Below are 55,467 nucleotides of genomic sequence, written 5' to 3'. Positions count from 1 at the left end.
TCTTCGGCCTGATCGGGGAACGGGGACGTGAACTGCGCGAGTTTCTCGATCACGAGCTGGACGCGACCCTGCGCGCACGCTCGGTGCTGGTCTGCGCCACCTCGGACCGCTCCAGCATGGAGCGCGCCCGCGCCGCGTTCACGGCCACAGCCATTGCCGAGGCCTATCGCGAACGTGGCATGAAAGTGCTGTTGCTGCTCGATTCACTGACCCGGTTTGCCCGCGCCCAGCGTGAAATCGGTATCGCCGCTGGCGAGCCACTGGGTCGCGGCGGCCTGCCGCCTTCGGTGTACACGCTGCTGCCGCGTCTGGTCGAACGCGCGGGCATGAGCGAAACCGGTTCGATCACCGCGCTGTACACCGTGCTCATTGAACAGGACTCGATGAACGATCCGGTCGCCGACGAGGTGCGTTCGCTGCTCGACGGTCACATTGTGCTGTCGCGCAAACTGGCCGAACGCGGGCATTACCCGGCAATCGACGTGCAAGCGAGCATCAGCCGGATTCTCAGCAACGTCACCGGGCGCGAGCATCAGCAGGCCAACAACCGTCTGCGCCGCCTGATGGCCGCTTATCGACAGGTCGAAATGCTGCTGCGTCTGGGTGAATACCAGCCCGGCGGCGATCCGGTCACCGATTGTGCCGTGCAGCTGAACGAGCCGATCAACGCCTTTCTGCGTCAGGACCTGCGCGAGCCGGTGCCGTTGCAGGAAACCCTGGACGCCCTGATGCACCTCACCGCGCAACTGCCGGAGTGACACCATGGAAGAAGAACTGGAAGCCGACCCGCAGCGACTGGCGATGGAGCACGTCATCGGCATCCTTACGCCCTTGCGTCAGCACCGTCAGGCCAGCGCCGAGCGCGCACAACGCACCGCGCAGAAAGCGCTGGAAGACATGCACGAGCACTTGCAGCAGACGCGCAACGCCTACGCCCAGGAGCGTGACAATCAGCGCGAACGGCGCCAGGTGCTGAGCGACGCCCACCTGAACAAAGCCATGGCCCTGAATGACCTCGACCGCTGGCACGAACAGGAAAACCGCATGCTCGATCGTCTGGCCTATATCCGCCAGGACGTGCAGCAGCAACGTCTGGGCATCGACGAACAGCAGCAACGCCTGGCTCAGGCCAGGGATGCCGCCAAGGCGTCGCAGCGCGCCGTGGAAAAACTGGCCTGTCTGGCTGAAGCCATCAACGAACAAGGTTGAGTCGCGATGAATACGCCGATCAAACACCCGCCCCGCCCCCAGCCTCAGGTGCAGTCGCGCCCCGCGCAGCCGCAGCCCTTGCCGTCCGGGTCGCCTGCGCAGTCTGACAACCGCGGACTGCCTGGCGCAGGGCGACGCAGCGATGCCGAACGCCTGCGCGCGCTGTGCAACGCACCTGCGGCGGATGAACCGCTGAGTGCCGACGGTCTGTTCTTCTCTCAATTGCTGGTGACGCCGGTCAGCGAAGAACCTCAGCAATCCGGCTATTCCGGCAGCGGGTTCAGCATGCTCGCCCCCAGCGACGGCGTGCCGACGCAACTGATCGATGAACTGGCCGAGCGCTTGCCGGCGCAACCCGATGGCCCGTTCAGTGTGACGCTGCTGATGCCCACTCTGGGCAAGGTCCAGGTCAACGCCAGCAAGCGTGACAACCAGTGGACGGTCGAGCTGGGCTTCGCCCGACGCAGCGCGCTCAAGCGCGTGCAACCGCATCAACGGGCTTGCGAAGACGCGTTGGCGCGGGCGCTCGGGCATGACGTCGAGCTGTCGTTCCATGAGGAGCTGCAGGCATGACTGCGCTGCGTTTGCGAAAAGTCGACGACCTCGTCGCCCGGGTGTCGCGGCAACTCGGCGCCGGCGCCAGCCTGATGTTCAGCGCCAGAGGCCTGCAAGGCCAACTTACGTTGACGGCCCTGCCGCCCCACGCCAGCGCCCATCGAACCTTGACCGGCTTCGACAGCGCCGTTGGCCGGCTGCACCTGAGCGACGCCGAGGCCATGCTCAGCCTGATGGGCGAACTGCCCGTGACCCTGAGTGGCGAACATCAGGCCTGGTATTGGGATTTGCTCAATCAGCGGCTGAGTCCGGCCCTCGCGGAACTGTTTTGCCCCTTGCAACCACTCAGCGATAACACTGTGCTGCCTGTGGGCGACGCGCCGGAGAAAACGGTCACGTGCCGGCTGCAACTGACGCTGGGCGAGCAGACCCTCGATGGCCTGCTCTGCGCCGACGCCGCTGTGATCCAGCGTCTGCTCGACGGTCAAGGCTGGCACCGGCATCGCCAGGCGCTTGCCGATGACTGGCCGATCGTTCAGCCACTGGAACTGGGTCAGTTGTCACTGACCCTGGAACAGTTGGCCTCGCTGCAACCGGGCGACGTGCTGTTGCCGCTTCACAGCCATTTCGACAGCGAGGGCCATGGCCAGCTGAAATTGGCCGGTCGGCAATGGGCAGTACAGACAGACAGTCACGAACATCAGCTGTACGTACGGCTCAGCCACGAGGAAACCCTGGGACATGGCCAATGAAGCGTTGTATGAGGACGACATCGACAGCCTGACGGATGACGACCATGAGGCCGTGCCGGAAAGCTACGAGGACGCCTACGGCGGGGACCAAACGCACGATGAGATGAACGCCGCACCCGCCGAATCTGAATGGCAGGAAGCACCGCAGGACGCTTACGACACCCAGGCGGCCGGGGCAACCGAGCTCCATGCTCAGCCGCTCGATCCGCTGGACCAGTTGCCGATGGCGCTGACCCTGCGCTGCGGCAGCGTGAACCTGACCCTGGGTGACCTGCGGCGCATGGCCGCCGGGACGACACTGCCGGTCAACGGCATCACCCCGGGATTTGCCACCTTGTGCCATGGCGAGCGGGTCGTCGCCGAAGGCGAACTGGTCGACATCGACGGGCGCCTGGGTCTGCAAATCACCCGGATGGCGTCGGCTGTATGATCATGGACGGGATGAACCCGGTCATGCTGGCGCTGTTTCTGGGCGCCTTGTCATTGATTCCGTTTCTGCTGATCGTCTGCACGGCATTTCTGAAAATCGCCATGACGCTGCTCATCACGCGCAACGCCATCGGCGTGCAGCAAGTGCCGCCGAACATGGCCATGTACGGCATTGCGCTGGCCGCCACTATGTTTGTCATGGCGCCGGTCGCTCACGAAATTCAGCAGCGGGTACACGAGCACCCGATCGAACTGGGCAGCACCGAGAAACTGCAGGCCAGCGCCAGCACGGTCATCGAGCCGTTGCAGCGCTTCATGACCCGCAACACCGACCCCGACGTGATCGCTCATCTGCTCGACAACACTCAGCGCATGTGGCCCAAGGACATGGCCGATCAGGCCAGCAAGAGCGATCTGCTGCTGGCCGTGCCAGCATTCGTGCTGTCGGAGTTGCAGGCGGGCTTTCAGATCGGCTTTCTGATCTACATCCCCTTCATCGTCATCGACCTGATCGTTTCCAACCTGCTGCTCGCGCTGGGCATGCAGATGGTCTCGCCCATGACCATTTCGCTGCCGCTCAAGCTGCTGCTGTTCGTGCTGGTGCAAGGCTGGACACGCCTGCTCGACAGCCTGTTCTATTCCTACATGTGAGGCAGCCATGGAAGCGTTGGCATTGTTCAAGCAGGGCATGTTCCTGGTGGTGATTCTCACCGCGCCGCCTCTGGGGGTCGCGGTGTTGGTGGGCGTGATCACCTCATTGCTGCAGGCGCTGATGCAGATCCAGGACCAGACCCTGCCCTTCGGCATCAAACTGGCGGCTGTGGGCCTGACCCTGGCGATGACCGGCCGCTGGATTGGCGTGGAGCTGATCCAGTTCATCAACATGGCCTTCGACCTGATTGCCCGTTCCGGGGGCGCGCACTAGATGCCGTTCGACGCGCAGGGGCTGTTCGAACTGATGCTGGGTATGGGCCTGGCCGCTGCGCGGCTTTTGCCGTGCATGATTCTGGTACCGGCCTTCTGCTTCAAATACCTGAAAGGCCCGCTGCGGTATGCCGTGGTGCTGGTGGTGTCGATGGTGCCGGCGCCGACCATCAGCCGCGCGCTGTCTTCGCTCAATGACGACTGGTTTTCCATCGGCGCGCTGTTGCTCAAGGAAGCGGTGCTGGGCACCCTCCTCGGCCTGCTGCTGTATGCGCCGTTCTGGATGTTCGCCTCGGTCGGCGCCTTGCTCGACAGCCAGCGCGGCGCGTTGAGCGGCGGGCAGATCAACCCGGCCCTCGGGCCTGATGCGACCCCCATGGGCGAGCTGTTCCAGGAAACCCTGATCATGCTGGTGATTCTCACGGGCGGGCTGTCGCTGATCACCCAGGTGATCTGGGACAGCTATCAGGTCTGGCCGCCCACCGCCTGGTTGCCGGGCATGACCGTTGATGGCCTGAATCTGTTCCTCGAACAACTGAACCAGACCTTGCAGCACATGATGCTGTATGCCGCGCCCTTCATCGGGCTGTTGCTGCTGATCGAGGCGGCGCTGGCGATCATCGGCCTGTACGCCCAGCAGTTGAACGTCTCGATTCTGGCGATGCCGGCCAAGAGCATGGCCGGCATCGCATTCCTGCTCATTTACCTGCCGACGCTGCTGGAACTGGGCAATGGGCAGATTCTGCAACTGGCGGACCTCAAACACCTGTTGAGCGAACTGGTGCATCTGCCGTGAGCGAAAAAACAGAAAAAGCGACGCCCAAACAGCTGCGTGATGCGCGGGAAAAAGGCCAGGTCGGGCAAAGTCAGGATCTGGCCAAGCTGCTGGTGCTGCTGGTGGTCAGCGAGATCACGCTGAGCCTGGCCGATGAAAGTGTCGCGCGGCTGCATCACTTGATGTCGCTGTCGTTCCAGGGCATCGGCAAGCCGTTCATGCACAGCGTCGAGCAAGTCGCCAGCGAAGGCATGAGCGTGTTGATCGGCTTCATCCTGAGCAGCGTGGGCATGGCGATGCTGATGCGCATGGTCGGAAGCTGGATTCAGATCGGCTTTCTGTTCGCGCCGAAAGCCCTGAAAATCGACATCAACAAGCTCAACCCTTTCGCCCATGCCAAGCAGATGTTCTCGGCGCAGAGCCTGACCACGTTGCTGCTGAGTGTGCTCAAAGCCGTGGCGATCGCCGCGACCCTGTATTCGGTGGTGAAACCGTCACTCGGCGCGCTGATTCTGCTGGCCAATACCGACCTGACCACCTACTGGCATGCGTTGCTGGAAGTCTTCCGACACATCCTGCGCGCGACGCTGGGGCTGCTGGCGGTGATCGGGGCCGTCGACTTCGCGCTGCAGAAATACTTCCACGCGAAGAAACTGCGCATGAGCCACGAGGACATCAAGAAGGAATACAAGCAGTCCGAGGGCGACCCGCACATCAAAGGCCATCGTCGCCAGCTCGCCCATGAACTGCTCAATCAGGAGCCGACCGCCCCGGCCAAACCGGTGGAGGACGCCGACATGCTGGTGGTCAACCCGACTCACTATGCCGTGGCGTTGTATTACCGGCCGGGGCAGACGCCGCTGCCGTTGATTCACTGCAAGGGCGAGGACGACGACGCCCTGGCGTTGATCGCCCGAGCCAGGAAAGCCGGGATCCCGGTGGTGCAGAGCATCTGGCTGGCGCGCACGCTGTACAAGGTCAAAGCCGGCAAATACATCCCCCGCCCTACACTCCTCGCGGTGGCGCACATCTACCAGGTCGTGCGCCAGCTGGAGGAAGTCACCGATGAAGTGATCCGGATCGAAGACGCGTAAAGCGTGAGGCGTTCGGCCCCCGTCTGTAGCATGACCTGCCCTTCGTGGGACCTCATTCGACGTGCTCGCGTTGAAGCGCGCATTCGCAGGTGCGCAGGTGCATGTCGAGCATTGTTCGGAGGTGGGTCATCGATTCGGTTGTCGGTTGTGCGGACGTGTTCGCGGGCAAGCGCGCTCCTACAGGACGGGGTGGCAGGGCTTTGCGCGGCGTGTCATTGAGCGAGATGTGTGTGCTGCGGACGTGTTCGTGGGCGAGCGCGCTCCTACGGGAACCTGGTCGCAGGGCTTGCGCGGCGTGGGTCATTGAGTGGGTGTGCGGTGCAGGTGATCAGTCGAGGGCGGAAGGTCGTGGGCGCCAGTTGGCTGACGCCCACGGGGGTTGCGCATTGTTTGATGTCGGCAGTTCAGGGGTTGATGTCACTCAGGTGGTCCAGGCCCGCCAGCATCAATTCATGACGTCGAATGCTGTCCAGGCTGACCGGAGATTCAGCGGTGTGCGGGACGGCATGCCAGACCACGAAGTCGCGCTGCACGTCCAGAAACAGAAAATAGTCGTTGAACCGCTCAGCCTGCGAAAAACGCCGCTCCAGCGCATCGCGCAGTTGTTCGGGGCGCAGTGCCCGGCCCTCGATGTGCAGGGCGATGCCCCAGTCGCGATGTTCGCGCCGGCTGACGAAGGCCACCCCGCTCGCCACCGGCCAGATCGCCGCGCGTTCGGCGGCAACATGCGCGTAGAACGCCGCTTTTTCCGATACCCGAATCATGCTCAGTCCTTCAGTGGCACAACAGTGAAATCCAGTTCGTGATCACGCTCGTCGATGCCCTGGCGCATGTCCGGCGGCCACCAGATGACCAGTTCGCGGTCGTTGGAATCGGGCCGCTTGCACGCGTAACCCGAGCATCCCCGGCTTGCGCAGCCGGCCAGCGTGGCGAATGCCAGAAACAGGATCAGAAAACCACGCAGGTTCATCGTGTAGCCCCCTTGAGCAGCGAAGGTCGGTTCTGTCTGGCTTTGCTGGACACCTGCGGCTGGCGAACGGCGATGTAGATCTCGCTTTCGGCGCCGGGCTGCACCCAGGCATGTGGCCAGGCGCTGACGCCCATGACCCAGCGTCCGCCGCAATGACTCTCATCGATGCGCAGCGGCTTGCCGGTGGTGTTACGGGCGACGACCACTGCCACGCCCCAGTCCTTCTTCGAAAACCACTGCGAGCGCTGACGATCCATCACCAGCCCCTCGCCCGGGTCGCACAGGCTGTCGGCCTCGAACGGCAGCGTCTCACCGCTGCTGAAGCCCACCGGTGCCACGCCGTCGAGCAACTGCGTGAAAGCGTTCTGGACGTCGCCCCGGGTCGGCTCCTCGCCGCCGTCGCGACGCTCATCGATGCGCTTGAGCTGATCGTCGACGTCGTGAGGATTGCCCTTCTCGACGTAACGCGCCGGATTGACCTGATCGCCGATCAGGCGCGGGGTCAGGATGAACAACCGCTCGCGCTTGTTCAGCTCACGGTTGCGCGACTGGAACAGCAGCTTGCCGATCACCGGAATGTCGCCGAGCAACGGAATCTTGTTGACCTTGTCAGTGGTCTCCAGGCTGTGCAGACCGCCGATCACCAGCGATCCATGCTCGGCGATGACCGCCTGCGTGCTGACGTTGCCTTTGCGCACGGCCGGCTGATCTTCGTTGATCTGCGAGGTGTCGATCTGGCCGTCCTCGATGTCGACAATCAGCTGAACCTGGGATTTGCCGTCCTTGTCCAGCGACCGCGGAATCACCTGCAAGCTGGTGCCGGCGGTGATCGGCTGGATATTCGCCACCCGTTCGGCCGTGGCGGTGAGGTATTCGGTGCGGCTGAAATCGATGACCGCTGGCTGGTTTTCCAGGGTGAGGATCGACGGGTTACCGATGACGGACGCTGCGCCATTGCCTTCCAGCGCGTGCAGATCGGCGGAAAATTTCCCGGCGTCCTGAATGAACAGCGTCGAACTGGTGCCCTGCTCGAACAGATTGGCGCCGCCGCCGACGCTGCCGGCATTGAAGTTCCAGCGGCTGGACAGCTGCGCCAGCTCGTTGCGATCGATGTCGAGAATCACCGCATCGATCTCGATCAGATTGCGCGGTGTGTCGAGTTGCTTGACCAGTTTCTGGTACATCGCCTTGCGTTTGGGCAGGTCGTAGATCAGCACGGCGTTGTTGCGAACGTCGGCACTGACGCGGATCTTCGCGCGGCTCGATGAGCTCGAACTGCCGCCCTTGCTTTTGCCGGACAGCCCCAGCACACGGTCGACGTTCTGCTGCAACTGGCCAGTGTCCAGCACGCTGTCGTCGGGACCGCCGTAATTCATCCCGCCGATTCCGGCGCCGGCCATGCCGGTGCTGCTGCCCAGGCCACTGGCGGTTCCACCGCCGCCCTGCAACAGGTTGACGCCGTTGATCGACGCGCCTCGGGAGCGACTCTCAAGCAGCTCCTGGAGAATGCTGGCGACCCCGGAAACGGTCAGTTCCTGATCGCGATAGCGGATCGTGCGGTCGGCGGCGTTGGCGTATTTGAGCTGAAACACCAGCACGTCCTGCTTGTCCGCCTTTTCCGGCGCGTCGACTTTCTTGCTGTAGCTGCGCACGAAGTCGACGTATTTCGCCGGTCCGCGGACCAGCACCACGCCTTCGTCGGGCAAGGCGCCCCAGCCGAATCGCTTGTCCAGCAGACCGACATCGGTCAGCGCCTGTTGCAGGTCGTCCACCGCGTCGGGCGACACCTCAAGCCGCGCCGAGGTCTGTTCACTGGTCGGGCTGATGTACAGGGTGTCGTTGTAGACGAACCACTGAAAGTGATGCTCCTGACCCAGCCGGTCGAGAAATTCCTGCGGATTCTGGGCGCGGATGCGGCCGTCCAGCGTGCCTTGAACCGGGGCCATGTCCAGGCCGATGCCGAATTCCTTGGCGAAGTCGCCCAGTGCCGTCGCCAGATCGGTCTGACGGGCATCGTAGGCATAAGCGGTATGTTTCCAGGCGTCAGGAACCGCCGCCAGCGTCGGCGTCACGATGCCGATCATCAGCAAAGGCAACCACATAAAAGCCTTGCGCATTTCACACTCCCGGTTGCCAGTGATTGAGGGTGGTGCGAGGCGACGCGAACGTCCCGTTTCGCACACTGGTTTGCATCAGACTGAGGATCGCGCCGCGCTGATTGGCCAGGCTTTCCAGGCGATTGAGCAGCTGCGCAGGGTCATTCAGGCCGGGCAGCCAGCTGACCAGCACCACGCAGCGGGTGTCGGGATCGATCGCCAACGCACCCTCGCAGGCGCAGGCCACGCTCGCGCCGCCTTGTTGCAGCACCGCTTCGAGGCGTTGTGGATCGCTGCCGTCGTAGGGGTCCAGGACGTCCAGGCTCAGGCGCACTCCGTCGCCGACGATCGCCAGCCGTGCGTTCGCCTCATCGATCCAGCAGTCCAGTGGCGTGAGCGGTCGCAGCTCACACCACTGAGCGAGAATCGCCGTGAATTCACTGAATTCCATCGATGATCGCTTTGGTGATGCTGTGGTTGGCGCGCAGGCTTTCGTTGTTGACGATGTTGGCGACGCTGGCCTGCTGCGAGGCATCGTTGAAAGCCATCAGGTCTTCGATCGAAGGGTTTTCCGCCGCGCCTTCGATGGCGTCGTCCATGTCGGTGCGGGCACGGCCGTAGGCGTTATCGACGTGGCTCTGCATGGATTTGAAACTGATCATGAGCGCTGCTCCAACTGAGGAATTCAACCCCTGAGTGGGAGCAGCGGCCGCTCCGGTTCCATCAACCGTCACGACAAATTCAGCAAAGCGTCATTCACTCGCCGAAAGGCCCAGCAAGCCGCGACGCAGACTCGCCCAGTCGACATCGAACGCGCCGTTGGCGTCACTGAGGCGCAGGGAAAGTGGCGCCAGCGAGGTATCGGTCTTGAGCTGCCAGTGCCCGGCAAAACGGCTCTGCGCCAGCCACTCCACCAAGGCGGTCTGCATGTCGGGATGACAGCTGAGCGTTGCCTGCGCTTCGCTGGACTGACTGCTCGCCAGATTGCGCACCAGCGCCCGGGTGCGCTCCGCCAGCGTGGCCTGATCGAGCAGTTGCGCCAGGGTGTCGTTGAGCAAGGTCTCGACCGCCTCCATGGCCTCATGCTCGAGGCTCTTGCGTTGCTGCTCGAGGGAATCGAGCCTCTGGTTGGCCTGCTCCCAGAACAGTGCCAGCGCCTGGTCCTGTTCCTGCTGCGCCTGGTGCCGCGCCTGCTCGAGCAGTTCACTGGCCTGTTGTCTGGCATGACGCAACACTTCGCTCGCCAGCTGCATGTCGGCCAGGTCTTCGCGGCGCAGGATGGTTTGTGCCAGAACGGCTGAGGCAGACAGGTCGAGACGGCGTTTGGCGAGCATTGAGAGGTCCTGCGCAAAGGAGGGAGAACGCGAGAGAGTCAGGGCGTGGCGATGCGCCAGAGAACCGATTGCCAGAGCGTTTGTAGTTTGTTCGACGGCATCTCGACGAACTGCGCCTCCAGCGCGCCGGGTGTCCACTGCAGGCGCAATCGCGACCAGCAGGACTCCCCGGCCCACGAGGCAAGCAGCCGTCGGCCATCGGCCGCTTCGGGATGCAGCCAGGCGCCGGGGCGCAAGGCTTTGGCGACTGCGCGACACCAGGGCTCGTGGGCGAGCACGGCAGCGTCGAGCACAGGCGCGGCTGCACCGCCAAGGCAGATCCGCTCCGCCAGCGCCAACGCCTGACCCTGTTGGGCTGTGTCCAGAGCCAGCCATTGCATGAGTTGCGGCACCGGCTCGGGCGGCTGACTCGGGGCGATGCCGACGTGCTCGAAAAACAGCGCGTGATGACGGCCCAGCAGTGTGTCGCAATCGTGCAAGGTCAGGCCGTGCCGTTCCGCCAGCCGGGATCTCCAGTCCGGGTGCGCCCATTCCCAGGGTGCGCACCACCACTGAATCCAGCGTTCCTGCGCACCTTGCATCAGGCCTGCACCGGCAACCGCGACGAATCGGCGCGACGCAGGCGGAGCATCTGCAGCACCGCGGCGCGCCAATCGCTGCGCACGCCCAGCAGGATGAGCAGCACCAGCAAAAGACCACCCACCGGCGCCACCCAGACCATCATTTTCCAGAAATCAAGACGCTCGCTGTCTACCAGGAACGGGCCGAAATTGACCAGCCGCTCGGTGTCCTGAAACTCGGCGGCAGGCACGAAGACGATGGCGAACTTCTTGGAGTCCAGCGGCTCGCCGGACATGCCGGGAATGCTGCTGGCGACCATTTGCTGAATGCGTCCGCGCACGCTGTCCGGGTCCAGCGCCGAGGTGTGTTTGATAAACACCGCCGCCGACGCCGGCTGCACCGGTTCACCCGGCGCGATGCGCTCTGGCAGGACCACATGAACGCGGGCGACGATGACGCCGTCGATTTGGGACAGCGTTGCCTCCAGTTCCTGAGACAACGCATAAATGTAGCGGGCACGCTCTTCCAGGGGCGTTGAAATCACCCCTTCTTTCTTGAATATCTCGCCCAGGCTGGTCCGTGAACGCCTCGGCAGACCGGCTGCGTCCAGCACCCGCACGGCGCGGTTGATGTCCGCGGTGTTGACGCTGATGACCACACCGGTTTTTTCCACGCGCTTGTGCGCATCGATGTGCTGATCGGCCAGGCTGGCAATCACGTCGTTGGAGTCCTGCTCGGACAGACCGCTGAACAGATCGGTCTCATCGCTGCAACCGCTCAGCGACAGCATCAGGCACAGCAGACCCGCAGTCAGAAATTTCACGGCGCGCCTCTACTGCAGGTTGGTCAGCTTGTCGAGCGCCTGAGCGCTCTTGTTGACGACCTTGGTCGTCACCGCTGTCTGCAGCGAATACTGCGACAGGGTTCGGCTCATCTGCGTGATATCCATCGGGTTATCGCCGCTTGCCGCTTTCTTCATGTTGCGCACCGCCTGCTGCGAGAGTTTGTCGGTGGAACCCAGCCGCTCGGACAACGCACTGGCGATCTGCTCGGACAGGTGGCTCGGCTGCGCGGCCAGATCAGGGCGCATCGCCGAATTGAACAGGTCGACATCCGCCTGCGAAGGCCCGCTGACCAGTCCCTGATCCAGATGCTGCTCAAGATCGAGGGATGACGATTTGAGTTGATTGAGATGGGAAATGGTCACGGGCTGATCTCCGGCAGACGGGGTCGATACACAGGGCGTATTCAGGACAACTGATTGTTACCGGCGCCCAGCAGGGCCGAAACGAGTGCGGTCGCGGTCTGTGCCAGACTGCTCTGCAGATCGTGTTGGGCGAAAGCCGGATTGTGGCCGCCCGCACCGCCCAGACCGCCATTGCCGTTCTGGTTGGCTTGCAGACCGTCCTTGATCAGCCCGCTGAGCAACTGGCCCAGGTCCTGACTGATGCTGTTTCCGGTATTGGGCAACCCGCCCGGCGCGATGTCCGGATTGGGGCCAATGCCTTGCCCTCTGCCCTGACCGCCGCCGATGCCGCCGCCACCGCCCAGATTTTTGTCCAGGCCTTGTTGAAGCAGGTCTCCCAGCAACTGACCCAGGTCCTGCGCCAGATGGCCGCCTTGCGGATTACCGATCTGGCTGCCGCCGCTCGGATCAGCGCCCAAAGGGTTGCCGCCCAACTGACCGCCCAGGCTGTCATTGGCGCCGCTCACGCCGTTCTGCTGTTGACCCAGCTGGGTGCCGAGCATGTCCAGCGCCGCACGGAAAGCACCGGTTTCCTTGGCGTCCAGGAAGTTGTCTTCCTTGAGCTCATTTTTCCAGGAGCCTGAATCGGGCGCCGGAAACTTGCTCGGATTCTGGTCCATGAACTGCGCGATCTGGTCGAGCAGCGGCATGTCGCTGGCGGAAAACTTCGTTCCATCACCCTGCTTGGTCAGAAGGTCATCGAGCGACGCTTTACCCAGGCCATTGAGCACCTGCGACATCAGGTCCGGCTTGCCGGCACCCGAACCCAGACCGAGCTCGGCGGCAGCGCCGAAGTTATCGCCCAGTTTGTCCTTGATGACTTCACCCAGCGCGGATTTGACCATGTCAGGCGTTCCGCCCGCCAACGCGGCCAGCGGGTTCATTTTCTCCATCTGTTTGGCGACCATTTTGCCCAGCGGCGAATCCTGGTCCAGATGGCCGTCCTTGGTCAGTGCCGAGGCCAGCTTGTCGATGACATCCTTGAGCGACTGCGGGCCTTGTTGACCCCCAATGCCGCCGGTCGACACCACCGTGCCAATGTGCAGATTCTGCGTCGAATTGAGAGCGTTGAGACTTAGCATGAAACCTCCAGTTCAGGTGATGGCCCCCTGCGAAGAGGGGGCATTCTGAATTCAGTCAGTAGGAGATGGCCTTGGCGGACTGGGCCGTACTGCTGATGAATTTGCTGGCGGCATCGTTGTTTGCCGACTGGATGGCGTTCAGGGTGTTCTGGGTCGCGGTTTCGCGCGCCGCGGCACCTTGCATGCGCGCGAGCGCAGCGTTGTTCTTGTCGTTGAGGGCGTTTTCTTCCTTGGTCGCGTTCAGCGCTTCGGTGTTGCCACCGCCGGCGATCGAGGCCTGAGTGCTGGCGTTGGTGCCCAGCGTCTGCGCCCCTTGCGCGACGCTGCCGACAGTGTTGATGACGCCGTTGCCCATTTTGAGGAACGGATTATTGCTCACTCCAGGAATATTCATTCTGCTCACCTTGTTGGTCGACACCAGCAACATTGCATGGTGATCATGGGTGGCAGGGAGCTGCAAAACGGTTCCAGATTTTTTTGCGTCAGCGCTGCGAGCCGCCGCGCAAGGCACACAGCCCGGGTGCAACGGTCGTCAGACGTCGAGTTCTTTCATGCGGTGATAGAGCGTGCGACGGGGGATGTCGAGCTCCTGACTCACGGCATCGATGCTGTTGTTGTGGCGCTTGAGCGCGGCCTGGATCAACACCTTTTCGATCACGCGCATCTGCGACTTGAGCCCTGAAGACGAGTCACCCTCCTCGCCCTGTTCGCTGCCCAGCAGCGGGAAGCCCAGAACGAAGCGTTTGGCGGCCGATTTCAACTCACGGATATTGCCCGGCCAGTCATGATTGAGCAGCACGTGACGCAGCACCGCACTGATCTCGGGCATCGCCAGGCCTGACTCGCGGGCGCAGGCTGTCGCGAAACGGCTGAACAGCGGAATGATGCGCGCACGCTGGGTGCGCAACGGCGCCAGCTTGAGCGTCAGCACATTGAGGCGGAAATACAGGTCGCGGCGAAACCGCCCTTGCTCCACCAGATCGTCCAGCGAATGCTGCGCCGATGCGATCACGCACACATCCAGCGCGATGGGGGTGGTCGACCCCAGGCGTTCGACCTTTCGGGTTTCCAGTACCCGCAGCAACTTGGCTTGCAGACTCAGCGGCATGCTGTCGATTTCGTCCAGGTACAAGGTGCCGCCCTGCGCCGCCTCGATGTAGCCGACCCGGGACCGATCGGCGCCTGTGTAAGCCCCGCTGACCACGCCAAACAGCTCGCTTTCGGCGAGCGATTCGGGGATCGCCGCGCAGTTCATGGCCACCAGTCGCCCTTTGCGACCCGACAATCCGTGAATGCGACTGGCGACCGTGTCCTTGCCGGTGCCGGTCTCGCCTGACAGCAGCAGGTCGATGCCCAGCTGAGAAAGGCTTCTGGCGACCACCGTCAGGTTGGGGACCTGATTGTCGTCTTCCAGTTGCTCGTCGAAAAAATCGTAAACACTCATCCACGACCTCTGGTATTTCAGGGTTGCGAAGCAGCTGGCGGGGCGGCGCTACGACAGCAGCGGATCGGTCGCGCCCAAGGCTGTCAGGCCCAGTTCCTTCATGCGGTGATACAGCGTGCGTCGCGGTATCTCGAGCTCCTGAACCACCGCCTCGAGGCTGTGCTTGTGACGCTTGAGCGCGTCCTCGATCAACATCCGTTCGATGACCCGCAGCTGCGTCTTGAGGCCGGTTTCCGGGTCCCGCGCAGGCGCCGGGTCACTGCCCAGCAGCGGGAATCCAAGGACGAAGCGCTTGGCGGCGGATTTCAGCTCGCGGATGTTGCCTGGCCAGGCATGGCTGAGCAGCACTTGCACCAGACCGTTATCGAGGGTCGGCACCTGGCAATCGAAATCGCTGGCGATGGCCTGGGTGAACTGGTCGAACAACGGCAGAATCTGTTCGCGACGCTTTCGCAAGGCTGGCATTTGAATGGTCAGCACGTTGAGGCGAAAAAACAGGTCGCGCCGAAACAACCCTTGTTCCACGAGTTCATCCAGCGGTCGCTGCGCCGACGCGATGACCCGAAGGTCAACGGGAATGAACGTGGTGGACCCCAGACGCTCGATTCCACGGGTTTCCAGGATCCGCAGCAGTTTGGCCTGAAGGCTCAACGGCATGCTGTCGATCTCATCCAGGTACAACGTCCCGCCGCAGGCTGCTTCGATGTACCCCTCACGCGCCCGGCTTACGCCGGTGTAGGCGCCGTTGACCACGCCGAACAGCTGGCTTTCGGCAAGGGATTCGGGAATCGCCGCGCAATTCATGCCGATAAAAGAACCTGTCCGACCGGACAGATCGTGGATGCGTTTGGCCAGCGTGTCTTTGCCTGTTCCTGTCTCCCCGCACAACAGCAGATCCATGCTCAGACTCGCTGTGTTCAATGCAATCTGCTGAATATCCAGCGCTGCATTTTCCCCCATTGACGCACAACCGCTTACATCGATTTCTTCCTTCATCGATACCTCTCACATTGGGTGCAAGCGACTTATTAGTACCACGCATTACAAAGGCAGCAATATTTAATTTTAGTTCCCGCACATGATGAGAACCGTTTCACAAGGTTCCCCGTGATATCAATATGACTTTATTCATCGCGTAAACAATTAGTTTGCGCAAACGGTTCAAACAGCTATTTAAATTTAGCGCTTGCATCACCTCAAAGAATGGCTTATCGGCGCATTGATTTACCCGAAATTTTTTCTCGAAGGAATCATAATACATTAGCAATCAAGGGTTTATGCTCTGTTTCAGTGCGCCACGCGCCTTGTTTTTGGGCCTGCCATGGTGAATCCTGTCAGATCACCCTGTCTCCTTGGCTTCACGGAAAATGCGCAGTTTATTGCTCACTTGCATGGAGTGGCTCCGGCTCAGTATATAAACTTGATCGACTTGAATAATTAATTGGTCGAGATTCCCCTCGAACTTTCCCGCCGACAAAGTTAGTGCACCTCCAGTGTATATCGCCCTGCATTACCTAACTTCTTATATATTGTATTTCTATCGAGACCGATTAGGTACATTACCCACTATCGATTAACTTCGCCCGTTCGGAAAACCAACTAAGCAAGTTCGGTTTTCCGAACGACATTTTGTGTACTCAGGAGTTCACCGGCGAACCCCCCTGTTTCCGGGGGCTGGGGATGGCAGTGCGCCCGCAGTCGATGGCGTCGACGGTCGCAAAGGTTTGCCTCTTTCGCGCGATCTGGAAATGGGATCCAACTAATCATATTGCGTCAAGAAAATCCGGCTTAGATGTCTCGATGTGCGGTGACGCTGACTAAGCGCATAAGGTGGATGTTTCAAAGTATGTCAGCGTGATTGATGAAGGATGTGTATCAGCAGGGTTACAACTCCGACGAAAAGTTCACTGAAAATATATCGCTATAAGAATGGTGAATATGTCTGCAACGGGCATTTCCGCCCGTCTGACCGGTGCCGAGCGGCATCATCAGCGCGTGTGTCAGGCGTGTTACCGGGCGCAGGGAGCGGCTGCGCCGGACGGACCGGGGATGCCAACAGGCAAATGCGGTGATCGCATCGAGAGCTGGCTCGGGACTTGCCTCGGCACTTGCCTCTGGGCGTCAAGGCCTCAGGGCTTCAGGGCGTCAAACCGACGGCCGGTACAGGCGCTGTCACTGCAAGCGATTCGACTTGAACGGCTGGGGTGTCACCGTCGAGCCTGGCCAGGCTGGCGCTCAACTGTCGAAGCTGATCGCGCGGCACCAGCAGATGCGACGGCCCGTCGACGGTCTTTTTGCGCAGAAAAGCAGGGTTGAGGCCCAGCAATACCGCCTCATCGATGCCAGCGGTGGCCGCCAACTGGCTCAGATCAATGGGGCGGGTCAATTCGAGCACGGTGAAATACGGGGCATTGGCGACCGGGCTGAGGGTGACGCCGTAGGCCTCCGGCTCGCGCACCAGCAGCGACAGCGCCAACAGACGCGGCACGTAATCCTGGGTTTCCCGGGGCAGGCTCAAATGCCAGTAATCGGTCGGCAGTCCGCGTCGCTGATTGGCTTCCACCGCCCGCGCCACTGTGCCTTCGCCGGCATTGTAGGCGGCCATCGCCAGCAGCCAGTCACCCTTGAATTGATCGTGCAACCGCGTGAGGTAGTCCATCGCTGCTTGGCTCGACGCGACGACATCGCGACGGCCGTCGTACCAGGCGGTCTGACGCAGATTGAAATCCCGACCGGTGGCTGCCATGAATTGCCACAGCCCCGCAGCATCGCGAATCGAACTGGCCTTGGGGTTGTACGCACTTTCGATGATCGGCAGCAATGCCAGCTCCGTCGGCATGGCTCGCTGGTCGAGGTTTTCAACGATGAAATGCAGGTAAGGGCTCGCGCGCTGACTGGCGTTGCGGAGAAACGCCGGATTGGCCAGCAGCCAGTCTCGCTGACGCACGATCCGCGCGTTGACGCCACAGTCATCCGCCAGGCTGAAGCCCTGCCCTAGTCGCCCCCAGATGTCACCGCCTTCGTAGGCTTTGAGCGCCGGGCGGGTTGCTACGGCGTCGGTGCTGCGATTGAGCCCGGCCACCAGACGCGGTGTGCGTTCGGCTCTCGCCTGCTCCGGATAATCGAACGACTGGCAGCCGGCGCACAGCAACGCCAGCGTCAGTGACGCAAGGCGCAGTGGATGAGCACACCGAAACGGGCCCGATGACGGGATAAGAGCAGGCGGCATGGAGGGGAGTCCTGAAACGCGATTACCCTAGGTGGCCCGCGCGGCCCGACGGTTCCATTCAGCGCGACACCGGCGCATCGGCTTCGGTGAGTCAGAACCTCCCTGCCCCGCGCCAGGCATTCAGCAATCGCCAGCGTGACGCGGTTGCGTCATTATTCGTGCCCACTGTTTCCCGTTGACCGAGCGTAGCGCGGCGATGTCGCCGCGTACCGGGCGCACATCGGTCAGTCGGCTGATGCCAGATCATTCCACCGCAGCACTTTTCTGGAGTTGAACCATGATCGTCGAAATGCGTACCTATCATTGCGCCCCGGGGCCGCCTGCCAGCCCTGCACGAGCGTTTCACCAGCATCACGTTGGGCTTTTTTGAAAAATACGGGATCGAACAGATCGGCTTCTGGACGCACCTCACTGGCCCGAGCAATCAGGCGCTGACTTACCTGCTCAAGTGGGACAGCCTCGCCGATCGCGAAGCCAAGTGGAATGCCTTTCAAAGCGACGCCGACTGGCTGGCCAAGCGTGCCGCCAGCGAAGCCCAGGTGATCATCGTGGAACGCATCGAAACCCAGTTCCTCGCCCCGACCGCGTACTCCGCCCTGCGTTGAGCAACAGCCGCCGTCGCGGCCTGGCCTCGCGTGCGCGCGGTCAGGCGTGACGGATCACCGATTCGATCTGGCGCATCGCCGGGAGCAAGGTCTGGGCGATTTCCTGCGCCTTGGGCGTTGGCTGCATCTTGCGATCCAGCCGCAGGAACAGCGGATCGTCGAAGAAGCGCCGCAACCTCACCAGCGACCCACTGACCGCAGGCTGGGTGACCCGCAAATGGCGGGCGGCTGCGCTGACGTTGCGTTCGCGGAACACCACCAGAAAAGTGAGCAGCAGATTGAGGTCGACACCCAGCAGGAGGTCTTCATCAAGCGACACGGCGCAGTCCCTCCTCGGCGCTTTCAACCACAAAGCTGTTGAGATGAATGCGGCTGATTGCACCACTGAACACCAATTCCATGAAGCCGTTCAGTTGCGGATGGCTGAAGTGCGCCTGCATCTGAGCGAAAGACGGCCAGTAGCCGCTGACGATCCAGTGATCGGCGTGGCTGTTGTCGGCGGTCAGGGTGTATGCGATGCACTGAGTGGTGCTGTTCAAAACGTCGAGCATGTGCGTGACACGCTCGCCAACCTCACGGGAACGACCTTGAGTGGCATGTATCTCTACGGTGTTGATGGCCGAAACAAGCATCATCCTCTCCTGTGCTTAGTGATGGGACAAGTTTGACGTCAGGGTCAGTCCGGATAAACCACAGGATCGGAGTTTCAGCATTGCGGATTAAGCGACAATTAACCGGGCGCGAGGGTATTGAGCCCTGCGCGCCGGGCAGACGGTGCAATGGCACGCCGTCTCAGAAGTTGGCTTTCAATGCCGCCAGCCCGCCTTCATAGACCTCGCGAAAAACCGCTTCGGCCTCTTCATCGGACATGCCTTGTGGGGTGAAACTGCTGGACCATTCGACCCGCGCAGCCTGCTCGCCTTCGGCGGTGACCTTCAAGGTAGCCAGGTAGTTGGACACCGCAAACGGCCCCTGGATGATCGAATAGCTGTAGCTGCGCGCGCGGTGGTCGAACGACTCCAGACGCTCGCTGATTTGCGCGCCATCCGCGGTGGTCAGATGACGAATCCTGCCACCTTCATCCGGGACGCTTTTGGCAATGAACGGTAGCCAGTCCGGCAGCGACATGAAGCCTCCCGCCAGTTGCCAGACCGTGTCGGCCGAGACCGGGATGCTGATGGATGCAGATGCTGTAGCCATGATGTTCTCCAGTGAATGTTTCAGATTGCCATGCTGTCGACGACGCCGCCGTCGACCCGCAACGCTGCGCCCGTGGTGGCCGAAGACAGAGGCGATGCCAGGTACGCCACCAGGTTGGCGACTTCATCGACGTGCGCAGCGCGCTGGATGATAGACGAAGGCCGCGCACGACGGACAAAGTGATCGGCCTCCTCCTGCGCGGTCCGACCGGACTGGGCAATGGCGTCCTTGAGCATTTCTTCGACGCCATCGGTGAAAGTCGGCCCCGGCAAAATGGCGTTGACCGTGACGCCGGTGCCCGACAGCCGCTTCGCCAGCCCGTGGGATACCGCCAGGTTGGCGGCTTTCGTGGTGCCGTAGTTGATCATGTTCGCCGGGATCGCGACGCCGGATTCCGAGGAGACGAAAATCACCCGTCCCCACTGGCTGGCGACCATGCCATCGACGTAGTGCCGCGCCAGGCGGACGCCGGAGATCACATTGACCTCATAAAAGCGCGCCCACTCCTCGTCCGGCGTGTCGAAGAAATCGACTTCGTTGAAGATGCCCAGGTTGTTGACCAGGATGTCGGCGCGCGGCTCGGCAGCGAACAACTGCCGGGCGCCTTCGGCGGTGGCCAGATCAGCCACGACGCCGCGCACCTGTGCACCCGGAACCTGGGCCGTGATCGAGGCAACGGCATCCTCGACCTTGCCGGCAGCGCGACCGACGATGACCACCGTTGCGCCAGACAAGGCCAGCGCCTTGCCGATGCCCAGGCCGATCCCGGCCGTCGAACCGCTGACCACGGCCAGCTTGCCACTCAGATCTATTTTCATGGTGAACCTCGCATGTCAGAAAGCTTGCGTCAGTCGCGCACGGGGCGCAGTCACCGCCGCAAGCGTAGAAGATCAGGCTTTGGGCAGCGGCGCCAAAGGTGAAATCAGACCGCCCTGCACCAGCGCCTGCCAGAACTCGGCGGGAATACGCTGAGCGAGGGCGGCGACGTCCTCAACCATGCGGCCGGGGCGACTCGAGCCCGGAATGACCGCCGCCACGGCCGGGTTAGCCAGCGAAAACTGCAAGGCGGCGGCCTTGATGTCGACGTTGAATCGCTCGGCGATGGCCTTGATGGCTGCCACTTTGCTGAGGATCGCGGCGGGCGCCTTCTGGTATTCGAAGTGTTCACCTCCGGCCAGGATGCCCGAGCTGTAAGGACCGCCGACGACGATTTCGACCTTCTGCCGCTCGGCCGATGCCATCAGACGCTGCAGGGCGCGATCATGATCGAGCAACGTGTATCGACCCGCCAGCAGGAATCCGTCCGGTTGAGCCTCTTCCAGGTCCAGCGTCAGTTCACAGGGCTCGACGCGGTTGACGCCCAGCCCCCAGGCCTTGATCACGCCCTCTTCGCGCAGACGGGTCAACACCTTGAACGCGCCTTTACGGGCCTCGTTGAAGTATTCCAGCCATTGATCGCCGTAGAAGTCCTGCGCGATGTCGTGGATCCAGACGATGTCCAGCCGATCCGTCTGCAGGCGCTCGAGGCTGTCTTCGATGGAGCGCAGCGTGGCGTCGGCGCTGTAATCATTGACCAGCTTGTTTGGCCGGCCATGTTCGAAAACGCCGGCTTTTTCACCCAGATCCCGGGCCGCGACATCTTCCACTTCATCCAGCACCAGCCGACCGACCTTGCTGCTCAGGACGAACTGATCGCGGGGGTATTGCTTGAGCGCCTGCCCCATGCGCAACTCGGAAAGGCCGCTGCCGTAAAACGGCGCGGTGTCGAAGTAGCGCACGCCGGCATCCCAGGCGCTGTGCACGGTGGCGATCGCCTCGTCTTCGGGGATTGCGCGGAACATATTGCCCAGCGGCGCGCCGCCGAATCCGATTACGCCAGGCAGTTTGTCTTTAAGACTCATGATTGATCCTCTTCAAATAAGTGGACGGACGTGCAGTCCATCGACGCGTCACCGTGGGTGACTGTTGAAGCCAAGGTTAAGTTGACCGCCAAAGACCGTCCAAGACATAATTTGGCTTACTTAAGTCCCTCAAGGTCTGAACCCTCATGATCGATCTACGCCAGTTGCGCTATTTCGTCGCCGTGGCCGAGGAAGAGCACGTCGGCCGCGCTGCCGAGCGCCTGCACATTTCCCAGTCGCCGCTGAGCCGGCAGATTGCCCAGCTCGAAGAAGTGCTCGGCCTGACGCTGTTCGAGAGGACTCAGCAGCGCATCCGGTTGACGGTCGATGGCCGCACGTTTCTGGCCGAAACCAAGGCGCTGCTCACGCACGCCAAGCGTCTCGAATCCCTCGGCAAGCGACTGGGGCGCGGCGAAGAAGGCGGTCTGTGCATCGGTTACGTGGAAAACGCGATGCACACATCGGTGCTGCCCGATGCCCTGAAGACCCTGCGGGCCGCGCGCCATGATCTGCACATCGCGCTGTACAGCCAGCCCTCCCATGAGCAGCTCGAAGGCCTGCGTCAGCGCAGCCTCGACATCGCCCTGGTGAGCGAGCCGCCTGCCGATGACGATCCTGATCTGCTCGCCGCACTGGTGCTGGACGACGCCATGTTGCTGGCAATGCCGGAACATCACCCGCTGGCCCACAAGGCCCGGCTGACCCCGGAAGACTTGCAATCGGCGCAATGGATCTCGGCCGCCGGCGGCCAGTTGTCAGGACGGCAACCCGGCATGTCGGACGAAGGCTTCGTCGCCGCGTGCATGCGCGCAGGTTTTAACCCGGACGTTCATCTGGAAGTGACCGAGCCGATGACTGCCCTGCGCTTGGTCGGTGCCGGGCTGGGCGTTGCGATGCTGCAGAAAAACCTGCGCTCCATCGCACCGGAAAACGTGGTGCTGCGCGAGGTACCGTGGATGCAGTACACGACGCCGGTGTGGGCGGCCTGGCACCGCATCAACCTGCGCCCGCTGGTGGCGATGGCCAGAGAGGTGCTGGTCAAAGGCAACCCGACGATCAGCGCCGAAGCAACCACTCCCTCGCCGGCGGACGACGTGACCGCCTGAAATCCGCCGGCAAACGTCCCGGTCCACCCTCCCGCACAACGCGCATTGCCCGCGACGGCCAGGCAGCCACGAGGTCAATCGTGACTGCCTTCGCCTCGCGGGCAATGCGCTTTTTTTCAGCCTGTCAGACGCTCTGCCGAGCGCCCGCTCGCTTACTTGGTGTTGAACGCTGTGTAGCTGTTCATCAGGTTGCGGTAGTTCGGAATGCGCTGGGACAGCAGGTTGGCCAGGCCTTCCATGTCGTTGCGCCAGTCACGCTGCAGCTCGCAAGCGACGGCGAACCAGTTCACCAGCTGCGCGCCGGCCGCGGACATCCGCGCCCATGCCGCTTTCTGCACCACATCGTTGAAGGTGCCGGACGCATCAGTGACCACGAATACGTCGAAGCCTTCTTCCAGCGCGCACAGCGTCGGGAATGCCACGCAGACGTCCGTCACCACACCGGCGATGATCAGTTGCTTGCGGCCAGTGGCTTTGATGGCCTTGACGAAGTCTTCGTTGTCCCAGGCGTTGATCTGACCAGGGCGCGCGATGTAAGGCGCGTCCGGGAACATTTCCTTGAGTTCCGGGACCAGCGGGCCGTTCGGGCCGGTTTCGAAACTGGTGGTCAGAATGGTCGGCAGCTTGAAGAACTTGGCGCAATCGGCCAGTGCCAGGACGTTATTCTTGAATTCGTTCGGCGTGAAGTCCTGCACCAGCGAGATCAGGCCTGTCTGGTGATCGACCAGCAGGACAACCGCATCATTGATATCCAGGCGTTTGTAAGGAACGGTCATGATAAGACTCCATTGAGGGTGTGACAGGTGTGTGCGAGTGCCAGCCAACCGCGCTGACCTGTGCCCTCGCCGGTTATTGCCGGCGAGGTTTCATGCTCTTTTTACAACCGCGTCAGAACGCGAAGCACGAGCAACCGAATGCGCCCCAGAAGCCCTGGAAATCGCTGACCGGGACTTTCGACATGCGCGCCTTGTCGTGGCTGTGCGCGTGAACGCCGCAAGGCCCGCTGCACTGGTGAACCGCAGCGGCCATCGGCGCACCGGCGCGCCAGTGGCCCGGCACCTTGGCGACCGGCGACCAGTCCGGCAGAACCGGTACGCTGGGCGGCGACAGGTCGTCGAATTCGGCGGCGCCGTACACGACCTTGCCGTCAACGACCGTCAGCACCGACTCGATCCACTTGATCGACTCTTCCGGGACGCTGAAGAAGTCCTGCGACAAGGCCACCACGTCAGCCAACTGGCCGACCTTGATCTGGCCTTTCTTGCCTTGCTCGGATGAGAACCAGGCGCTGCCGCGGGTGAACAATTCCAGTGCCGTCTCGCGGGACAGGCCTTCCGGATACAGTTCCAGACCGCCAACGGTGCGGCCGCTGACCATCCAGTACAGCGAAGTCCATGGGTTGTAGCTGGACACGCGAGTGGCGTCGGTGCCCGCGCCGACCGGCACGCCTTCGGCAAGCATGCGTTTGATGGGCGGCGTGTGCTCACCGGCCTTGGCGCCGTAACGCTCGACGAAATATTCACCCTGGAACGCCATGCGGTCCTGGATGGCGATGCCGCCGCCCAGCGCCTTCACCCGCTCGATGTTCTTCGGCGTGATGGTTTCGCAGTGGTCGAAGAACCATGGAATGCCGTTGAACGGGATGTCGCGGTTGACCTTCTCGAACACGTCGAGCATGCGCGAGATCGACTCGTCGTACGTGGCGTGCAGACGGAATGGCCAGCGATGCTCGACCAGATGGCGCACCACCGGCTCAAGGTCCTGTTCCATGCCGGGCGGCAGGTCCGGGCGCGGTTCGAGGAAGTCTTCGAAATCGGCTGCGGAGAATGTCAGCATTTCACCCGCGCCGTTGTGCCGCAGGAAGTCGTCGCCCTGATGCAACTTGACGGTGCTGGTCCAGTGTTTGAAGTCGCTGAGTTCTTCTTTCGGTTTCTGGGTGAACAGGTTGTAAGCGATGCGCACGGTGAGCTGCTTGGCGTCGGCGAGCTGGGTGATCACCTCGTAGTCGTCCGGGTAGTTCTGGAAACCGCCGCCGGCATCGATGGCGCTGGTCAGGCCCAGGCGGTTCAGCTCGCGCATGAACTGGCGCGTCGAGTTGACCTGATATTCCAGCGGCAGCTTCGGCCCCTTGGCCAGCGTGGAGTACAGAATCATCGCGTTGGGTCGCGCCACCAGCATGCCGGTAGGGTCGCCATTGCTGTCGCGCACGATTTCGCCGCCCGGCGGGTTCGGCGTATCACGGGTGTAACCGGCCACGCGCAGCGCGGCGCGGTTGAGCAGCGCGCGGTCATAGAGGTGCAGGACGAACACCGGCGTATCCGGCGCGGCCTGATTGAGCTCTTCCAGCGTCGGCATGCGTTTTTCAGCGAATTGGAATTCGTTCCAGCCACCGACCACGCGCACCCACTGCGGCGTGGGCGTGCGATCCGCCTGGGCCTTGAGCATGCGCAGCGCGTCGGCCAGCGAAGGAACGCCTTCCCAGCGAAGTTCCAGGTTGTAGTTCAGACCGCCACGGATCAGGTGCAGGTGCGAGTCGTTCAGGCCCGGAATGACGGTGCGCTTGTGCATGTCGATGACTTGAGTGGCGCTGGCGCGCATCGCCATGATCTCGGCATCGCTGCCGACTGCAACGAATTTGCCGGCGGAAATGGCCACGGCGCTGGCCTTGGGCTTTTCCTGGTCAACCGTATGAAAGTTTCCGTTAAAGAGAATCAGATCGACGTTCATCGTGTGTCCTTCGGCTGAAGATTGAGAGGCACCGACGGCAAAGCCGGTGACCGGTATTGAAGAGAAAATGGCAGCCGCCGCGCTCAGCAGGGAGCCTTTGGCGACGAAGCTGCGGCGCTCGTTGCTGACCGGATCGTCGCTGTCATCCTTCATGATCCGCTCCGGGCGCAGCCTTTGGCCCGGCGTTCAGCCAGGGGGCGAAGAGGCGCGTGGCCTGCGGCATCAGCAGGTAAACCACCAGCAGAACGATGGTCACGGTGACCAGCGCGGTGCTGATCACGTAGTTGCCCAACAGCGCAAAGCGGCTGAACACCGGGCCCCACAACAGCGGGATCAACAGCGTCAGCGGGCAGATCACCAGAAAGGTCACGCACGCCTGTTTCCAGCGCGGGGGCGGCGGCGTGTCACTGGCCGGTACGAACCAGAACTCGTTGTGCGGATTGACTTCGGTGCGGTCGCCGTCGGCCAGCATCGGCGCGGCCTCGGCCACCAATTCACGGCGTTGCTCGGAGTTCATCCAGCTCTGCATGGCTTCGGTGGAGGAGAAGCGCAGCACGCAAGTGAACATGCTCAGGCCGTCGGCGTTGCCGCGAATCACGTCGACACCCAGATGCCCCGCCCAACTGCCGGCGATGGCGACGGTGCGGCGCAACCAGGCTTCGTACTGCGCCTCGCATCCGGCCTTGACCCGGTGCTTGATCACCAGCGTGACGATTTCGTCGGCAGACAGTCTGGACGTCGGGGCGACGTCAATGGCGAGGGCGGATTCAGGCATAGCGTAAGGCTCCGGGAAAACGAACGTTGAGCGCCAGACGACCGGGTCCGGCGATCAGTACACTGGTGAAAATAATCAGCAACAACCACCCGAACTGGCCCTGCTCGACGCTCCAGTCACCGTGCACGACCACCAGCGCCACCAGCAGCAGGAAGAGAATAGGCAGGCACGCGAGACGCGCCAGTACGCCGGTCAGAATCAGCAGCGGACACAGCACTTCGGCGAAGATCGCCATGCTCAGGGTCAGGCTGGCACCCAGATGGAAAGGGTCCTCGATCAGCGCCAGCTGCGCCTTGAAATCGAGCAGTTTGGGCAGGCCGTGGACGAACAGCAGGAACAACGCGCCGGCGCTTCGCAGGAACAGAAGGCCGAGGTCTTGCGCACGGTCATTGAAGCCGGAGTGAGTCATCAAGCACCCATCGATTCATGAAAATCGCGTCAGGCGTTCGGCCGTTCGCGAGCAATGACTCCATAATGCAGCGACAGGTGGGCGGGGTATTGAACAGACGTGCTTTGAATGGTCGGTTTGTGTCGGTCGGGCGCCAGAAACCGACGCCCAATCGTTTCAAATCATGTCACGGCATCGGCCGGGTTTCCTGCGACATGTACTCGGTGATCCGCGAACGCAGCCAGCGCTCGGCCGGGTCGTTGTCGTGCACGCCGGCCCAGACCATCGAAAGTTCGGCAGGCTCGATCGGAAACGGCGGGTCTTCTGCCCTTAATGCACAGCCCTCGACCAGCGCGCAGGCGGCGTAATCGGGCACGGTGGCGATCAGCTCGGTGCCGGCGAGCAATGCGCGCAGCCCACTGAACTGAGGCACGGCGACGACCACCCGCCTCGCTCGTCCGACCTTCGCCAGGTCGATGTCGATGTTGCCGCTCAGGTCGCCGGAAAACGACACCATCGTGTGCGGCCGCTCGCAGTAATCGTCCAGGGTCAACGTGCCCGGACGCTTGTCACCGCGCAGCACCTTGACGCCGATGTCGCGCAGTTTCTTGCGCTTGGCATTGGCTGGCAGTTCGGTGGTGTAGCTGATGCCCACGGAGATTTCGCCCGAGGCCAGCAACGACGGCATCAACAGGAAGTTCGCACGGCGCACCACGACGATGATGCCGGGCGCTTCCTCGCGCAGCCGCGTCAGCAAGGGCGGAAACAGGCCGAACTCGGCGTCGTCGGACAGGCCGATGCGGAACACGTCGCAACTGGTGGCCGGGTCGAACTCCTTGGCGCGGCTGACCGCACCGGAAATCGTGTCCAGGGCCGGCTGCAATTCCTTGAGAATCGCCAGCGCCCGGGCCGTGGGCTCCATCGCCCGGCCATTGCGCAGCAGCAACGGGTCGTCGAACAGATCGCGAAGCCGCGCCAGCGCCGCACTGATCGCCGGCTGGCCCATGAACAGCTTCTCGGCGACCCGCGTCAGATTCCTTTCGAACATCAGTGCTTCGAAGATCACCAACAGGTTCATGTCGACGCGGCGCAGGTCGTTGCGATTCATTCAGCAGTTCCGGGATCAGCGTTGAGGAAGCCTGAACTATGCCAGACAGGCGCAGGTATACACAGCACGCCCGTGCCCGCATTGTACGTTTGTGCGGTTAATCGCAATTGCCTGCTGCTCAGTTGGCACACAGACGCTCGCGCGCCACGGTCTGCGCGTGAGGGCGGCCGCGCCCCATCGAGCGTCGCCAGCTGAACGGGGTGATGCCGACCGACCGCGTGAAAACGCGGGTGAAATGCGACTGATCGGCGAAGCCGCAGTCCAGGCTGATCTGCGAAATACTCAGCAACGAGTCCGCGAGCAAGCCCTTGGCCTTTTCCAGACGCATCTGCAGAAACCAGTCCCGCGGCGACAGCCCCGTGTTCTTCTTGAACGCCCGGGAAAAATGACTGCGCGACAGCGAGCATTCGCTGGCGATGCGTGCGATCGACAGGCCTTTATCCATCTGGCTGGACATCAGCTCCTTGGCGCGTCGCTCCTGCCAGGGCGACAACGCGACCCGGGCGACGGGCTGTTCCACGTCGTCAGGTTCAGCGTCAAGCGCCGTCATGCGAACAAGTTGCCTGACCTGATGCTGGCTGATCCCCAGGGATTCGAGCAGCGATGCCAGCACACTGTGGATCAGCGCATCGGATTCGCTCGGCAGCACCGATGCACCGCTGTTGGGCATGACCGTCAGGTCCGGGCGATGAGCGTGACTGCTCGCCAGCTGCGCCATCACTTGCAAAGCCGAAGACAGCAATGCAACGGGCTCGGCGTGCTCCAGTGCGTCAGAAGGCATCAGTCCAGCGAGTACGGCTTCGCGTATCAATAACGGGTTGAGTGCATTCATCAAGGCGCTCCAGCTTCACAGATGGCGGTAACTGGAGTCTGTGCCGATGCCTTCTTAAAGTCCTTCTCGGGGTATTAAATGTTCTGAAGGGGGACTGAACGCCGCCCGCCCGACGCGAATTTTTCTGCCCCGTTTAAGAACGTTTAAGACCGGCACAAGGACAAGTGCTCGGCGCGCGCCTATCGTCTCATTCTCCACAAGGCCTGGTTCGCTGCGAGGGACGGCAAGTGACCACCCGATACGTTGCTGGAATCTCGATACCTGACAGCGCAATGGCCCGCGTTGCGACCGAGCTGATGCGCGATACCCAGTCTGATCTGTTGTTCGAATCGGCCTTGCGCACCTTTGTGTTCGCCCGCTTGCTGGGCCAGAGCCGCGAGCTGAGTCATGACAGCGACCTGCTTTACGTCGCTGCACTGTTTCTGCGCATTGGCATCACCCCGCTCTACGATCATTCGCAGCGGCGTTTCGAGGTCGACAGCGCCGACGCCGCGGCACAGTTCCTGCGCGGATTCGGGCGCTCTCGGGACGACATCGCCCAGGTCTGGGATGCCATCGCCCTGCACACCACGCCGGGAATCCCTCAGTACAAACAACCGCTGACGGCACTGTTGGCCGGTGCCGTCGAGACCGACCTGCTCGGGACTCACTGCCAGCTGTTCACTACAGGTGCGCTGGCCGGAATACTCAGCGCATTCCCGCGCGAACCCGGCTTCAAGTTCAAGCTGCTCCACGCCCTGGCACTGGGCCAATTACACCGGCCGCAGAGCACTGTCGGCACGGTCAACGCCGATGTGCTGTCGTTTCACGAGCACCGATTCATCGCCGGAGGGTTCTGCGAACGCCTGCTGGCGTCCACCTGGCCTTACTGAACGGGGAACCGGCTGCGACGCTGTGCAGGCAGCATCAACGGGCCACAGGCATCGTAAAGACGAACGTCGCGCCGCCATAGCGTGCGGGCATGGCGTAGAGGTTGCCGCCATGGGCCTGAATGATCGAGTGACAGATCGCCAGGCCCATGCCCATGCCTTTGTCCTTGGTGGTGAAGAACGCGTTGAACAGCTTGTCCATGTGCCGCGAATCGATACCGGGGCCAGTGTCTTCCACGCTCACCACCAGATACTCGTGGCCGACCACTTCACTGGTGATCGACAGCCGACGCAGCACTTGATCCCCGGCGCTCATGGCATCCAGCGCATTGAGGATCAGGTTCAGAATGACCTGCTGCAACTGCACGCTGGAGGCGTAGACACGCAACGGTGAGCGCGTCAGGTGCGTGGTCATCAGCACCTTCTGCTGCTCCACCTCGACCAGCGTCAGTGCCACGACATGGCGGATCACGTCGTTGATCAGCAGACGCCGGCGGTGATGCGGCCCTTGCCTGGCCAGCGTCTGCAGGGCCTTGACGATCTCGCCGGCGCGTCGGCCGTCGTTGACGATGTCACGCAGGCCGTGCAGCGCTTCCTCGACTTGCGGCGTCTCGCGGTTCAGCCAGCGCAGGCTGGCGGCGGCATTGGACACGATCGACGCCAGTGGCTGATTGATTTCATGGGCAATCGATGCCGCCAGCTCGCCCATCACGGTCGCCTGCGCCACTTGAGCGAGCTTCGCCCTGGCACTGCGCAGCGCGTTTTCGACGTCCTGGCGGCGGGCGTTTTCTTCGAGCAACTGGTGGTGCAGACGCGCGGTTTCCAGCGACACCGCGGCCTGCCCCGCGAGCAGCTCAAGCACCCCGGTATGGCAACTGGTGAACACGCCCGGCGCAAGGTTGTTTTCCAGGTACAGCACGCCGATCACCTGGCCCTGCTTGATCAGCGGCACGCACAGCGCCGAGCGCACCTGATGCTGCTCAAGGTACTGGTCAGCGCCGAAATACTGATCGGCACTGACGTCCTCGAGCACCAGCCGCTGCTGCGTGCGCATCACCCGGTAGAGAATCGACAACGGCAGATCGGCCTTGCCTGGCACCTGCTCGACCAGTTCGATCTGCAGCCCTTCGTCGCCGCCCTGGCCGATCGCGCAAATCATCGGGGCTTCGTTTTTGACCAGCAACAACAGCGCGCGCTGGGCGCCGGCATGAATGATTGTGTTGCGCATGAGGAGTTCGATCAGGCGATCCTGCTGGCTTTCGTCGCGCATCGCCTGTGCCGCCTTCATCACCGACGACAGGTCCAGCGTGTCACGCCCGCCGAGAATGGTGACCGACGTGCGTGACGCCAGCCCGGCCTCCAGCGGCAGCGCCGTCGTGCTCGGGTAGCTTAGCGACGGTGGCTGCCGGGCCTCGCATTGCCCGGGGCGGAAGTCGGCGATGTCGCGAAACTGCCGCCATTGCCGCAGGCATTCACCCAGATCGGCACGCACGCTCAGCGCGGATTGATAGCGATCATCCGGGTTCTTGGCGATCAGTTTGAGCACCAGTTGCGAAAGCGCAGGCGGAATATCGCCGCGCAAGTGGGTCAGCGCAGGGGGTTGCCGCGCCACGTGACAATAGACCCACTCCACCGCGTCACGAGCCTCGAACGGCAGACGACCGGCGAGCCATTCGTAAAAGGTCATGCCCAGCGAGTACAGGTCGCTGCGCTGATCGGCGTGGCGCTCGACGCGCCGAGACTGTTCGGGCGACATGTAGGCCAGCGTGCCGCAGATCGAATCGGCCACCGGCAGAACGGTCGCTGCACGCACATCGACACTCAGACCGAAGCCACCCAGACGCACCACGCCGTCGGCGTCTTCCAGCAGATTGCAGGGCTTGACGTCGCGATGCAGCAGACCGTGTGCGTGGGCCCCTGCCAGTGCATCGGCGGCGCCGATGGCCAGTTGCAGAAAACGATCCACCGGCAGCGCCGCTTCGGCCGGTTCGTGCAGCGCCTGAGCGCCGAAATCCTCCAGCACCAGCCACGGTCCCTCACTGGCCGGCAGCAAGGCCAAGGGTTGCAATGCCCATTGCGGCATCAGTCGGCCGGCCAGGGAAAACTCATGCTCCAGTCGCCTCGCCGCGCTGCTGGAAGCATTGCTCGCAGGCCTCACGGCGCGCCACTGTTGCGAGGTGTCTGCGTGGCTGATCCGGTAATGAGCAAGCTCCCCGTCGAGCAGCAGCAATTGCCAGACGAGCCGCTCCTGCCACTGAGGCCCGAAAGCTTCAGCGTTCAGATCAACTGCAGATGGCGCGTTGAACACACGGCTCATGAAAACCCTTGATGGCAACCCTTGAAAACAACCACTGACAGCGCCGCCAGGAAGCGCTGCATTAAGACTGGCGGAGTGCACGCAAAACCGGTTCAAGCAAACGATCGACGCAAACATGGATGTTGCGGGAAGAATAATAGGCTGAACTTTGTGCAGCTGATAGTTCAGCGGATTGGAATGTCGTCTGACATACCAGCCACACACTTAACGATATGAATATTTGTGCGGTTATTTATTCGCTGAGGCTGCCAAGTCGCTCATTCATCTTCAGAAGTTCGATGACATTGCGTGCGCTCATTTTCGTCATCACATGTTTTTTATGAACTTTGGCAGTGACTTCGCTAGTGCCCAGTTCAGCAGCGATCTGCTTGTTCATCTTGCCAGTGATCAGCAATGCCATGACTTGTTTTTCTCTGGGCGTCAGGCTCTCGAAGCGCTCGCGGACATCCCAGGTCAATGAACGCTCAGCCAGGCTGCGTGCGTCGCAGGCCAGTGCCTCGCGCACCAGATCGAGCAGTTGTTCGGGCTCGAAGGGTTTGGTCAGGAACTCACGGGCACCCGCCTTGATGGCGCGCACCGACATGGCGATGGTCCCGTAACCGGTCATGAAGATAATCGGGAACTGCTGACCGCGCTCGTGCAGCACCTGCTGCAGGTCAAAGCCGGTGCCTTGGGCCAGATTGACGTCGAGCAGCAGGCACCTGGGCCCTTCGGTCAATGGCCTGGCCAGAAACGCCTCGGCGCTTTCAAACACGTCACAGGCGATGTCCGCCGAGTGGAACAGGCGCTGAAGGGAGGTGCGGATGGCCGAATCATCGTCCACCACGAATACGTTGGGGGTCACGCTCATAAACAGATCCGTCGCTTCAACGGCCAACGGCCAGTGCTCTCTGATGCCGCGCATGATACCCGTCGGGGCCGACCGGCACAGCCCTGATCGCCTGCAGCCGGCTCAACGCCGAGGGCACGTCGCAATCCTGCACGCGCAGTTTGCCGACGTCCGAGGCCGCGTCCTGGGCGTTGAGGGTGATCAGGCACGCGCGGGTGGTGGCGAGCATGCGGTAAAAACGGAACGGCCCTTGCGCCGAGACCATCAGCAGCGATTTCTGCGCCAGTTGGACGATGCAATCGACAATCCGCGCCCGTGGCAGCGCCGTGCGCTGCAATGCATCGCAGGCCCGCTCCAGGGTGAAGCGCCCTTCCAGCTCGGCCAGCCGGTGCAGCACCGTGCGCTCGTCGCGGCCCAGCAGTCGGTAGCTCCAGGCCAGCGAGGCTTGAAGCGTCTGTTGACGCGGCGGCGCGGTTCGCAGTGAGGCCGAGAGCAAGTGGGCGCTGTCCTGCAGGCTGGCGACCAGTTGATACAGCCCGAGCGCAGAGGCGCGCGAGGCAGCCATTTCCAGCGCCAGCGGCATGCCTTCCAGGCGTCGGCAGACCTCGCCCACCAGTTCGACGCTGTAATCATCCAGATCGGCATCGCTGTGCCCGGCGATGTGGCTGTCCAGCGCCCGCCACTGGCGCAGAAACAATTGCGCCGACGGGAACGCCAGCACCCGCTCGCGCGGCGCATTCGCCTCAGGCGCATCGAGCGGCGGGACTTGCACGCTGCGCTCACCGGCGATGCGCAGCGGTTCGCGGCTGGTGGCCACCGCCCTGAGCGCCGGCACGCAGTGAAGCAGCGTTTCCAGCAGGCTGGCGATGCCTTCGACCAGGTGCTCGCAGTTGTCCAGAATGAGCAGACCGGGGTGAGTCTGCAGATGCCGAATGAGGCTCGACAGCTCACAATCGCTGGTGTCTGTGTCGACTTCCAGCGCACAGGCGAAGGCGTCCAGCAGCGACTCGGCCGTTTGCAACTGCGCCATCGGCACGAAGTACACCGGGCTGGTGCCCGACTCGATCAGACGCTGGCCGAACTCAGCCGCCAGGGCGGTCTTGCCCACGCCGCCAGGTCCGATCAGCGTGACCAGCGCACAGCCTCCGCGCAGTGTCGTGTCGATGTCTTCGAGTAATGCGTCGCGCCCCAGCAACGTGACCCTGGTCGGCATCCGGTTGCCGCCACCCGCGCTGGGCAACTCCGCAGGCTGGCGTACGTCGAGGTCCGCACCGCCCTCGCCGCCCAGCAACACGTAACCTCGGCCCGGGACGGTACGAATCAGCTCGCGGTCGCTGCCCAGAGCCTTTCTGAGCCCGGAAATGTGGACCTGCAGGTTGTTTTCTTCGACGACGGTGTCCGGCCAGACGCACTGCAGAATCTGCTCCTTGCTCACCAACTGCCCCTGGTGGCGGATGAGCACTTCGAGGATGTCGAACGCGCGCGTGCCGATGCGCATGGCAACGCCGTCCTTGAATACGTCCCTGAGTTCCAGGGAGATCGTCGTCTGACCGAGACTTATCATTTCATGCAGTCCTTAGAGTGGATTCGCAGGCCCTTTGGTCGCCGACAACCACCCGAGGGGCTCACACTCGGGCGCAGGTCAACGCAGCTATCCATTTTTAATAGGTGCTTATCTAATCAGTTAAAAACAAATGTCGATATTACCTGTAGGGGTAGTCATTGCCGGGCCATGCACATGCGAGGGGTAAAAGTGCCATCGCCATCGCGCTAGTTCTGATTATAAGTCGCCGTTTTTTTTATTAAGTCGCCTACTTCATTGCAGTGAAAGCAACGGGCTTTTGCGTGCAGAACGTATTCAACGCTGGCATGCGCTGCTCTAACGTCGGCAGCAATGGATGACCCGAACGGGCTCCGATCCTTGCCACTCATTTGAGCCACTGCACATGAACAACTCGATGACTTCCACACTGCAAGCGCCGCCCCAGGGCCTGACACGGGCCATGGTGTTGCTGTTCGCCTTCTGTTGCGGCGCAATCGTCGCGAACATTTATTACGCCCAGCCGATCGTCGAGCTGATCGCCCCTGATCTTGGCCTGTCCGCACAAAGCGCCAGCCTGATCGTCTCGCTTACCCAGATCGGCTATGCGTTGGGGCTGCTGTTTCTCGTGCCGCTCTCGGACCTGATCGAAAACCGTAAGCTGATGATCGCGACGGCGGTGGTTGCGGCTGCCTGCCTGCTGGCGGCAGCGACGATGCAGCACGCCAACGGTTTCCTGTTGCTTTCACTGGTCATCGGCTTCAGCTCGGTTTCAGTTCAGATGCTGGTGCCGCTGGCCGCGCATCTGGCGCCCGAGCAGTCTCGCGGCAAAGTGGTGGGCAATATCATGGGCGGCCTGTTGCTGGGCATTCTGCTCGCACGTCCGCTGTCCAGCCTGATCGCCGACCACTTCGGCTGGCGCGCGGTGTTCCTGTACGCGGCGCTGGTGATGCTGACCATCGTGGTGCTGCTTTCCCTGACCATTCCACGGCGCGTGCCCGATGCACGCGCGACTTACGGGCAACTGCTCAAATCCCTGGCGACCTTGCTGAACCGTCACGCGGTGCTGCGCCAGCGCGCGCTGTATCAGGGCCTGCTGTTCGCCGCGTTCAGCCTGTTCTGGACGACCGCGCCGGTGGAGCTGGCACGCCATCATGGCCTGTCGCAAACCCAGATTGCGTTGTTTGCTTTGGTCGGTGCGATCGGCGCCATCGCCGCCCCCATCGCCGGTCGCCTCGCCGATGCAGGCTTTACTCGCCGCGCGTCATTGATGGCGATGATGCTCGCGCCTGCTTCGTTCCTGATTGGCCTCAGCACGCCTGGCTATAGCGTCATTGGCCTGGCGGTGACTGGTGTGTTGCTGGATTTTGCCGTGCAGATGAACATGGTGCTGGGCCAACGGGCGGTCTACGCCCTGGACCCTGCCAGTCGCGGTCGGCTGAATGCGCTGTACATGACCAGCATTTTCGTCGGCGGCGCGATCGGCTCGGCAATGGCCAGCGCGCTGTACGAACATGACGGCTGGCAGGGCGTGATCGCGATCGGCGCGGGCCTGCCGCTGGTGGCGCTGGCGGTGTTCGTGCTCGTCGAGTCGAAGGGCGCAAAGGCTCGCTAAGGCGCAATCGGCTCGACCCTGCGAAACCGGCGCTCAAAGTCTCGGAAAGAGGGGCTGACGGTGCCGGTTTCGCCATGCGCTCGGGGTTTCCCCGGTCATGCGCGTGAACACCCGGGTCAGATGGGGCTGATCGGCAAAGCCACACTGCTCGGCAATGCTCGACAGGGACAGCGCCGGGGTCTGCCGTAACAACTCCCGCGCCCGCTCGACGCGCATCTTCAACAACCAGGTGTGCGGTGCAACACCCGTCGCCTGTTTGAAGGCCCGGGAAAAATGGCTGCGGGTCAGCGAACATTCCTGAGCGATGCGCTCGACCGACAAGTCAGCGCCCAGCTGACTGGCGATCAATTCCTTGGCAATGGACAGCTGGGCAGGTGTCAGTGCCGCGTGGGTCTTGCCGGAAGGCGGCGCGATCCGCCCGTAATGTTCGAGCGCGTGAGTGCACACCGCCAGCAGCACGTAATCGATGAACAACTGATTGCGCGTGTCAGGCCGCGCCAGCGCGGGCAGCAGCGCCTGGGCGAGCTGGTGAATGACCGGGTCCTCACTGCCGCCTTGCTCGTAACGGAACGTCCCGACCTTTCGGGCTCCGCGCTCGGCCTGCAGTTCATCCAGCGTGGCACGCGGCAGGATCAGCCGCAGATTGTCGTAAGCCGAACGGTGCTGGCAGCGCAGTTCATTGCCCATGAACGGCAGCGACACGCTGCCCTGTCGATAGCCACCGGCGTAATTCAGGCGCCGGCCGTGCCAGAGCCGATGCGCGGCGAAGTCTTCAAGCTGGACGATGATCGAAAACGCGTCCAGGCATGGAATGTCGATGATCTTTTCCGGGTCGGGCGCAGGCTGGCGAACCCGCACCGCGGTGAATTTTTCGCTGCGCAATTGCAGCATCAGGGGATCGCTCAAGGCCGGCTCCTTTCAGTCCAGGTGATGAGCCGGGCCGCTCACTCCCTGTGCATGCGCGGCCCGGTCGTGACCATGCTAGTCGATCAGCGGCACATGAGCAGCACGTTGATACGGCCCGTATTCCACCGGCACCCACTGAAAGTGCTTGTCCACCGAGAGAATGTGCCCTGTGCCGGGGAACGGCAGGTGCGCAGCGGCGACCCAGATTTTCTTGCTGGCGGCTTCGCTGAAGACCTGATCGCGGCTGGCGATGGCATTTTTACTGTTCTCGTCGAAGGCGATGCTCACCTTCGGATGATCGAACTGTACGGCCAGGTTATGCACCAGATCGCCAATAAACAGGATGGTCTGCCCTTTGGAGGTGAACTGATAGGTCGTGCTGCCCGGCGTGTGCCCGGCTTCCAGCGTGGTCTTCACCTCGGCGACCGGTGACTCGCCGGGCGTGAAGGTTTTGAACCGGCCCGCTGCGACATAAGGTGCGGTGGAGTCCTGAGCGATCTTGAAGTAAGGCTTGGCCTGTTCCGGAACGCGGGCCAGCGCCGTCGGGTCCAGCCAGTAATCGGCCTCCGGCCTGGCCGCGTAAACGGTCGCATTGGCGAACACCGGCTGCTTCTGTGCATCCACCAGCCCGCAGACGTGATCCAGGTGCAGGTGCGTCAGCAGGATGGTGTCGACCTGCTCGGGCTGGTAACCCGCTGCCCTGATGTTCTGCGAGAGCATGCCGGCGGTTTCGCCGATGCACTGGCCGGCGCCGGTGTCCACCAGAATCAGGTTTTTGCCGGTGTTGACCAAAAACGCATTGAACGCGGTCTGCACGCCCGGCGTCTCGATGGCGCGCCGGGCCAGAATCGCGCGTATCTGCTCCGGCTTCATGCCTTGCAGCAACTTGGGCGACAGGTCGTTGTAGCCATCGAACAAGGCCGTGACTTCGTAATCCCCGACGGCCAGGCGAAAGTAGCCGGGGACCTGGGTTTTCTGTTGTGCCGGAGCCTGCGCCGCGGCGAAGCCAGAGCTTAAGGCAATGCCCAGTGCCACACAGCGGGCCAGAGGAAGCAGAGATGAGCGCATGAGATGCCTCGGATCAAAGAAGAGAGATCGTCGATGATGCGGGGGCGAAACATTCGGGGATTGAAGCAATGTGCTTGTTTCGGCGCGAAGGGCGCGTTGCCCGGCGCAGCCCTTGGTGAACGCCAGCCACCGCACAGCGCGCGTCAGCGGTTATAGACATCCGCCCGGCCCCTGCCTAACATCCGCGCGAGCCCAAGCGACCTGTCATTCTCAAGCGGATAACCACAATGTCTACCGTTGCCCCTCATTATTCGCTGGCCTGGAGTCTGCTTCTGTTATTGGCCGACGTGCTCGCCTGGCAGTTGCTGGCCGACCGCAACCGGCTGTTGCGCATCGCGGTGCGCCTCGGCGCATTCGTCGCCTACAGCCTGGTGATCATCAACGCCGGGGTCAGCCCGCTGGAGGCGCCCGCCTGGCCTCAGGACAGCGCCTTGCAATTCGGCGCCACGGCGCTCGCGATTGTCTGGTGGATGTACGCCGCACGGACGCTGACCGTCGTCCTCGGCGTGCTGCTGACCAGCCGCGTCGGCCACAGCGGCCGGCTGCTGCAGGAAGTGATCGGCGCGGTGATCTTCCTCATCGCCATCGTCGCGGCGGCCGGTTACGTGCTGCAACTCCCGGTCAAGGGCCTGCTCGCCACGTCCGGTGCCATGGCAATCATTGTCGGTCTGGCGTTGCAGAGCACGCTCAGTGACGTGTTCTCCGGCATCATCCTCAACACCACCAAGCCATATCAGGTCGATGACTCGATCTCCATCGACGGCATGGAAGGCAAAGTGATGGACATCGACTGGCGCGCCACGCATTTGCTCACCGGCGTGGGCACCATGGTGGTGATTCCCAACTCGGTGGCGGCGAAGGCGAAAATCGTCAATTTGAGCCGACCGGTCCATATTCATGGCGTGTCGATCACGATCATGATGTCGCCGCATATCCGGCCGCGCCGGGTCCTCGATGCGCTGGAGCGTGCCTTGCAGGGCTGCAGCGCCCTGCTGCTGACGCCGAAGCCGCGCGCCGTGGTCAAGGACACCAGCCCGACCACCATCGAATACGCCGTCACCGGTTTCATCAGCGACCTCAACAACAAGAGCGACGTGCGCAATCTACTGTTCGACCTGGCGTACCGGCATCTGGAAGCGGCAGGGATTTCCTGGCAGTCGGAGACCGCGGCTGAACCGGTGTCGCGCCAGAGGGCACTGCTCGATGAGGTGAAGATTTTCCGCACCAGCAGCGCAGAAGAAAAAGATCAGCTCGCCAAGAGCATGGTGTCTCGCGAATACGCGGCCGGGCAGACCATCATTGAACTGGGCGAGGTGACCGATGGCCTGTTCGTGATCGCCACCGGCGTGGTGTCGGCCAGCGTGAAGGACGGCGCGAATCTGGTCGAAGCCGGGCGCATGGGGCCCGGTGAGGTCATGGGCGAACAGAGCATACTCGGCGACACCCCATCAGAAGGCCGTTTCGTGGCCCTGACCTCGTGCGTCATCTACCGCATCGACAAGGCCGCCACGCGTCAGGCGATGGAGAAGCGCGTGGAAATCACCACCGCATTGAACAAACTCCAGGCGGTCCGCCAGCAGAACACTCAACACGTCCTGCTGCGCAAACCGGTGGCGGTCAAGAAAAGCAATTTCCTTGGCTGGCTGCAGAAGCGCTGATCGCCCCACGGGCAGGCCATGGCTGACACAACGTTGCTGCCCTAAACGGAAACGCCCCCGATCCGTTGAAGGATCGAGGGCGGGTGCGGGCCGTGGAATCAGTTGCCTTCAAGCAGCGAACGCAACATCCAGGCGGCTTTTTCGTGGACCTGCATGCGTTGGGTCAGCAGGTCCGCCGTAGGCTCATCACTGACTTTTTCCAGCAGTGGGAACATGCCTCGTGCGGTGCGTACCACCGCTTCCTGGCCCTCGACCAACTGGCGGATCATGTCGTCGGCCGCTGGCACGCCCGGCTCCTCTTTGATCGACGACAGGCGAGCATAGGTCGAGTAGGTGCCGGGCGCCGGGAAACCCAGTGCACGGATGCGTTCGGCGATGGCGTCAACCGCGGTCGCCAGCTCCGTGTATTGCTCTTCGAACAACAGGTGCAGCGTGCGGAACATCGGACCGGTGACGTTCCAGTGGAAGTTGTGGGTCTTGAGGTACAGCACGTAGGTGTCAGAGATCAGCCGCGACAATCCCTCTACAATTTGCCCGCGATCCTGTTCGTTGATACCGATTTCGATAGCCATGACTTGCTCCCTTGGTCGCTTGATTTCTCGTGATGGGTTCATTGTAGGGAGCGCATCGGGGCAGCGGAAATCAGCCATGGCAATCGCAACCATCGACAGCGGCTATGACCGGATTGAAGTCAGGCGGTACTGACAACGGGCAGCTACGCGCCCTCCTCACCCAGAAAAACCTGCAGCCGTGAACGCAGCCAGCGTTCGGCCGGATCGTTGTCACGGACCTGACTCCAGACCATGTGCACCGGCAATGGCTCAAGGGCAATCGGCAGCGCCTGAACGCTCAGCCCGCCCCGCGCCGCCAGCACGGTGGCGGCATAATCCGGCACCGTAGCGATCAGGTCGGTGCCCTCCAGCAGCTCGCTCAGGCTGTTGAATTGCGGAACCGCCAGCACGACCCTGCGCTCGCGCCCCAGCAGCCGCAAGGCGTCGTCGACAAAACCGACCGTGCCACCGGCGAACGACACCAGTGCATGGGGACGGGCGCAGAATCCGTCCAGATCCAGCGGCTGCGTACCGCCGTCGCCGCGCAACAGCACGACGCGACTCGTGCGCAGCGCCTGCCGCCGGACGCTGCCCGGCAGTTCGGTGGTGTAGCCGACGCCCACGGTGATCTCGCCCGCGCCGAGCAATCCAGGCATCTGCAGATAGTTGGCCCTGCGCACCACCAACACAATGCCGGGTGCCTCCAGGCGAAGCTGTCTGAGCAGGCGCGGCAGCAGCGCGAACTCGACGTCATCGGCCAGACCGATGTGAAACACCCGGTCGCTGCACGCCGGGTCGAACTCGGCCGGTTGCCGGACCGCCATGGCGATGGACTCCAGCGCGGGGCCAAGCAGCAAGGCAATCTCCCGTGCCCTGGGCGTGGGTTCCATGAATCGGCCGGACCGCTCGAACAGCGGGTCGTTGAACAACTCCCTCAGACGCGCCAGTGCCGCGCTCACCGCAGGCTGGCCGAGGAACATGTTTTGCGCCGCGACACTGACACTGCGGGCCTTCATCAAGGCTTCGAAAATCAGCAGCAGATTGAGATTGATGTGCCGCAGGTCAGTGTGATTCATGACCGGAATCCCGCTTTTAATTACGGTCGTCATCTTTACAAATCCCGACGCCGAAAGTCAAAGCTTCAAAGCACTGTTCATGTCACTGCGCGGTGACCGTGTGGACGAGGGGGCATAAAAAAACGCGCCAGGATCGAGATCGTGGCGCGTCTGGTTTACCCGGCCGGGGCCTGGGCACTCAACAGCATTTGGGCCCGGCCTTGCCGCCGTAACGGGCGTCCTGCCTTTCGCGGAAGAACGCTTCGTAACTCATCACCGGCTGGTCCGGGTGGGTCTTGTGCATGTGCTCGACGTAGTTGTCGTAGTCAGGCATGCCCACCATCAGGCGGGCCGCCTGCCCGAGGTATTTGCCGAGACGGCTGAGGTCATTGAACATCAGCGCGCTTCCGGCATCGCCTGAAACGGTGCTTCCTTGTCGCTGCGCTCTTTCTTGACCCACGCCGCGCGACCCACCTTGATCGCATAGAACAGGATGCTCAGCACCACGAACAGGAACAGTGTGGTCAACGCTGCGTTGGTGTACGCGTTGAAGATCACGTGTTGCATCTGCTCGACGGTTTTCGCCGGCGCCAGAATCTGGCCAGCCTCGGCCGCCGCGCTGTACTTCTTCGCCAGCGCCAGGAAACCAACGGCGGGGCTTGGGTCGAACAGCTTGATGAAACCAGCGGTCACGGTGCAGATCAGCAGCCACGACGCGGGCAGAATGGTGACCCAGGCATACTGCTGGCGCTTCATCTTGATCAGCACCACCGTGGCCAGCATCAGCGCGATCCCGGCGAGCATCTGGTTGGAAATGCCGAACAGCGGCCACAAGGTGTTGATGCCACCCAGCGGATCGATCACGCCCTGGTACAGCAGATAACCCCACAACGCGACGCAACCACCGGTGCCAATCACGTTGGCAGTCCAGGATTCCGTGCGTTTCAGCGCGGGCACGAAACTGCCGAGCAGGTCTTGCAGCATGAAACGACCGGCGCGGGTACCGGCGTCAACGGCGGTCAGGATGAACAGCGCTTCGAACAGGATCGCGAAGTGGTACCAGAACGCCATGGTGTTCTGACCCGGCAAGACCTGGTGCAGGATCTGCGCGATACCCACCGCCAGCGTCGGCGCGCCGCCCGCACGGGCCAGCACGGTATTTTCGCCAATCTCCCTGGCCACTGCGGTCAAGGCATCGGGGGTGATGGCAAAGCCCCACGAAGTAATGGTCTGCGCGGCAGTCACCACGTCGCCACCCACCACAGCCGCAGGGCTGTTCATGGCGAAATAAACGCCCGGGTCGATCACCGAGGCAGCGACCATGGCCATGATAGCCACGAACGATTCCATCAGCATGCCGCCGTAACCGATGTAACGAGCGTTCTTCTCGTTATCCAGCAGTTTGGGCGTGGTGCCCGAAGAAATCAGCGCGTGGAAGCCCGACACCGCGCCACAGGCAATGGTGATGAACAGGAACGGGAATAGCGCACCCTTCCAGACCGGGCCAGTGCCGTCGGTGAACTGGGTCAGGGCCGGCATTTTCAGCTCAGGGGCGAGGATCAGAATGCCGATCGCCAGCGCGACGATGGTGCCGATCTTCAGGAACGTAGACAGGTAGTCACGGGGTGCCAGCAGCAGCCAGACCGGCAGCATGGCAGCCACGAAACCATAACCGACCAGCATCCAGGTGATCTGCACGCCGGTGAAGGTGAAGGCATGGGCCCACCCGGGGCTGGCCGCCACTTGGCCACCGGCCCAGATCGACAGCAGCAACAGCACTACGCCAATGATGGAGATTTCACCGATCCGGCCCGGGCGGATGTAGCGCATGTACACGCCCATGAACATCGCAATCGGGATCGTCGCCAGCACGGTGAACATGCCCCACGGGCTTTCGGCCAGGGCCTTGACCACGATCAGAGCCAGCACCGCAAGGATGATGATCATGATCAGGAAGCAGCCGAAGAGTGCGATGGTGCCGGGGATGCGGCCCATTTCTTCGCGGACCATGTCGCCCAGCGACCGGCCGTTACGGCGAGTGGACAGGAACAGGATCATGAAGTCCTGCACCGCGCCGGCCAGTACCACGCCGGCGATCAGCCAGAGCGTGCCGGGCAGGTAGCCCATCTGCGCGGCCAGAACGGGACCGACCAGCGGGCCTGCACCGGCGATAGCGGCAAAGTGGTGACCGAAGAGGATGTGTTTGTTGGTGGGAACGTAGTCCAGTCCGTCATTGTTGATCACCGCGGGGGTCGCCCGGGTCGGATCGAGTTGCATGACGTGATTGGCGATGAACAGGCTGTAGTAGCGGTACGCAACCAGATAAATGGCAACAGCGGCGACGACAATCCAGAGTGCGTTGATGGCTTCACCGCGGCGCAGCGCGACGACACCCAAGGCGCATGCCCCGAGGGCAGCGACGGCGAACCAACCCAGATGTTTGGTCAGTCGGGTCATTGTGGGTCTCCTGCCCAAGCTCATGGCTTGTGGCGTAATTGTTATTGTTCGGTCCGGGGTAACGGAGCGTCGCCACTATCCACGCAGTTGTCAGCAAGAGAAATTCGTACTACTACGGGATCAACTGCGTAGTTTTACGTAGATAACCAAAAGGTTGGACGACAGAAACTTCCGCGAGCTGCACCACCGCTTTCGCAAGCAAGCCTGCCACGGGTGTCCAGCGTCAGCCATTGCGTGTCTAATACCGCCCACAACACCCCGCCCCGCCGGACGTCACCACCATGCAGCTGAAACACAAAATCGTCGCCCTCGGCCTGTTGCCGCTGATCCTTGCCGTGTCGGTGATCTGCGCCTTGGTGATCGTGCAGAATCAGCGCCTGGGGGAACAACAGGCGCAGTTGATCGAAGACAGCATCCTGGCGAGCAAACGTGCCGAGCTGAAGAACTACGTCGAAATGGCCATGAGCGCGCTGGCGCCCCTTTACGACAGCGGCCGCAACGACGAGCAGACCCAGCAGAAGGTCCTCGAGGAGCTGTCGAAACTGAGTTTCGGCATCGACGGCTACTTCTTCGTCTACGACCAGAACGGCCGCAACCTGATGCACCCGCGCCAGGCCGCGCTGGTGGGCAAGGACTTGTGGAACATGACCGATCCGCAGGGCCTGCTGGTGATTCGCGCCCTGCTGCAAAGCGCTGAATCCGGCGACGGCTTTCAGCATTACGCCTGGGAAAAGCCGTCCACCGGCCAGGTCACCGACAAGCTCGCCCACGTGGTCATGCTCGATCGCTGGGGCTGGATGCTCGGCACCGGCATTTATCTGGAAGACGTCGAACGCGCCACCCAACAGGCGCGCAAGGAAGTCGCGCGGGGCATTTATGCGACCATGCTCGACATCGGCGCCGTGGCACTGATCGCCGTGCTGCTGGTGTTCATCTGCGGCGTCACCCTCAACGCCAGCGAACATCGCCTCGCCGACCGCAAGCTGCAGATGCTCAACCAACGGATCATGAACCTGCAGGAAGAAGAGCGCTCCCGGCTGTCACGCGAGCTGCATGACGGCATCAGTCAGGTGCTGGTGTCGATCAAGTTTCAGTTCGAACTGGCCGGGCTGCAACTGGAAGGCAACGACCAGCGCGGCCTCGACACCCTGCGTCAGGGGACCGAGCGGCTGGGTGAGGCGATCGGTGAAATCCGCACCATCTCCCATGACCTGCGCCCCTCGCTGCTTGACACATTGGGGCTGGCGGCGGCCGTGACCCAACTGGTCTCCGAGTTCGAGCAACAGAGCGGCCTGAACATCCACTACACCCACGACCTGAGCAACCTGAAGCTGGCCGAAGGGGCGCCGGTCGCCCTCTTCCGCATCCTTCAGGAGGCCTTGACCAATGTCGAGCGCCACGCCCAGGCGCAGAACGTCTACATCGACCTGCAGGGCAATAAACGCCAGGTGCAACTGACGGTGCGCGATGACGGTGTCGGCTTCAACGCCGATGTCGGCCATTTGCAGGAGATACAAGGCGGCATCGGGTTGCGTAATATTCGCGAGCGCGTCGAGCACTTCCATGGCCAGCTGAACCTGTATTCCGCGCCGGGGCACAGCGAATTGACCGTAACCATGCCCGTCAGCGCAGCCGCCTGATTCCATCCCCCCACACAGGAAGCCCGTTCCGATCATGAGCGCCAGCCCGTCCATCCGCATCGCCCTGGTCGACGACCACTCTCTGGTTCGCGACGGCGTGCGCGCCCTGCTCTCGACCCGGCCGCTGTTCGAAGTGGTGGGTGAAGCGGAGAACGCCGCTCAGGCACTGACGATGTGCGAGGACGTCAAACCGCACATTTTGCTGGTCGACATCGGCCTGCAGGACATGAACGGCCTGGAACTGACCCAGCTGATTCGCCAGCGCTGCCCGGCCATCAAGATTCTGATCCTGAGCATGTACGACAATCAGGAATACGTCGCGACCTCGATCCGTGCCGGCGCCAGCGGTTACGTGCTCAAGAACGCCCCGTCGCGGGAAATCGTCGCCGCCATCGAAGCGATCGCCACAGGCGGCACGTTCTACAGCGCCGAGGTGACCCTCAAGCTGGTGTCGAAGAAAACCGAAGAAAACGAACTGACCCCGCGCGAGGTGCAAGTGCTGGTCGGGCTCGCGAAAGGACTGGACAACAAGACCATCGCGCGCGACCTGGCCATCAGCGTCCGGACGGTCGAAACCCACCGGCTGAGCATCCGCCGCAAGCTCAAGGTCGACAAACCGGCGGGCCTGGTGAAGTACGCGATGGAGCATGGGCTGCTGTTGCCGTGATCCATCGCGTTACTGCCGGGTCACGGGCGGCGTTCACCCTCACGCAATGCCTTTTCCGCGGTGTCCTGATCCACCGGTAAAGGGAACCTGAACGTCGCGCCTTGGCCGGGGACGTCGATCAGCTCGATGCGATGCCCGTGCAACTGCAGGATCTGGTGGACGATACGCAACCCCAGGCCGCCATCGCGACGCGCCCCTCCGATGTTGAAGGGCCGCAGGAACAGGCCTTCGCGCAGTTCGGCGGCAATCCCCGGTCCGGTGTCGCTGACAATCACGTCGACGAAGTTGCCCCGGGGCAGCAGCGACACGCTGACCTCGCCCCCTTGCGGGGTGTGACGCACGGCGTTGTCGAGCAGGTTGGTGAGCACGCGTTCGATCAGCCCGAGATCGGCATGAACACCGGGGCACGACGGCGCGAAGTGTGGCGTCAGCGTCAGCGAACGGGCTTCGGCCGCCAGTTCGAATTTCTGGAAGATGTCCTGCACCAGGTCGGTCAATGAAAACCCTTCGATCACCGGCACGACGAAACCGTGCTCCAGGCGCACCAGTTCGAGCAGCGACTGCGCCAGGCCGCCCACCTTGCGGCTCTGATCGAGCGCGATCCCCAGATAACGACGACGTTCTTCGGCACTGAGGCTGGCGTCCTTGACCGACAGCACTTCGAGATAGCCATGCAGCGATGCCAGCGGCGTGCGCAGGTCGTGGGAAATGTTCGCGACCAGTTCGCGGCGATCCTGGCTCTGCCGGGTCAAGGTCTGCCACTGCTCGCTCAGGCGGCTCTGCATCCGCTTGAACGTCGCATCCAGCACGGCAATCTCGTCGTGGCCCTGCGGAGCGCGCTGGGTGTCTGTCTGAGCCGGCGCCACCGGCGCAGCATTGATGTCGAACCCGCTCACCGAATCGGTCAGGCGGCGCAGCGGCCGGGTGATCCAGCCAAACGCCGCGAGCCCGGCCAGCAGGCACAGCAAGGCGATCAGACCGATTGCCCACAGCGCCGTGCTCAGGGCTTCGCTGGTGGCGCCGCGTTCGGCCAATCGGTCATGGGCTTCGCCCAGCAGCACCACGTAGAGAAAGCCGGCGGGTTTGCCCATCACCATCAATGGCGCGGCGCTGAAGACCTTGCGGGTGGTCATGCTGCGCGGGTCATCACCGAGGATCGGCAGCGGATCACCGGCCAGCAACCGGCGCACAGGGGCCAGATCGACACGGCCGCGCAGCACGCGGTCTCTGGGCGCGGCATCACCGACAATGCGCCCCGCATCGTCCAGCAGGTACACCTCGACACTGGGATTAACCAGCATCAACTGACTGAACAACTCGCGCACGGCGTCCGGCTTCAGGCCGTTGGCGTCCATCAGTTGGGTGTCACGGGCGATGTGTTGCGCCAGATCCCGGGACAGGCCCTGCACCACTTCCAGCTCATGCATCTTGCTCGAGCGCACCTGCAGCCAGACAGAGGTGCCGCAGCAGACCAGCAACAGCAGCGCGAACACCAGCGACAGGCGTTGAGTCAGGGTCATGTTCACAGCGTCTCTCCCAACGTGTCGCCAGGCTCGGCGAATTTATAGCCGCGCCCCCAGACCGTGAGGATGCGCAGCGGCTGCGCCGGATCCGCTTCGATCTTCGCCCGCAGCCGGTTGATGTGGGTATTGACGGTGTGCTCGTAGCCTTCGTGGTTGTAGCCCCACACCGAATTGAGCAGGTCGAGACGTGAAAACACCTTGCCCGGTTGCCGAGCGAAGAAGTACAGCAGGTCGAATTCCCGAGGCGTGAGGTCCAGCACGCGGCCTTCCAGCGACGCCTCGCGGGTCAACGGGTCGATGAACAGACCCGCGCTGGACAGGCTGCCAGCGTCCATCTTCAGGTTGCGCGCCATGGCGTCGACCCGGCGCAGCAGCGCCTTGACCCTGGCGACCAGCTCCATCATCGAGAACGGCTTGGCCAGATAATCGTCGGCGCCCAGCTCAAGGCCCAGAATCCGGTGCATTTCGCTGGAGCGCGCGCTGGTGATGATGATCGGCGTGTAGCGCGTCATGGCCCGCGCCCGACGACAGATTTCAAGGCCATCCACCCCTGGCAGCATCAGGTCCAGAATCAATGCGTCCCAGCCGCCTTGTTCGAGCAGACGCAGGCCTTTTTCGCCGTCGGCGCTGTGCACGACGTCAAAATGTTCGTCGCGCAGGTGCAGGCAGATCAGGTCGGCAATATGACTGTCGTCCTCAACCACCAGAATGCGTTTGGGCTGTTCCATGGAAAGTAAAACCTGACAGGCGCATCGATCGCGCGATGTCCCATTGTGCCGATTTCGACGCCGCGCAGTTATCACGAATTGTTTAACTCTCGGTGAGGATTCCGGGAACAGACCGCCCCTAACCTTGGCTCATCGCAACAGGCCGCTCGTAATCGGCTGTGCAGAGGAGTCATCTCATGCTTTCAAGAAGACAATTCATGGTACTGAGCGGCGGCGCGGGTGTGGCGGCAATTGCCCTCGGCATGCTGCCCAAATTCGCCGATGGCCAGGCCCTTGTCGCACCAGACGCCCCGATCGGCACCTTTGAAGTCAGTCACACTGACGATGAGTGGCACGCGCTGCTCAGCGACGATCAGTTTCAGGTGCTGCGCCGCGAGGCCACCGAAAGGCCCTACAGCAGCCCGCTGAACGAAGAGCACCGCGGTGGCACCTTCGCCTGCGCCGGTTGCCAGCTGCCGTTGTTTTCGTCGACCACCAAATTCGACAGCCACACCGGATGGCCGAGCTTCTGGACGCCGCTGGACAATGCCACCGCCATCCGCACCGACACCTCGTTCGGCGTCTTGCGCAAGGAGGTTCACTGCCGACGCTGTGGTGGGCATCTGGGCCACGTGTTCACCGACGGCCCGAAGCCCACAGGACTGCGCTACTGCATGAATGGCCTGGCGATGAGTTTTGCCGAGCAAACAACATGACAACCGATGTGTAGGAGCGTGGCTTGTCCCGCGATCTGCCGGGGACCGGCAGCAAACCCGGTGCGTGCGGTGTGTCTGGGACAACGCGTTATCTGAATGCGTGACGACTTAGTCGCCGATTTCCGGACAAGCCCCGCTCCTACAACGTCTTGCGTTGCGATCGAACTGCATTTATCTGAACGGAATAAAACCATGCTCCTGATCATCCTCGCCTACCTCGGCGGCGTGCTGACCATCGTCAGCCCGTGCATCCTGCCGGTTCTGCCGTTTGTCTTTGCACGCACCGGCCAGCCGTTCGTGCGCAGCGGCTTGCCGTTGCTGGTCGGCATGGCCGTCACCTTCGCACTGGTGGCGACCCTGGCGGCGGTCGGCGGTGGCTGGGTCGTCCAGCTCAACCAGTATGGCCGCGGCCTGGCGCTGATTTTCGTGGCGCTGTTCGGCCTCACCTTGCTGCTGCCCAGGCTGGCTGAGCGCCTGACCCGACCGCTGGTGGCGGCGGGCAGTCGCCTGACCGAGACCGCCTCGACGGGTATCGGGCCCAGCGTCTGGGCCTCGTTCATGATCGGCGTCGCCACCGGCCTGCTGTGGGCGCCCTGTGCCGGGCCTATTCTGGGTCTGGTCCTGACCGGCGCAGCGCTGCAAGGCGCAAGCATCGGGACGACGATTCTCCTGTTGGCCTACGCCGCCGGTGCCGCTACTTCGCTGGCCCTCGCCTTGCTCGTGGGCGGCAAAGTGTTTGCGGCCATGAAGCGCTCGCTGGGTGCGGGTGAATGGATTCGTCGGGGCCTGGGCGCCGCGATGCTCGCCGGCGTTGCCGCCATCGCGCTGGGCCTTGATACCGGCGTGCTGACGAAGATTTCCACGGCCTCCACCGGTGGACTGGAGCAAGCGCTGGTGGGGCGACTGACCGGGAATTCTCGCTCGGGCAACCCTGCCGAAGGCGGCGCGATGATGGCGCAGAACGTGCCGGGCCGCGACGGCCCCGGCAGTGCCGATCCGGCCAGCCCCGTCATGCAGGCGTCAGGCGCCATGATGATGGCGGCGAAGAACACCTCGCCAGGCCTGCCGGTGGAAGGCCAGCTGCCTGCGCTCGACGGCGCCGTGCAATGGTTGAACAGCGCGCCGCTGACCGCCGCGCAGCTCAAGGGTAAAGTGGTGTTGGTGGATTTCTGGACCTACTCCTGCATCAACTGCCTGCGCAGCCTGCCCTACGTCAAGGCGTGGGCCGACAAGTACCGTGATCAGGGCCTGGTGGTGATCGGCGTGCACGCGCCGGAGTTCGCTTTCGAGCGTGACGTGAAAAACGTGACCAAAGCCATGGCTGATCTGGGCATCGACTATCCGGTCGCCGTCGACAACGACTATGCCATCTGGCGCGCCTTCGATAACCAGTACTGGCCGGCTCACTATTTTGCCGATGCCAAGGGCCAGATTCGCTATCACCATTTCGGTGAAGGCGCGTATGACGAATCCGAGCGGGTGATTCAGACACTGCTGCGCGAAGCCGGCCAGACGCAGATCAGCACTGATCTGATCGACGCCAGCGGCAAGGGCGTGCAACAGACGGCGGACATGGGTGACGTCAAATCGCCGGAAACTTACCTGGGCTACGATCGCGCCGAAAACTTCGTGTCCCAGGGCGGCGCCCGGCATGACCAGCCCTCGAGCTACAACACCCCGCCCATGCTGGCCCTGAACACTTGGGGCCTGGAAGGACAGTGGAACATCGGCGCCGAGCGGATCAGTCTCGCCGCACCGGGCGGCAAGATCAGCTACCGCTTCCACGCCCGCGACCTGCACCTGGTGCTGGGCCCGGGCAGTGACGGCAAGCCGCTGCACTTCAAGGTCTCGGTCGATGGCAAGGCGCCCGCCGATGCCCATGGCACCGACGTCGCGCCGGACGGGAGCGGCACGGTGACCGAACAGCGCCTGTATCAACTGCTGCGTCAACCCGGCGACATCGCCGATCACACCTTCACCATCGAATTCAGCGATCCGGGCGTCTCTGCTTACGCCTTCACGTTCGGTTGAGTTCCGTCTCGCGTCAGGAGTGTCAGACATGAAAACATCACCCATCCACCGCTTCCGTTCAACGCTGCCGAGCGTGCGGCGCCATGGCCTGCGCCTGTTGGCAGGTGCCTTGCTGCTGCAGACCGCCGCCTGCTCGTTTGCCGGCAACGAAGACGCCGTGAGCATCGCGCCGCCGCAGCAGGATGAAGTCGTCAGCACCACGCACAGCGAGAAGGCGGTGCTCGCCGGCGGCTGTTTCTGGGGTGTCCAGGGCGTGTTCCAGCATGTTCAGGGGGTCTCCCGCGTCGTCTCCGGCTACACCGGCGGACAGGCCGATACCGCACAATACGAGCGCGTCAGCGAGGGCGATACCGGGCATGCCGAATCAGTGGAGATCACCTTCGATCCGGCGCAGGTCAGTTACGGCAAACTCCTGCAGATCTTCTTCTCGGTGGCGCACAACCCCACCGAGCTCAATCGCCAGGGCCCCGACCACGGCACTCAATACCGATCGGCGATATTCCCGCAGAGCCCTGAACAACAGGCCGTGGCTCAGGCCTACATTGCACAGCTCGACGCCGCCAAGTCATTCAACGCGCCCATCGTGACCAGGATCGAGCGCTACAACGGTTTCTACCCTGCCGAGGATTATCATCAGAACTTCCTCACCACCCACCCGACCTACCCGTACATCGTCATCAACGACCTGCCGAAGGTGAACCAGCTCAAGACGCTGTTCGCTGATCGCTACGCCGAACAGCCGGTGCTGTTGAAGACCTCGCAATAACACTATCGACCCGTCGGCGGCAGCCTGGTCTCCCTCGCTGCCGCTGGCAATTCAGGTCGTGAGGGCCGTGCTTGAGCCCTCGACAGCGACTGATCCACGCCCTCTAAACCAAAGTATGAGTGGCGAACACCTACGTATCGGGCGCCGGTACCAAGGTACAAGTGACGCCCCCGGCGCCCGCGAATATTCTTCACACATCCCTGTCATGCAGGCCGGACCTCTCTTAGCTGTGGGATACAGACCGTATCGGACAGGCTCGTCGCAGAACACGTGAGGAGATTCACCATGTTTGCCGAACTCGCCCCCAGATCCGCGCTCAACGCCGAATTCGCCAGTGATGCCCATGGCCTGTACACCACGCTGCACGGTGAGGAACGGGCACAATTCGTCGCCTTGCTCAATGAACACCTGGGCACGACCCAGCAAGTGTGCGGCTTTGCCCGCGAGGTACGCTGGCGCTTGCGCAAGTTGAACTACCAGGCCATCAAGGAACTGTTCAAAGGCCTGGACCTGGCGACCCAGCAATTCGTGACGTTCCTGCAGGGCCGGGTCGAGAGCCTCAGCGGTGCTTCGGCGCAACAGGTCTTCCCCGCCGCCACTTTGCAAGAAGCGGAACAGGCAGCCGGCTTTCGTGAATGTTTTCAGGAGATTCACCAGTTGTCCCAGCAACTCAGCGGGTTGGTGGAGCGCACGCAACGCTTCATGGACCGTGCGGTAGACGCAGGGGATTACGCCACGGCCAATCTGGTCAGCGAGGTGCTGTACCGGGCCAACCAACTGGTCTGCAAGATCAAGCTGGACATTCCCACCGGTGCCTCGTTTACCAGTGAATGCCGCCAGCCCACCCGTCCCAACAGTTACTTTTCGACCATGGAGGTCTGGGCCCAGAGCCCTGGCCTGATGGGCATCAGCGCAGCAGAGAGCTACCGTTTTTGAATCCTTCGACATGCAGATCTCTCCTCCCTTTGGCGCCCGGTCCGGGCGCTTTTTTTACCCCTTCAGCGCACATCATCGCCGCGCTTCAGGGATACGGTCATCTGCACGTCATGATGCTCCCGTATTCAAGGACGGCCGCACTGTTGATTCACGCAATTGACAGCCCCTTGTTCAAACTGCCACCCATTTGCGTTAAAAAGACGCTCGATCGTCGGCTTGCAGCGCTCTGGCACACGCCTCTGGCAGCCAGCCGCGCCTTGGCGTTTACAGCAAGAAGGCGCACGAGCGTCCAATAACAATACCGTTGAACCCTTGAGACTGACTGTCCCAAACCGGAGCCTGAGCATGAACAAACTCACAACAGTGGCGGGTGCACCCGTCGTCGACAACCAGAACTCGCAATCGGCCGGCCCCCGCGGCCCGCTGATGCTGCAGGACGTCTGGCTGCTGGAAAAACTCGCCCACTTCGACCGCGAAGTGATCCCGGAGCGTCGCATGCACGCCAAGGGTTCGGGCGCGTTCGGTACCTTCACCGTGACTCAGGACATCAGCCGCTACACCAAAGCGCGCCTGTTCTCCGAGATCGGTAAGAAGACCGACATCTTCATCCGCTTCTCCACCGTGGCCGGTGAGCGTGGGGCTGCGGATGCCGAGCGCGATATCCGTGGCTTCGCCATCAAGTTCTACACCGAACAAGGCAACTGGGACCTGGTGGGCAACAACACGCCGGTGTTTTTCCTGCGCGACCCGCTGAAATTCCCGGACCTGAACCACGCGATCAAACGCGACCCGCGCACCAACATGCGCAGCGCCGACAACAACTGGGACTTCTGGAGCTCGCTGCCGGAAGCCCTGCACCAGGTGACGGTGGTCATGAGTGACCGCGGCCTGCCAAAATCGTACCGTCACATGCACGGTTTCGGCAGCCACACCTTCAGCTTCATCAGCCCGGACAACCAGCGTTTCTGGGTCAAGTTCACCTTGAAAACCCAGCAAGGGATTCAGAACCTCACCGATCAGGAAGCCGCAGCACTGGTCGCCGACGATCGCGAAACCCATCAGCGCGATTTGTACGAGAGCATCGAGAAAGGCGATTTCCCGCAGTGGAAAATGTTCGTGCAGATCATGCCGGAAAGCGACGCCAGCACGTACAAGGTTCACCCGTTCGACCTGACCAAAGTCTGGCCACACGCCGACTACCCGCTGATCGAAGTGGGCACGCTGGAGCTGAACCGTAATCCGGACAACTATTTTCACGATGTCGAGCAGGCCGCGTTCAACCCGGCCAACGTTGTGCCGGGCATCAGCTTCTCGCCGGACAAAATGCTCCAGGGTCGGCTGTTCTCCTATGGCGACGCGCAGCGTTATCGTCTGGGCGTGAACCATCATCAGATTCCGGTGAACGCGCCGCAGTGCCCGGTCAACAGCTACCACCGCGACGGCCAGATGCGGGTCAACAGCAACGCTGGCGGCACCATCGGCTACGAGCCCAACAGCAAGGGCGCATGGGTCGAGCAACCGGACTTCTCCGAGCCACCGTTGGAGTTGCACGGCGCGGCGGCCAACTGGGATTTCCGCAAAGACGATGACGACTACTATTCGCAGCCCCGCGCGCTGTTCCGCCTGATGACCGCCGAACAGCAGCAAGTGCTGTTCGACAACACGGCACGGGCCATCAGCGGTGCCTCGGCACTGGTCAAGCAACGCCACATCGACAACTGCACCAAGGCTGATCCCGCCTATGGCGCGGGCGTCGCGGCAGCCATCGAGAAACTCGGCTGACGGATAATCGGCGTTGACAGGAAGGGGTGTTCAGGCGACGTTACTGACACCCCTTTTTTCTTGTCGAGTGGCACGCCATGAATGAACTCCAGCAGTTGAACGAAAGCCACGGTCTGTTGCTGGTGTTCGTCAACGTGCTGCTGGAACAGATCGGCCTGCCGGTGCCCGCCTACCCGACGCTGATCGTCACCGGTGCGCTGGCCATGCAGAGCAAACCATTGCTTGGCGCGGGCGTGCTGGTCGCCATGCTCGCCTGCCTGATCGCCGACGCCCTGTGGTACTGGGCGGGCAAGCGTTATGGCAGCGTGCTGCTCAAATCCATCTGCAAGATCTCCCTGTCCCAGGACACCTGCATTCGCCAGGGGCTGAACGTCTACGAGCGGGTCGGGCCGCGCGCGATGCTGCTGTCCAAATTCCTGCCCGGCGCGGGCGCACTGGTCACCACGGTCGCCGGCATGAACGCCACGCCGTTTGCGCTGTTCATGCGCTACTCACTGGCGGGATCGTTCATCTGGGCCGGCTCCGCCCTGCTGCTCGGCATGCTGTTCAGCGATGCGCTGATCCCGCTGCTGGACTGGCTGAGCGGCTACCTGCCCATCGCCATCGGCGCCGTACTGGGTTTGCTCGGCGTCTTCATCGCCTGGAAATACTGGAAACGCCGGCGCCTCCAGGCACGCACCGCCCGCGTGCCTCGCATCACCGTTCCACAGTTGCTGGCGCTGCGCGACTCCGACCAGGCGCCGGTGATCATCGATGTACGCCCCAGGTTTCATACGGCGGTGGTCGAAGGCATCCCCGGCGCTGTCTCCATCAGCCTGGAAGAACCGTTGGAGCCGTGGCTCGATCAGCTCGATGACGTCGACATGGTGTTCTACTGCGCTTGTCCGAACGAACTGTCCGCCGCCCTCCTCGCCGAAAAGCTCCACGCCCGCGGCCTGACCCGCGGCAAAGCGCTGGTCGGCGGCCTGGATGCATGGCGCGAAGCCCAAATCGCGGCGTCCGATCCGTCGGTCAAAGCCGCCACGGCCTGACGACGTTTGTTGGGGTTCGCGATTAGCACGTTGAACTGATCATCGAGTGCCGGTCGCGCGGGTGTCTTGGTGAGCAGGCTCACTCCCACCGGGACATCCGGGCATTGCCGAATTCTCCGGCCAGATACAAATCCCGTGGGAGCGAGCTTGCTCGCGAAGGCCTGATGCACTACCAGTAGGCGCGTGGCTGGTCCCGCGATCGGCGACGCAGTCGTCGTAAAACCTTGGCATGTGGTCTGCCTGATGTACTGCGTCATCCGATTCTGCTGCCGCTGCGCGCCAGTTCGCGGGGCAAGCCACGCTCCTACAAGGGACTTGTCGCGTTCCCGGGTCTCGGGACCAGGGCACGGAACTTGCGGAAGCTTGCTCGCGAAGGCTTGATGCACTACCAGTAGGAGCGTGGCTTGTCCCGCGATCGGCGACGCAGTCGTCGTAAAACCTTGGCATGTGGTCTGCCTGAT

The 55,467-nt window shown here is 62.5% G+C and carries 57 protein-coding genes and 1 pseudogene (1 of these 58 only partly in view); 22 read left to right on the top strand and 36 right to left on the bottom strand.

Annotated features, from left to right (window positions below):
• The 9 genes in view from QRN36_RS13010 to sctU are tightly spaced (at most 7 nt apart) and all read left to right on the top strand, a layout consistent with a single transcriptional unit that may run on beyond the window.
• Positions 1-758 carry the 3' portion of a FliI/YscN family ATPase gene (locus QRN36_RS13010; RefSeq protein WP_285424406.1) on the top strand. 592 nt of this gene lie to the left of the window's left edge, so the window shows 758 of its 1,350 coding nt (coding positions 593-1,350); its start codon lies off the left edge, out of view; its stop codon occupies positions 756-758.
• Between the two features lie 4 nt (positions 759-762).
• Positions 763-1,209 carry a YscO family type III secretion system apparatus protein gene (locus QRN36_RS13005; protein WP_093458679.1) on the top strand — a complete coding sequence of 149 codons (447 nt, stop codon included), beginning with the start codon at positions 763-765 and terminating at the stop codon, positions 1,207-1,209.
• A gap of 6 nt (positions 1,210-1,215) precedes the next feature.
• A complete protein-coding gene (locus tag QRN36_RS13000) occupies positions 1,216-1,782 on the top strand; it encodes a type III secretion system HrpP C-terminal domain-containing protein (RefSeq protein ID WP_285424405.1) in 567 nt (188 codons plus the stop codon).
• Positions 1,779-2,516: a type III secretion system protein gene (locus QRN36_RS12995; protein ID WP_285424404.1), complete on the top strand. Its 738-nt coding sequence runs from the start codon at positions 1,779-1,781 to the stop codon at positions 2,514-2,516. Before QRN36_RS13000 ends, QRN36_RS12995 begins: the two co-directional genes overlap by 4 nt.
• Positions 2,506-2,946, top strand: a complete 441-nt coding sequence (locus QRN36_RS12990; RefSeq protein WP_285424403.1) for a FliM/FliN family flagellar motor switch protein — start codon at positions 2,506-2,508, stop codon at positions 2,944-2,946. The genes QRN36_RS12995 and QRN36_RS12990 overlap by 11 nt, the downstream gene beginning before the upstream one ends.
• Positions 2,943-3,596 carry a type III secretion system export apparatus subunit SctR gene (sctR, locus tag QRN36_RS12985; RefSeq protein WP_285424402.1) on the top strand — a complete coding sequence of 218 codons (654 nt, stop codon included), beginning with the start codon at positions 2,943-2,945 and terminating at the stop codon, positions 3,594-3,596. The genes QRN36_RS12990 and sctR overlap by 4 nt, the downstream gene beginning before the upstream one ends.
• A gap of 7 nt (positions 3,597-3,603) precedes the next feature.
• Positions 3,604-3,870 (top strand): type III secretion system export apparatus subunit SctS, encoded by a 267-nt coding sequence (sctS, locus tag QRN36_RS12980; protein ID WP_093458684.1) that lies wholly within the window; start codon positions 3,604-3,606, stop codon positions 3,868-3,870.
• A complete protein-coding gene (gene sctT / locus QRN36_RS12975) occupies positions 3,871-4,665 on the top strand; it encodes a type III secretion system export apparatus subunit SctT (RefSeq protein WP_285424401.1) in 795 nt (264 codons plus the stop codon). It begins immediately after the preceding gene.
• Positions 4,662-5,738 (top strand): type III secretion system export apparatus subunit SctU, encoded by a 1,077-nt coding sequence (gene sctU, locus QRN36_RS12970; protein ID WP_285424400.1) that lies wholly within the window; start codon positions 4,662-4,664, stop codon positions 5,736-5,738. The genes sctT and sctU overlap by 4 nt, the downstream gene beginning before the upstream one ends.
• 404 nt (positions 5,739-6,142) lie before the next feature.
• On the opposite strand, the gene QRN36_RS12965 is transcribed toward sctU, so the two are convergent.
• The 14 genes and pseudogenes from QRN36_RS12965 to QRN36_RS12900 all read right to left on the bottom strand — a co-directional run.
• On the bottom strand, positions 6,143-6,502 hold the full coding sequence (locus tag QRN36_RS12965; protein WP_285424399.1) for a type III secretion protein HrpV: 360 nt from the start codon (positions 6,500-6,502) through the stop codon (positions 6,143-6,145).
• Positions 6,503-6,504: 2 nt separating this feature from the next.
• Entirely contained in the window at positions 6,505-6,708 is a 204-nt protein-coding gene (hrpT, locus tag QRN36_RS12960) for an HrpT family type III secretion system protein (protein WP_093458688.1), read from the bottom strand.
• Positions 6,705-8,825, bottom strand: coding sequence for a type III secretion system outer membrane ring subunit SctC (sctC, locus tag QRN36_RS12955; protein WP_285424398.1), 2,121 nt, complete (start codon positions 8,823-8,825; stop codon positions 6,705-6,707). Before sctC ends, hrpT begins: the two co-directional genes overlap by 4 nt.
• A 1-nt stretch (position 8,826) precedes the next feature.
• Entirely contained in the window at positions 8,827-9,255 is a 429-nt protein-coding gene (locus QRN36_RS12950; protein ID WP_285424397.1) for a type III secretion system chaperone, read from the bottom strand.
• Positions 9,242-9,466: a type III secretion protein gene (locus tag QRN36_RS12945; protein WP_285424396.1), complete on the bottom strand. Its 225-nt coding sequence runs from the start codon at positions 9,464-9,466 to the stop codon at positions 9,242-9,244. The genes QRN36_RS12950 and QRN36_RS12945 overlap by 14 nt, the downstream gene beginning before the upstream one ends.
• A gap of 90 nt (positions 9,467-9,556) precedes the next feature.
• Positions 9,557-10,138 carry a type III secretion system stator protein SctL gene (gene sctL, locus QRN36_RS12940; protein WP_285424395.1) on the bottom strand — a complete coding sequence of 194 codons (582 nt, stop codon included), beginning with the start codon at positions 10,136-10,138 and terminating at the stop codon, positions 9,557-9,559.
• Positions 10,139-10,176: 38 nt separating this feature from the next.
• On the bottom strand, positions 10,177-10,719 hold the full coding sequence (locus QRN36_RS12935; RefSeq protein WP_285424394.1) for a type III secretion protein: 543 nt from the start codon (positions 10,717-10,719) through the stop codon (positions 10,177-10,179).
• A complete protein-coding gene (gene sctJ / locus QRN36_RS12930) occupies positions 10,719-11,522 on the bottom strand; it encodes a type III secretion system inner membrane ring lipoprotein SctJ (protein WP_285424393.1) in 804 nt (267 codons plus the stop codon). The genes QRN36_RS12935 and sctJ overlap by 1 nt, the downstream gene beginning before the upstream one ends.
• Before the next feature lie 9 nt (positions 11,523-11,531).
• Positions 11,532-11,906 (bottom strand): type III secretion system inner rod subunit SctI, encoded by a 375-nt coding sequence (gene sctI, locus QRN36_RS12925; protein ID WP_093458695.1) that lies wholly within the window; start codon positions 11,904-11,906, stop codon positions 11,532-11,534.
• A 41-nt stretch (positions 11,907-11,947) separates the two neighbouring features.
• Entirely contained in the window at positions 11,948-13,027 is a 1,080-nt protein-coding gene (locus QRN36_RS12920; RefSeq protein ID WP_285424392.1) for a type III secretion protein HrpZ, read from the bottom strand.
• A 55-nt stretch (positions 13,028-13,082) separates the two neighbouring features.
• Complete coding sequence (locus QRN36_RS12915) at positions 13,083-13,421, bottom strand: hypothetical protein (protein WP_177182037.1); 339 nt, start codon at positions 13,419-13,421, stop codon at positions 13,083-13,085.
• Positions 13,422-13,559: 138 nt separating this feature from the next.
• A complete protein-coding gene (locus tag QRN36_RS12910; protein WP_285424391.1) occupies positions 13,560-14,471 on the bottom strand; it encodes a sigma 54-interacting transcriptional regulator in 912 nt (303 codons plus the stop codon).
• Between the two features lie 48 nt (positions 14,472-14,519).
• Complete coding sequence (locus QRN36_RS12905) at positions 14,520-15,431, bottom strand: sigma 54-interacting transcriptional regulator (RefSeq protein WP_285424421.1); 912 nt, start codon at positions 15,429-15,431, stop codon at positions 14,520-14,522.
• Between the two features lie 1,192 nt (positions 15,432-16,623).
• Positions 16,624-17,700: pseudogene (locus QRN36_RS12900) on the bottom strand (transglycosylase SLT domain-containing protein); the annotation flags it as partial.
• A 356-nt stretch (positions 17,701-18,056) separates the two neighbouring features.
• Between QRN36_RS12900 and QRN36_RS12895 the strand changes: the two are divergent.
• On the top strand, positions 18,057-18,305 hold the full coding sequence (locus tag QRN36_RS12895) for an NIPSNAP family protein (protein WP_285424390.1): 249 nt from the start codon (positions 18,057-18,059) through the stop codon (positions 18,303-18,305).
• A 40-nt stretch (positions 18,306-18,345) separates the two neighbouring features.
• Here the strand turns inward: QRN36_RS12895 and QRN36_RS12890 are convergent, their stop codons facing one another.
• From QRN36_RS12890 to QRN36_RS12870, 5 genes are all read right to left on the bottom strand, one after another.
• A complete protein-coding gene (locus QRN36_RS12890) occupies positions 18,346-18,624 on the bottom strand; it encodes a LysR family transcriptional regulator (protein ID WP_285424389.1) in 279 nt (92 codons plus the stop codon).
• On the bottom strand, positions 18,614-18,937 hold the full coding sequence (locus QRN36_RS12885) for an antibiotic biosynthesis monooxygenase (RefSeq protein ID WP_285424388.1): 324 nt from the start codon (positions 18,935-18,937) through the stop codon (positions 18,614-18,616). The genes QRN36_RS12890 and QRN36_RS12885 overlap by 11 nt, the downstream gene beginning before the upstream one ends.
• Positions 18,938-19,097: 160 nt before the next feature.
• On the bottom strand, positions 19,098-19,505 hold the full coding sequence (locus QRN36_RS12880) for an SRPBCC family protein (protein ID WP_285424387.1): 408 nt from the start codon (positions 19,503-19,505) through the stop codon (positions 19,098-19,100).
• A gap of 20 nt (positions 19,506-19,525) precedes the next feature.
• Positions 19,526-20,323 (bottom strand): SDR family NAD(P)-dependent oxidoreductase, encoded by a 798-nt coding sequence (locus tag QRN36_RS12875; RefSeq protein WP_285424386.1) that lies wholly within the window; start codon positions 20,321-20,323, stop codon positions 19,526-19,528.
• A 72-nt stretch (positions 20,324-20,395) separates the two neighbouring features.
• Positions 20,396-21,406 carry an aldo/keto reductase gene (locus QRN36_RS12870; protein ID WP_285424385.1) on the bottom strand — a complete coding sequence of 337 codons (1,011 nt, stop codon included), beginning with the start codon at positions 21,404-21,406 and terminating at the stop codon, positions 20,396-20,398.
• Positions 21,407-21,552: 146 nt separating this feature from the next.
• Here QRN36_RS12870 and QRN36_RS12865 point away from each other — a divergent pair, with 146 nt between their 5' ends.
• Positions 21,553-22,512, top strand: a complete 960-nt coding sequence (locus QRN36_RS12865; RefSeq protein ID WP_285424384.1) for a LysR substrate-binding domain-containing protein — start codon at positions 21,553-21,555, stop codon at positions 22,510-22,512.
• 152 nt (positions 22,513-22,664) lie between these two features.
• Here QRN36_RS12865 and ycaC read toward each other — a convergent pair whose 3' ends face one another.
• The 6 genes from ycaC to QRN36_RS12835 form a co-directional block, all read right to left on the bottom strand.
• Positions 22,665-23,288 (bottom strand): isochorismate family cysteine hydrolase YcaC, encoded by a 624-nt coding sequence (ycaC, locus tag QRN36_RS12860; RefSeq protein WP_285424383.1) that lies wholly within the window; start codon positions 23,286-23,288, stop codon positions 22,665-22,667.
• A 112-nt stretch (positions 23,289-23,400) separates the two neighbouring features.
• Positions 23,401-25,239 (bottom strand): amidohydrolase, encoded by a 1,839-nt coding sequence (locus tag QRN36_RS12855; RefSeq protein ID WP_093459976.1) that lies wholly within the window; start codon positions 25,237-25,239, stop codon positions 23,401-23,403.
• Between the two features lie 142 nt (positions 25,240-25,381).
• Positions 25,382-26,014, bottom strand: a complete 633-nt coding sequence (locus QRN36_RS12850; RefSeq protein ID WP_285424382.1) for an antibiotic biosynthesis monooxygenase — start codon at positions 26,012-26,014, stop codon at positions 25,382-25,384.
• The gene (locus QRN36_RS12845) at positions 26,007-26,423 is read right to left on the bottom strand and encodes a DoxX family protein (RefSeq protein ID WP_285424381.1); all 417 of its coding nucleotides are present in this window, start codon (positions 26,421-26,423) and stop codon (positions 26,007-26,009) included. Before QRN36_RS12845 ends, QRN36_RS12850 begins: the two co-directional genes overlap by 8 nt.
• A 166-nt stretch (positions 26,424-26,589) precedes the next feature.
• On the bottom strand, positions 26,590-27,510 hold the full coding sequence (locus tag QRN36_RS12840; RefSeq protein ID WP_093458711.1) for a LysR family transcriptional regulator: 921 nt from the start codon (positions 27,508-27,510) through the stop codon (positions 26,590-26,592).
• A 118-nt stretch (positions 27,511-27,628) separates the two neighbouring features.
• The gene (locus tag QRN36_RS12835; RefSeq protein WP_285424380.1) at positions 27,629-28,342 is read right to left on the bottom strand and encodes an AraC family transcriptional regulator; all 714 of its coding nucleotides are present in this window, start codon (positions 28,340-28,342) and stop codon (positions 27,629-27,631) included.
• A gap of 272 nt (positions 28,343-28,614) precedes the next feature.
• Here QRN36_RS12835 and QRN36_RS12830 point away from each other — a divergent pair, with 272 nt between their 5' ends.
• On the top strand, positions 28,615-29,214 hold the full coding sequence (locus tag QRN36_RS12830) for a phosphohydrolase (RefSeq protein ID WP_285424379.1): 600 nt from the start codon (positions 28,615-28,617) through the stop codon (positions 29,212-29,214).
• A 34-nt stretch (positions 29,215-29,248) separates the two neighbouring features.
• Here the strand turns inward: QRN36_RS12830 and QRN36_RS12825 are convergent, their stop codons facing one another.
• The 3 genes from QRN36_RS12825 to QRN36_RS12815 form a co-directional block, all read right to left on the bottom strand.
• Positions 29,249-31,528, bottom strand: coding sequence for an ATP-binding protein (locus tag QRN36_RS12825; protein ID WP_285424378.1), 2,280 nt, complete (start codon positions 31,526-31,528; stop codon positions 29,249-29,251).
• A gap of 232 nt (positions 31,529-31,760) precedes the next feature.
• Complete coding sequence (locus tag QRN36_RS12820) at positions 31,761-32,378, bottom strand: response regulator transcription factor (protein ID WP_285424377.1); 618 nt, start codon at positions 32,376-32,378, stop codon at positions 31,761-31,763.
• A 16-nt stretch (positions 32,379-32,394) separates the two neighbouring features.
• Positions 32,395-33,921, bottom strand: coding sequence for a winged helix-turn-helix domain-containing protein (locus QRN36_RS12815; RefSeq protein WP_285424376.1), 1,527 nt, complete (start codon positions 33,919-33,921; stop codon positions 32,395-32,397).
• 382 nt (positions 33,922-34,303) lie between these two features.
• Between QRN36_RS12815 and QRN36_RS12810 the strand changes: the two genes are divergently transcribed.
• Positions 34,304-35,512 carry an MFS transporter gene (locus QRN36_RS12810; protein WP_373568743.1) on the top strand — a complete coding sequence of 403 codons (1,209 nt, stop codon included), beginning with the start codon at positions 34,304-34,306 and terminating at the stop codon, positions 35,510-35,512.
• 33 nt (positions 35,513-35,545) lie between these two features.
• On the opposite strand, the gene QRN36_RS12805 is transcribed toward QRN36_RS12810, so the two are convergent.
• Both QRN36_RS12805 and QRN36_RS12800 read right to left on the bottom strand, forming a co-directional pair.
• A complete protein-coding gene (locus QRN36_RS12805; RefSeq protein ID WP_285424373.1) occupies positions 35,546-36,418 on the bottom strand; it encodes an AraC family transcriptional regulator in 873 nt (290 codons plus the stop codon).
• 75 nt (positions 36,419-36,493) lie between these two features.
• Positions 36,494-37,486: an MBL fold metallo-hydrolase gene (locus QRN36_RS12800; RefSeq protein ID WP_285424372.1), complete on the bottom strand. Its 993-nt coding sequence runs from the start codon at positions 37,484-37,486 to the stop codon at positions 36,494-36,496.
• 227 nt (positions 37,487-37,713) lie between these two features.
• Between QRN36_RS12800 and QRN36_RS12795 the strand changes: the two genes are divergently transcribed.
• A complete protein-coding gene (locus QRN36_RS12795) occupies positions 37,714-39,144 on the top strand; it encodes a mechanosensitive ion channel family protein (RefSeq protein WP_285424371.1) in 1,431 nt (476 codons plus the stop codon).
• A gap of 98 nt (positions 39,145-39,242) precedes the next feature.
• Here QRN36_RS12795 and QRN36_RS12790 read toward each other — a convergent pair whose 3' ends face one another.
• From QRN36_RS12790 to QRN36_RS12775, 4 genes are all read right to left on the bottom strand, one after another.
• Positions 39,243-39,716: a Dps family protein gene (locus QRN36_RS12790; RefSeq protein ID WP_093458718.1), complete on the bottom strand. Its 474-nt coding sequence runs from the start codon at positions 39,714-39,716 to the stop codon at positions 39,243-39,245.
• Between the two features lie 143 nt (positions 39,717-39,859).
• Positions 39,860-40,771 carry a LysR family transcriptional regulator gene (locus QRN36_RS12785; protein WP_285424369.1) on the bottom strand — a complete coding sequence of 304 codons (912 nt, stop codon included), beginning with the start codon at positions 40,769-40,771 and terminating at the stop codon, positions 39,860-39,862.
• A 178-nt stretch (positions 40,772-40,949) separates the two neighbouring features.
• Entirely contained in the window at positions 40,950-41,147 is a 198-nt protein-coding gene (locus tag QRN36_RS12780) for a YbdD/YjiX family protein (RefSeq protein WP_093458720.1), read from the bottom strand.
• The gene (locus tag QRN36_RS12775) at positions 41,147-43,207 is read right to left on the bottom strand and encodes a carbon starvation CstA family protein (RefSeq protein ID WP_285424368.1); all 2,061 of its coding nucleotides are present in this window, start codon (positions 43,205-43,207) and stop codon (positions 41,147-41,149) included. The genes QRN36_RS12780 and QRN36_RS12775 overlap by 1 nt, the downstream gene beginning before the upstream one ends.
• 281 nt (positions 43,208-43,488) lie before the next feature.
• On the opposite strand from QRN36_RS12775, the gene QRN36_RS12770 reads away from it, so the two are divergent.
• Together QRN36_RS12770 and QRN36_RS12765 are read left to right on the top strand one after the other, a co-directional pair.
• Positions 43,489-44,847 (top strand): cache domain-containing protein, encoded by a 1,359-nt coding sequence (locus QRN36_RS12770; RefSeq protein WP_285424367.1) that lies wholly within the window; start codon positions 43,489-43,491, stop codon positions 44,845-44,847.
• 34 nt (positions 44,848-44,881) lie between these two features.
• Entirely contained in the window at positions 44,882-45,514 is a 633-nt protein-coding gene (locus QRN36_RS12765; RefSeq protein WP_285424366.1) for a response regulator transcription factor, read from the top strand.
• Between the two features lie 20 nt (positions 45,515-45,534).
• On the opposite strand, the gene QRN36_RS12760 is transcribed toward QRN36_RS12765, so the two are convergent.
• Positions 45,535-47,040, bottom strand: a complete 1,506-nt coding sequence (locus tag QRN36_RS12760; RefSeq protein ID WP_285424365.1) for a HAMP domain-containing sensor histidine kinase — start codon at positions 47,038-47,040, stop codon at positions 45,535-45,537.
• Positions 47,037-47,765, bottom strand: coding sequence for a response regulator transcription factor (locus tag QRN36_RS12755; protein ID WP_285424364.1), 729 nt, complete (start codon positions 47,763-47,765; stop codon positions 47,037-47,039). The genes QRN36_RS12760 and QRN36_RS12755 overlap by 4 nt, the downstream gene beginning before the upstream one ends.
• Positions 47,766-47,941: 176 nt before the next feature.
• Between QRN36_RS12755 and msrB the strand changes: the two genes are divergently transcribed.
• The 6 genes from msrB to QRN36_RS12725 all read left to right on the top strand — a co-directional run bounded on the left by msrB (position 47,942) and on the right by QRN36_RS12725 (position 55,006).
• Positions 47,942-48,460 carry a peptide-methionine (R)-S-oxide reductase MsrB gene (msrB, locus tag QRN36_RS12750; RefSeq protein ID WP_285424363.1) on the top strand — a complete coding sequence of 173 codons (519 nt, stop codon included), beginning with the start codon at positions 47,942-47,944 and terminating at the stop codon, positions 48,458-48,460.
• Positions 48,461-48,652: 192 nt separating this feature from the next.
• Positions 48,653-50,491: a cytochrome c biogenesis protein DipZ gene (locus tag QRN36_RS12745; RefSeq protein ID WP_285424362.1), complete on the top strand. Its 1,839-nt coding sequence runs from the start codon at positions 48,653-48,655 to the stop codon at positions 50,489-50,491.
• 28 nt (positions 50,492-50,519) lie between these two features.
• On the top strand, positions 50,520-51,257 hold the full coding sequence (gene msrA / locus QRN36_RS12740) for a peptide-methionine (S)-S-oxide reductase MsrA (RefSeq protein WP_093458728.1): 738 nt from the start codon (positions 50,520-50,522) through the stop codon (positions 51,255-51,257).
• 285 nt (positions 51,258-51,542) lie between these two features.
• Positions 51,543-52,193, top strand: a complete 651-nt coding sequence (locus QRN36_RS12735) for a hypothetical protein (RefSeq protein ID WP_285424361.1) — start codon at positions 51,543-51,545, stop codon at positions 52,191-52,193.
• 345 nt (positions 52,194-52,538) lie between these two features.
• Positions 52,539-53,975: a catalase gene (locus QRN36_RS12730; RefSeq protein WP_285424360.1), complete on the top strand. Its 1,437-nt coding sequence runs from the start codon at positions 52,539-52,541 to the stop codon at positions 53,973-53,975.
• Between the two features lie 77 nt (positions 53,976-54,052).
• A complete protein-coding gene (locus tag QRN36_RS12725) occupies positions 54,053-55,006 on the top strand; it encodes a VTT domain-containing protein (protein WP_285424359.1) in 954 nt (317 codons plus the stop codon).
• Positions 55,007-55,467: the final 461 nt, after the last annotated feature.

Origin of the sequence: Pseudomonas sp. efr-133-TYG-103a, from assembly GCF_030209235.1 — a bacterium.
Classification (GTDB): Bacteria; Pseudomonadota; Gammaproteobacteria; order Pseudomonadales; family Pseudomonadaceae; genus Aquipseudomonas.
The sequence above is the reverse complement of the archived record's forward strand: the minus strand, read 5'-3'. Positions and strand labels throughout refer to the sequence as shown.

Excerpts from the sequence above, each read along its gene's own strand:
- QRN36_RS13005 (WP_093458679.1), top strand. The coding sequence starts at position 763 with ATGGAAGAAGAACTGGAAGCCGACCCGCAGCGACTGGCGATGGAGCAC.
- QRN36_RS13000 (WP_285424405.1), top strand. The coding sequence starts at position 1,216 with ATGAATACGCCGATCAAACACCCGCCCCGCCCCCAGCCTCAGGTGCAG.
- QRN36_RS12995 (WP_285424404.1), top strand. The coding sequence starts at position 1,779 with ATGACTGCGCTGCGTTTGCGAAAAGTCGACGACCTCGTCGCCCGGGTG.
- QRN36_RS12990 (WP_285424403.1), top strand. The coding sequence starts at position 2,506 with ATGGCCAATGAAGCGTTGTATGAGGACGACATCGACAGCCTGACGGAT.
- sctR (WP_285424402.1), top strand. The coding sequence starts at position 2,943 with ATGATCATGGACGGGATGAACCCGGTCATGCTGGCGCTGTTTCTGGGC.
- sctS (WP_093458684.1), top strand. The coding sequence starts at position 3,604 with ATGGAAGCGTTGGCATTGTTCAAGCAGGGCATGTTCCTGGTGGTGATT.
- sctT (WP_285424401.1), top strand. The coding sequence starts at position 3,871 with ATGCCGTTCGACGCGCAGGGGCTGTTCGAACTGATGCTGGGTATGGGC.
- QRN36_RS12965 (WP_285424399.1), bottom strand. The coding sequence starts at position 6,502 with ATGATTCGGGTATCGGAAAAAGCGGCGTTCTACGCGCATGTTGCCGCC.
- hrpT (WP_093458688.1), bottom strand. The coding sequence starts at position 6,708 with ATGAACCTGCGTGGTTTTCTGATCCTGTTTCTGGCATTCGCCACGCTG.
- sctC (WP_285424398.1), bottom strand. The coding sequence starts at position 8,825 with ATGCGCAAGGCTTTTATGTGGTTGCCTTTGCTGATGATCGGCATCGTG.
- QRN36_RS12950 (WP_285424397.1), bottom strand. The coding sequence starts at position 9,255 with ATGGAATTCAGTGAATTCACGGCGATTCTCGCTCAGTGGTGTGAGCTG.
- QRN36_RS12945 (WP_285424396.1), bottom strand. The coding sequence starts at position 9,466 with ATGATCAGTTTCAAATCCATGCAGAGCCACGTCGATAACGCCTACGGC.
- sctL (WP_285424395.1), bottom strand. The coding sequence starts at position 10,138 with ATGCTCGCCAAACGCCGTCTCGACCTGTCTGCCTCAGCCGTTCTGGCA.
- QRN36_RS12935 (WP_285424394.1), bottom strand. The coding sequence starts at position 10,719 with ATGCAAGGTGCGCAGGAACGCTGGATTCAGTGGTGGTGCGCACCCTGG.
- QRN36_RS12920 (WP_285424392.1), bottom strand. The coding sequence starts at position 13,027 with ATGCTAAGTCTCAACGCTCTCAATTCGACGCAGAATCTGCACATTGGC.
- QRN36_RS12915 (WP_177182037.1), bottom strand. The coding sequence starts at position 13,421 with ATGAATATTCCTGGAGTGAGCAATAATCCGTTCCTCAAAATGGGCAAC.
- QRN36_RS12910 (WP_285424391.1), bottom strand. The coding sequence starts at position 14,471 with ATGAGTGTTTACGATTTTTTCGACGAGCAACTGGAAGACGACAATCAG.
- QRN36_RS12905 (WP_285424421.1), bottom strand. The coding sequence starts at position 15,431 with ATGGGGGAAAATGCAGCGCTGGATATTCAGCAGATTGCATTGAACACA.
- QRN36_RS12885 (WP_285424388.1), bottom strand. The coding sequence starts at position 18,937 with ATGCTTGTTTCGGCCATCAACACCGTAGAGATACATGCCACTCAAGGT.
- QRN36_RS12880 (WP_285424387.1), bottom strand. The coding sequence starts at position 19,505 with ATGGCTACAGCATCTGCATCCATCAGCATCCCGGTCTCGGCCGACACG.
- QRN36_RS12875 (WP_285424386.1), bottom strand. The coding sequence starts at position 20,323 with ATGAAAATAGATCTGAGTGGCAAGCTGGCCGTGGTCAGCGGTTCGACG.
- QRN36_RS12870 (WP_285424385.1), bottom strand. The coding sequence starts at position 21,406 with ATGAGTCTTAAAGACAAACTGCCTGGCGTAATCGGATTCGGCGGCGCG.
- QRN36_RS12865 (WP_285424384.1), top strand. The coding sequence starts at position 21,553 with ATGATCGATCTACGCCAGTTGCGCTATTTCGTCGCCGTGGCCGAGGAA.
- ycaC (WP_285424383.1), bottom strand. The coding sequence starts at position 23,288 with ATGACCGTTCCTTACAAACGCCTGGATATCAATGATGCGGTTGTCCTG.
- QRN36_RS12855 (WP_093459976.1), bottom strand. The coding sequence starts at position 25,239 with ATGAACGTCGATCTGATTCTCTTTAACGGAAACTTTCATACGGTTGAC.
- QRN36_RS12850 (WP_285424382.1), bottom strand. The coding sequence starts at position 26,014 with ATGCCTGAATCCGCCCTCGCCATTGACGTCGCCCCGACGTCCAGACTG.
- QRN36_RS12845 (WP_285424381.1), bottom strand. The coding sequence starts at position 26,423 with ATGACTCACTCCGGCTTCAATGACCGTGCGCAAGACCTCGGCCTTCTG.
- QRN36_RS12840 (WP_093458711.1), bottom strand. The coding sequence starts at position 27,510 with ATGAATCGCAACGACCTGCGCCGCGTCGACATGAACCTGTTGGTGATC.
- QRN36_RS12835 (WP_285424380.1), bottom strand. The coding sequence starts at position 28,342 with ATGAATGCACTCAACCCGTTATTGATACGCGAAGCCGTACTCGCTGGA.
- QRN36_RS12830 (WP_285424379.1), top strand. The coding sequence starts at position 28,615 with ATGGCCCGCGTTGCGACCGAGCTGATGCGCGATACCCAGTCTGATCTG.
- QRN36_RS12825 (WP_285424378.1), bottom strand. The coding sequence starts at position 31,528 with ATGAGCCGTGTGTTCAACGCGCCATCTGCAGTTGATCTGAACGCTGAA.
- QRN36_RS12820 (WP_285424377.1), bottom strand. The coding sequence starts at position 32,378 with ATGAGCGTGACCCCCAACGTATTCGTGGTGGACGATGATTCGGCCATC.
- QRN36_RS12815 (WP_285424376.1), bottom strand. The coding sequence starts at position 33,921 with ATGATAAGTCTCGGTCAGACGACGATCTCCCTGGAACTCAGGGACGTA.
- QRN36_RS12810 (WP_373568743.1), top strand. The coding sequence starts at position 34,304 with ATGAACAACTCGATGACTTCCACACTGCAAGCGCCGCCCCAGGGCCTG.
- QRN36_RS12800 (WP_285424372.1), bottom strand. The coding sequence starts at position 37,486 with ATGCGCTCATCTCTGCTTCCTCTGGCCCGCTGTGTGGCACTGGGCATT.
- QRN36_RS12795 (WP_285424371.1), top strand. The coding sequence starts at position 37,714 with ATGTCTACCGTTGCCCCTCATTATTCGCTGGCCTGGAGTCTGCTTCTG.
- QRN36_RS12790 (WP_093458718.1), bottom strand. The coding sequence starts at position 39,716 with ATGGCTATCGAAATCGGTATCAACGAACAGGATCGCGGGCAAATTGTA.
- QRN36_RS12785 (WP_285424369.1), bottom strand. The coding sequence starts at position 40,771 with ATGAATCACACTGACCTGCGGCACATCAATCTCAATCTGCTGCTGATT.
- QRN36_RS12780 (WP_093458720.1), bottom strand. The coding sequence starts at position 41,147 with ATGTTCAATGACCTCAGCCGTCTCGGCAAATACCTCGGGCAGGCGGCC.
- QRN36_RS12775 (WP_285424368.1), bottom strand. The coding sequence starts at position 43,207 with ATGACCCGACTGACCAAACATCTGGGTTGGTTCGCCGTCGCTGCCCTC.
- QRN36_RS12770 (WP_285424367.1), top strand. The coding sequence starts at position 43,489 with ATGCAGCTGAAACACAAAATCGTCGCCCTCGGCCTGTTGCCGCTGATC.
- QRN36_RS12765 (WP_285424366.1), top strand. The coding sequence starts at position 44,882 with ATGAGCGCCAGCCCGTCCATCCGCATCGCCCTGGTCGACGACCACTCT.
- QRN36_RS12755 (WP_285424364.1), bottom strand. The coding sequence starts at position 47,765 with ATGGAACAGCCCAAACGCATTCTGGTGGTTGAGGACGACAGTCATATT.
- msrB (WP_285424363.1), top strand. The coding sequence starts at position 47,942 with ATGCTTTCAAGAAGACAATTCATGGTACTGAGCGGCGGCGCGGGTGTG.
- QRN36_RS12745 (WP_285424362.1), top strand. The coding sequence starts at position 48,653 with ATGCTCCTGATCATCCTCGCCTACCTCGGCGGCGTGCTGACCATCGTC.
- msrA (WP_093458728.1), top strand. The coding sequence starts at position 50,520 with ATGAAAACATCACCCATCCACCGCTTCCGTTCAACGCTGCCGAGCGTG.
- QRN36_RS12735 (WP_285424361.1), top strand. The coding sequence starts at position 51,543 with ATGTTTGCCGAACTCGCCCCCAGATCCGCGCTCAACGCCGAATTCGCC.
- QRN36_RS12730 (WP_285424360.1), top strand. The coding sequence starts at position 52,539 with ATGAACAAACTCACAACAGTGGCGGGTGCACCCGTCGTCGACAACCAG.
- QRN36_RS12725 (WP_285424359.1), top strand. The coding sequence starts at position 54,053 with ATGAATGAACTCCAGCAGTTGAACGAAAGCCACGGTCTGTTGCTGGTG.